Genomic DNA, 43,372 nt, shown 5'->3' on the forward strand with positions numbered 1-43,372 from the left:
CACCGAGTGCCGCGGACAGCGACGGGTACATTTGAATCGACGCCCATTCTCCGTCTATGTCGTAGACACTCCCGTCGTGCAGCGGGAGAGATTCGCCGCGCAGGCCCGCGCCGCGGCGGCCGGCGACGACGAAGCCATGGTGCTCGACGAAGACTTTCTTGCCGCCCTCGAGTATGCGATGCCGCCGTGCACCGGAACGGGAATGGGTATCGATCGGTTGTTGATGTCTTTGACCGGACTGTCAATTCGAGAGACAGTTTTGTTCCCGATTGTTCGGCCGCACTCCACTTGAAAAGTGCAACTGTGCGGCTTGGGTCCGGATTGAGTATGCTGCGTTGTTATGGCAGATTGAGACCCGGGGAGGCTCACCCAATCTGCTCGGCATCTGATCAGGACGAAATGCGAGGATAAGCTAATGGCGAAAAAAGTGACCGTCACCTTGGTCGATGATTTCGACGGTGCCGGCGCAGCCGACGAAACGGTCGAATTCGGCCTTGACGGGGTGACCTATGAGATTGACCTTTCGTCCAAGAATGCCGCGAAACTCCGCAGCGACCTGAAGCAGTGGGTGGAAGCCGGCCGTCGGGTCGGGGGCCGGCGGCGCGGCCGTTCCGGGTCCGGCCGCGGCCGTGGCGCGATCGACCGTGAGCAAAGCGCGGCGATCCGCGAGTGGGCTCGCCGAAACGGTCACAACGTGTCGACGCGCGGCCGCATCCCGGCCGACGTCATCGACGCGTTCCACGCGGCGACCTGACAAAGCTCTCACCGGCGTCCGGGCGGCAGGCCCGGGCGCCGGTTTTCGTTTCGCTGGCCGCGAAAAAGATCACCGGTGACCAAGGAAACGAATTGGCACTCCGCCACGTTGGTTCAGTTACGGCGCTGTAATCACAGGGAGATTGCCCGAAACGGGCCCCGCGGGTCCTGAACAGCAAGGAACCGCAAGGTTATGCCCCCTGGCAGGCCGACCATTACAGTGGATGGCAGGTATGCGAATCCGGCCCCAACGGGGACCGGTGGGCCACTGAGAGGCTAGTACCGATGGTGAGGGAGAGCAGGTAACCACCGATGTTTGAACGATTTACCGACCGTGCCCGCAGGGTCGTCGTCCTGGCGCAAGAAGAGGCCCGGATGCTCAACCACAACTACATCGGCACCGAGCACATCCTGTTGGGTCTGATTCACGAGGGCGAGGGCGTCGCCGCCAAGTCCCTGGAGTCGCTGGGCATCTCCCTCGAAGGCGTCCGCAGCCAGGTCGAGGAGATCATCGGCCAGGGCCAGCAGGCGCCGTCGGGACACATCCCGTTCACGCCGCGCGCCAAGAAGGTTCTCGAGCTGAGCCTGCGCGAGGCGCTGCAGCTCGGCCACAACTACATCGGCACCGAGCACATCCTGCTGGGCCTCATCCGCGAGGGTGAGGGCGTGGCCGCTCAGGTGTTGGTGAAGCTGGGCGCCGAGCTGACCCGAGTGCGCCAGCAGGTCATCCAGCTGCTGAGCGGTTACCAGGGCAAGGAGGCCGCGGAGGCCGGGACCGGTGGCCGAGGTGGCGAATCGGGCAGCCCGTCAACCTCGTTGGTGCTCGACCAGTTCGGGCGCAACCTGACGGCCGCCGCGATGGAAGGCAAGCTCGACCCGGTCATCGGCCGTGAAAAGGAAATCGAGCGCGTGATGCAGGTGCTGAGCCGGCGCACCAAGAACAACCCGGTGCTGATCGGCGAGCCCGGCGTCGGCAAGACCGCCGTCGTCGAGGGCCTGGCGCAGGCGATCGTGCACGGCCAGGTCCCGGAGACGCTGAAGGACAAGCAGCTCTACACGCTGGACCTCGGTTCGCTGGTGGCCGGCTCGCGCTACCGCGGTGACTTCGAGGAACGCCTGAAGAAGGTGCTCAAGGAGATCAACACCCGCGGCGACATCATCCTGTTCATCGACGAGCTGCACACGCTGGTCGGGGCGGGTGCCGCCGAGGGCGCGATCGACGCGGCCAGCATCCTCAAGCCCAAGCTGGCCCGCGGTGAGCTGCAGACCATCGGCGCCACCACACTCGACGAGTACCGCAAGTACATCGAGAAGGACGCCGCCCTGGAGCGCCGCTTCCAGCCGGTGCAGGTGGGTGAGCCGACGGTGGAGCACACCATCGAGATCCTCAAGGGTCTGCGCGACCGCTACGAGGCGCACCACCGGGTGTCCATCACCGACTCGGCGCTGGTGGCCGCGGCCACCCTGGCCGACCGCTACATCAACGACCGGTTCCTGCCGGACAAGGCGATCGACCTGATCGACGAGGCCGGCGCCCGGATGCGGATCCGCCGCATGACCGCGCCGCCAGACCTGCGCGAGTTCGACGAGAAGATCGCCGAGGCGCGCCGGGAGAAGGAATCCGCCATCGACGCCCAGGACTTCGAGAAGGCGGCCAGCCTGCGCGACCGCGAGAAGACTCTGGTTGCTCAGCGCGCCGAGCGCGAAAAGCAGTGGCGCTCAGGTGATCTCGACGTGGTCGCCGAGGTCGACGACGAGCAGATCGCCGAGGTGCTGGGCAACTGGACCGGCATCCCGGTGTTCAAGCTCACCGAGGCGGAGACCACCCGCCTGCTGCGCATGGAGGATGAGCTGCACAAGCGGATCATCGGCCAGGTGGACGCGGTCAAGGCCGTCTCCAAGGCGATCCGGCGAACCCGCGCCGGGCTGAAGGATCCGAAGCGCCCGTCCGGTTCGTTCATCTTCGCCGGCCCGTCCGGCGTGGGTAAGACCGAGCTGTCCAAGGCGCTGGCCAACTTCCTGTTCGGCGACGACGACGCGCTCATCCAGATCGACATGGGCGAGTTCCACGACCGGTTCACCGCGTCGCGGCTGTTCGGTGCCCCGCCGGGATACGTCGGCTACGAAGAGGGCGGCCAGCTCACCGAGAAGGTCCGGCGCAAGCCGTTCTCCGTGGTGCTGTTCGACGAGATCGAGAAGGCCCACCAGGAGATCTACAACAGCCTGTTGCAGGTCCTCGAGGACGGCCGGCTCACCGACGGGCAGGGACGCACGGTGGACTTCAAGAACACCGTGCTGATCTTCACCTCGAACCTCGGTACGTCCGACATCTCGAAGCCGGTCGGCCTGGGCTTCACCCAGGGTGGCGGTGAGAACAACTACGAGCGGATGAAGCAGAAGGTCAACGACGAGCTGAAGAAGCACTTCCGCCCGGAGTTCCTCAACCGCATCGACGACATCATCGTCTTCCACCAGCTGACCAAGGACGAGATCATTCAGATGGTCGACCTGATGATCGGCCGGGTGGGCAACCAGCTCAAGGCCAAGGACATGGCTATGGAGCTGACCGACAAGGCGAAGGCGTTGCTGGCGAAGCGGGGCTTCGACCCGGTGCTGGGTGCTCGCCCGCTGCGGCGCACCATCCAGCGCGAGATCGAGGACCAGCTGTCCGAGAAGATCCTCTTCGAGGAGGTCGGGCCGGGACAGATCGTCACGGTCGACGTCGACAACTGGGACGGCGAGAGCGCCGGCGAGGACGCGGTGTTCACCTTCACCGGGACCCGCAAGCCGCCGGCCGAGCCGGACCTGGCGAAGGCCGGGGCGCACGCGGCCCCCGAAACGCCGTAGCACTCCAGCAAACGGGCGGTTAATCTCTGACCGGATTAACCGCCCGTTTTGCTGCGCACTGAAGAGGACCGAGATCTGCGCGTACGCACGACGGTTCAGGCCACACCGGTCACCGAGGCGCGAATATACGGCGAGCCAGTTGCGTTACGGCGCCCCGCCGCCACAACATTGACCCGCGGTTTACACTGACTTCGTCCTGACGGGCAACGGAATCTGGTGAAAGTCCAGAACGGCCGCGCCACTGTAGATAGTCAGACCCATGGCCCGTCATCCCCAGCGGGGACGCGTGAATCCCCGGAAGGAGCGCCATCGTGTCGAATCCCGAGCTGACCGGCAGCCGCACCCGATCGGTTGACCTGTCGGCGGCAAGTGCCGCGGTCTGGTTGGCGACAACCGCTTTCCTGGCGCTGTTGGCGCTCTACTTCGTCGGCGTCGACCAGGGCGCGGTCTCGCTCTTCGGCAGCGATTCGCACGTGCACGAGTTCATGCACGACGCGCGGCACCTGCTCGGCTTCCCCTGCCACTGATCGCGTGGAGAAGCGTCTGATCGGGCGCGGCCTGCTGGCGGGTGCAGTCGGCGCGGTACTGGCTTTCGCCTTCGCCCGCCTCTGCGCCGAGCCGGTGATCGGCCGCGCGATCGCTTTCGAGGACGGCCGCGCCGACGCCGAGAACGCCCATGGCGTGCACGAGCACGGCGCCGAGTTGTTCAGCCGCGGAGTCCAGTCCAATGCCGGGTTGGGTTTCGGTGTACTCATCTTCGGCCTCGCGATGGGCGCGTTGTTCGGAGTGCTGTTCTGCCTCGTCGCCGCGCGCGCGACAAAGGTTGAGGCGCGGTCGCTTTCGCTACTGCTGGCGGCGACCGCATTCGTCGCGGTCTACCTGGTGCCGTTCGTGAAGTATCCGCCGAATCCACCGGCGGTGGGTCAGGCCGACACGATCGGGGCGCGCACCGGCTGGTATTTGGTGATGGTGCTGGCGTCGGTGGCGTCGGCCGTCGCCGCGGCGTGGCTGGCGCGGGGTCTGACGGCCCGGTTCGGCGCGTGGAACGGCCGGCTGCTCGCGGCGGGCGGATACATCGCGGCGGTCGCGGTGGTGATGATGCTGCTGCCGAACGTCGACGAGACACCCGGACCGCTGCGCGACGCGTCGGGCGCGATCGTCTATCCGGGCTTCCCCGCCGACGTCCTCTACGAATTCAGGGTGCTGTCGCTGGCCGCGCAGCTGGTGTTGTGGGTGACCATCGGCGTGGTGTTCGCGACGCTCGCCGGGCGGTTGCTGGAGGAGCGCGCCGGGAGCGGACGGGCATCGAGCATCGCGGCGTGACCGAGGTCGTCCGGCTGACGTTGGTGTCGCACGCGATGACGGATGCCATGGCGGCCGCGCGTTTCCCCGGCGACGAACCCCTCAACGCCACGGGCCGTCGACAGGCCGAAGCCTACGACGCCGAATTGAGCCCTAACGCAAAACATTTCACCGGTCCCGAGCGACGGGCCTGTCAAACGGCGGACCTGCTGGGGCTGGACGCCGCAACCGATCCATTGCTGGCCGACCTCAATTGCGCTCGATGGCAGGGGAAGGGTCCTCAGGACGTGCCGCCCGGCGACCTGACGGTCTGGCTGACCGATCCCGCCCGGGCGCCGCACGGCGGCGAGTCGATCGCCGACCTGATGGCGCGGGTGGACCGATGGCTGAATTCGCTGACCGAGAGCACGTCGGCAATCACCGCGGTGACGCACCCCGCGGTGATCCGGGCGGCGGTCCTGCTGGCACTGGACGCGCCCGCGAAGTCGTTCTGGCGGATCGACATCGCGCCGGTCACTCGAGTCGTCCTGCATTACCGAGGCGGCCGCTGGACGCTGCGCTGGTAAGTCTCAGCGCGGCGCGATCAGCGCGAAGGTCTGCTTGGCGACCTGCAGCATCCACCCGGTGACGGTCGGCCCATGGTCGCGCGGCCAGTTGAGCTGGAAGCTGACCACGTACGGCTGCCGGTTCTTGTCGACGGCGTACCAGCTGAAGGTCAGATCACCGGGCAGCCCACCGGCTTTCGCGCCGATGTACGGCCAGACGTTGTGGTCCAGTTGGATGCCCGCCACCGCGGAGAGGATCTGCCTGACCGGTGCGGCCTTACCGACGGCGTCGGCCTGCAGGGCCGCATGGACGCGGCAGATGTCCTCGGCGTTGCCGTACCACTCCGCGCCGTAGGACGATGCCGGGGAGTGGGCGCGGATCGGATCGGGTTCGTAGGGAGTCGAATTCGCCTGCTCCAACAGCTGGGCGCGGACTTGTGCTGATCCATGCTGCCACTGGGCGCGAAGGTCCGGCTTACCCCAGCCGACCGAGAACAGCTCGTACATCGTGGGGAACGGCGTCATGCTGGCCGGGTCGTGGTGGCCCGCCGTGGCGAGCGCTTCGGAGATGGCGTTCGTGCCCAGCTTTCCGATCAGCAGGTCGGTCGCCATGTTGTCGCTGGTCGCGATCATCTTCTCGGCGGCCGTCCGAACCGAAACCTGCGCTCCCGCAGGCAGTTGCAAACCGGACGAGCCCACGGCGAGGCTCTTGTCGGTGACGGTCAGCTGATCGTCCCAGGCGACCGTTCCGTCCTTGATGGCACCCGCCAGGGCGTGCAGCACGTACAACTTGAAAATCGATGCGAGCGGCAAAGATTCACTGGTGTTGGTGCCCGCGACCCGATCGCAGTGTCCGTTGTCGACCTTTGCGACCTGGTAGGAGTAGCGGGCGCCGGTCTCGCTCAACACCGCATCGATGTCGTGCCACGAATCGATCTTCGGTGCCTGCGTGTCCAGGTCGAACCGATCGACCCATCCGCCGTCGTCGGTGTGGATGCGGATGTCTTGTCGCGCACCGTAGGAGGACGTCAGGTGCAACGTGGCCACGCTGGCGCCCAGATCAACGGCGTTGAGGGTGAACGGCCGATCCCACCAAAGCGACTCCATGGTGGTCTCCACCGATTTCACCATGTCGGGTGCGGCGAGGGTGCCGACGCCGACCGGGCCGATGGGCCAGTCCGAGTTGAGCATGTCCAGCGTCTGCTGTGCCCGGATTCCGGGTGGCGTCCGCACGTCGATCTGCCGGCCGGGGTTGGCCGCGTTCGCCTGCGGCGAGGGGGAGGAGGTGCAACCGGGCGCGAATGTGACTACCAGTGCGGCGGCGGCACTCAACGCCACCGCGCGGCGCCGGGCCGAGTACCCGCTAGCCAGCCTGCTTGTTGCCGGCAACGTCCATCACAACCTCGAATTCGAGCAGGGAGGCCCCGGACGCCACCGGGTTGGCTCGCTCGCCCGCATGGGCCTGGATAGCGGGTCCTTGCGCCCACGCCTGAAATGCCTCCTCGGACTCCCACTGAGTCACGACGAAGTAGCGGTCCTCACCCTTGATCGGGCGCAGCAGCTGAAACCCGAGGAAGCCGGGCTGATTGTCGACCGCGTGTGCCCGGTGTGCGAACCGCTTCTCCAGCTCCGGGCCGGCGTCGGCCGGCACTTCGATTGCGTTGATCTTCACCACTGGCGGCATGCGGCTAGGCTACCCCTTCGCCCGGCCTGTCCATCCGCAGGGCGGGGCACGCAGGATGGTGATATGCCCGGTGAACTGCTGACTTGCCGCGGAGGCCAAGGCGCGCCGTTGGTGCTGGTGCACGGCCTGATGGGGCGCGGCTCCACGTGGTCGCGGCAGCTGCCGTGGCTGACCCGGCTTGGAGTGGTGTACACCTACGACGCCTTGTGGCATCGGGGACGCGGCGTCGACGACCCGAATCCGGTCGGCACCGAACGTTTCGTGGCCGACCTGGCCGACGCGGTGAGCGCGCTGGAGACGCCGGTCACGCTGGTCGGGCATTCGATGGGCGCCTTGCACTCGTGGTGTCTGGCCGCGGAGCGTCCGGAACTCGTCTCCGCGCTGGTGCTCGAGGACATGGCGCCCGATTTCCGGGGCCGCACCACCGGTCCGTGGGAACCGTGGCTGCACGCACTGCCGGTCGAATTCGGTTCCGCAGAGCGGGTATTCGAGGAGTTCGGAACCGTTGCCGGGCAGTACTTCCTGGAGGCCTTCGACCGCACCGCCACCGGTTGGCGCCTGCACGGATACACCGCGCGGTGGATCGAGATCGCCGCCGAATGGGGCACGCGCCACTACTGGGAGCAGTGGCGAGCGGTGCGGGCCCCGGCGCTGCTCATCGAGGCCGGCAACTCTGTGACGCCGCCGGGCCAGATGCGGGAAATGGCTGAAATGAACCCAGCCGCAAAGTATTTGCATGTGCCCCAGGCCGGTCACCTGATTCACGACGAGGCGCCGCAGGTGTACCGCGACGCGGTCGAATCTTTCTTGGCGACGTTGCCTGCCCGCGGCTGACTCTTGCGGGCCGCCCGCCGATGTGACGACGCGCGAGAACGCATGATAAATTCTTCAATTGTTAGAAGCATGTAGTCTTCAGGAGATTTTCTGTGACGGAGCCGCTGTACAAGCTCAAGGCCGAGTTCTTCAAGACGCTGGGGCACCCTGCGCGGATCAGGATCCTCGAGCTACTGGTGGCCGGCGACAAGACGGTGGCCGAACTGCTGCCCGAGGTCGGGCTCGAAGCGTCGAACCTGTCCCAGCAGCTCGGCGTTCTGCGCCGGGCCGGTGTGGTCGAGGCGCTGCGGGATGGCAACACGATGATCTACTCGATCGCCTCCCCGGACATCGCAGAACTGCTGACGGTGGCCCGCAAGGTGCTCACCGGGGTCCTGAGCGACCGCGTGGCGATGCTGGAAGGCCTGCGCGCCGGCGGAGCGGGGTAGCGCCCGTGGGCTGGATCAGCAAAGCCTTGCGCGTCGGCCGGATCGCCGAACCCGCACCCCCGGCACCGGAGGCGACGACCGAGCCGCCCGCCGGGGTGCGCGGTTCGCTGCAGATCCGGCACGTCGACGCGGGTTCGTGCAATGGGTGCGAGGTGGAGATCGCGGGTGCCTTCGGACCGGTCTACGACGCCGAACGATTCGGTGCCCGCCTGGTGGCCTCCCCGCGGCACGCGGACGCGCTCCTGGTGACCGGTGTCGTGACTCACAACATGGCCGGCCCCCTGCGCGCAACGATCGAGGCCACGCCGCGGCCGCGGCGGGTGATCGCCTGCGGGGACTGCGCCATCGATCGAGGGGTGTTCGGCGACGCCTACGGTGTGGCCGGCTCGGTCGGCGAGACGGTGCACGTGGACGTGGAGATACCGGGATGCCCGCCGACGCCGAGCCAGATCGTCGCGGCCCTGCGGTCGGTGACAGGCAGGTGACCGCCGGCTTGGCGGCCAGCGTGGCGCCGGAACCAAAACTGTTGCACCGCAGCGGTTTATCGCCTATCGCCGCGGGCGCGCTGACCTCGTTGCTGGGCGCCGCGGGGGTATGGGCCGGCGGCCTGGGAATGTTCGGGTCGGTGCGCGCCGTCCGCATCGGGTGGTTGCTTCCGCTGGCGGGCGTCGAGCTGAGGCTCGATCCGCTCGGCGGATTCTTCATGGCGCTCACGGGGGCGGTCGCGCTGGCGGTCGGGCTGTACACGATCGGGTACGCGCGGCGCGAGCGGCTGGGCCCGGTCGCCCTGGCCGTTCTGCCGGCGTTCGTCGCGGCGATGCTGCTGGTGCCCGCCGCGGGGTCGGTCACCACGTTCCTGCTGGTGTGGGAGTTGATGGCGGTCGCGTCGCTGGTGTTGGTGCTGACCGACCACACTCGGCCCATGGTCCGCTCGGCCGGCCTGATGTACGCCGTGATGACCCAGTTGGGGTTCGTGGCGATACTGGTCGGACTGTTGGTGTTGTCGGCGGCGGGCGGCGCGGACCGGTTCGCCGACCTGCACCGGATACCGCAGGGGGCGCGCGCCGCGGTGTTCCTGCTGACGCTGGCGGGGTTCGGTTCTAAGGCCGGGCTGGTGCCGCTGCACGCGTGGCTGCCGCGCGCCCACCCGGAGGCGCCGAGTCCCGTTTCGGCGCTGATGAGCGCGGCGATGGTCAACCTCGGGGTCTACGGCATCTGCCGCGTCGATTTACAGCTGCTCGGCCCGGGGCCGCGGTGGTGGGGGCTCACTTTGATGGTCGTCGGCGGGGTGTCCGCGCTCTACGGCGTGGTGCAGGCCTCGGTGGCCACGGATCTCAAACGGCTACTTGCCTATTCGACCACCGAGAACCTCGGATTGATCACGCTTGCGTTGGGAGCGGCCACGCTGTTCGCGGCGGCCGGCGCGAACGCTCCGGCGACGATCGCCGCGGCCGCCGCCATGCTGCACCTCGTCGCGCACGCCGCATTCAAGAGCCTCGGGTTCCTCGCCGCCGGGTCGGTGCTGGCCGCCACCGGGCTGCGTGACCTCGACCGGCTGGGCGGTCTGGCCCGCCGGATGCCCGTCACCACTAGCCTCTTCGGGGTTGCCGCGCTCGGCGCGTCCGGGCTGCCGCTGGGCGCTGGGTTCGTCAGCGAGTGGCTGCTGCTGCAGTCCCTGATCCACTCCGCGCGAGAGCATTCCGCCGTCCTGGCATTGACCACGCCGCTCGCGGTCGGCGCGGTCGCGCTCACCACGGGGCTGGGCGTGGCGGCAATGGTCAAGGCGTTCGGTATCGGATTTCTGGCGCGGCCGCGCACCGAACAGGCCGCCGAGGCGCGCGAGGCACCGCACACCATGCTGGCCGGTATGGCCGTCGCGGCCGCCGCCTGCCTGATGCTGGCCGTGGCGCCCGCGGTCGTTGCGCCCGCGCTGCACCAGGCGGTCGCCGCGCTGCCGGCGGCCCGGCCAACGGAATTCACCAGTCTCGGCGCCATGGTCCGCCTGCCGGGGGTACCGGGCTCGATCGCACCCGGCGTGATCGCCGCCGGCGTGGTGGTGGCCACGCTGACCGCGGCCACGCTGGCCCGTTGGCGCCGGAGCCGGCGCCCGGCGCCGGCCACACTGCCGCTGTGGGCCTGTGGCACCGACGATCTCACCGCACGGATGCAATACACGGCCACGTCGTTCGCCGAGCCGCTGCAACGGATATTCGACGACATCCTGCGACCCGACACCGACATCGAAGTCACCCACAGCATCGAATCCCGTTATCTGGCGGACAAAATCACCTACCGCACCAGAATCGCGGACGCGATCGAGGAACGCTGCTACGCGCCGGTGATCCGGGGAGTCGGGGTGGCGGCGGCCCTGATGCGGCGCGCCCACACCGGCAGCGTGCACCTGTATCTGGCCTATGGTGCGCTCGGCGTGCTCATCGTGCTGGTGGTTGCCCGATGAATGTCATGTCTTATGTCGCGGGCGCCGCCCAGATCGGAACCGTCGTGGCCGGGGCGCCGCTGGTGGTCGGACTGACCCGGCAGGTGCGCGCGCGCTGGGAAGGCCGCGTCGGCGGCGGCTTCTTGCAGCCGTGGCGCGACATCATCAAACAGCTTGGCAAGCAACAGATCACGCCGCGCGGGACGACCGTGGTGTTCGCGGCGGCACCCGCGATCGTCGCCGGAACCACACTCCTGATCGCGGCGGCCGCACCGCTGGTCGCCACCGGATCGCCACTGGATCCCAGCGCCGACCTGTTCGCCGTGGTCGGTTTGCTGTTCGTGGGCACCGTGGCGCTGACCCTGGCCGGCGTCGACACCGGCACCTCGTTCGGGGGCATGGGCGCCAGCCGCGAGATCACCATCGCCGCGTTGGTCGAACCCACCATTCTGCTGGCGGTGTTCGCACTGTCCATGCCGGCGGGATCAGCGAATCTCGGTGCGCTGGTCGCTCATACGATCACCCATCCCGGGCAGGTGGTGTCGCTGGCAGCGGTGCTCGCGTTCGCCGCGCTGGCGATCGTGATCGTCGCCGAGACGGGACGGCTACCGGTGGACAACCCGGCCACCCATCTCGAGCTGACGATGGTTCACGAGGCGATGGTCCTCGAATACGCGGGTCCGCGGCTGGCCCTGGTCGAGTGGGCGGCCGGGATGCGGCTGACCGTACTCTTGGCGCTGCTGGCAAACCTGTTCGCGCCGTGGGGCATTGCCGGGGGCCGCCCCGGTGCCGTAGACATCGTTGTCGGTGTCGCGGCGTTGGCGGCCAAGGTCGCGTTGCTGGCGGGGTTGCTGGCCACCGTCGAGGTGTTCGTCGCCAAGCTGCGGCTGTTCCGGGTTCCCGAGTTGCTTGCCGGATCGTTCCTGCTGGCGTTGCTTGCGGTCGTGGCCGCCAACTTCTTCGTGGTTCCGACATGACGTACGGGTCGTTTTCGGTACTCGTCGACCTCGCCGCCGGCGGGCTGCTGTTGGCCGCCGTGCTGATCGTGTGGCGCCGCGACTTGGTCGCGGTCATCCGTCTGCTGGCATGGCAGGGCGTCGCCCTGGCGGCCATTCCCGTCCTGCGGGGGGTCTACGACGGCGACGGTGCGCTCATCGGCGTCGGTGTGGCCGTGCTGATCTTGCGGGTTGCGGTGTTGCCGCGGCTGCTGGCCCGCGCGGGCGGCACCGAAGCGCGATCGCGCCGGGAGGCCACCCCGTTGGTGAACACCGCCACGTCGCTCCTCATCACCGCCGCGCTGACGTTGGCCGCGTTCGCCGCCACCGGGCCCCTGGTGAACCTGCAGCCCGCCGCCACGACCACCGCCGTTCCGGCCGCCACCGCGGTGGTGCTCATCGCGCTGTTCGTGATGGTCACGCGGCGGCATGCGGTGTCGCAGGCCGCGGGATTCCTCATGCTGGACAACGGGATCGCGGCCACCGCGTTTCTGCTCACCGCCGGGGTGCCGCTGATCGTCGAGCTCGGCGCCTCCCTGGACGTGTTGTTCGCGGTCATCGTGATCGGCGTTCTGACGGGCCGGCTGTCCCGCGCGTTCGGCGGTGCGGACCTGGACGCGTTGCAGGAGTTGCACGACTGATGACCGGTTTACTGCTCGCGGCGATCCTCACCCCGGTCGGGGCCTCGGTCGCCGTCCTCATTGCCGGATGGCGGCGGGTGACAGCGACGCTGATCGTCCTTTCCGCGGTCACGGTGCTCGCTTGTGGCGTGGCGCTCGCGGTCGGGGTCGGGTCGGGAACGCGGTTCGCACTGGGCGGCCTGCTGCGGCTCGACGCGCTCACCGTGACGATGCTGATCGTCATCGGAACCGTTGCCACACTGGCCACCTCGGCGAGCATCGGCTACGTCGATGCCGAACTCGCACACGGCCACGCCGACAGCGGCGGTGCGCGGCTGTACGGGGCCCTGACGGCGGGCTTCCTGTCCGCGATGGTCGTCGCCGTGTGCGCCAACAACATCGGGGTGATCTGGATCGCGATCGAGGCGACCACGGTGATCACCGCCTTCCTGGTCGGCCACCGCCGCACCCGCGGTGCGCTCGAGGCGACGTGGAAGTACGTCGTGATCTGCTCGGTCGGCATCGCCATCGCCTTCCTCGGCACGGTGCTGCTCTACTACGCCGCCGAGCATGCCGGGGCGCCGGCCGGCGCGGCCCTCAATCTCGACGTGCTGGCGGCACATGCGGGCGGGCTCGATCCGGGCATCGCTCGGCTTGCGGGCGGGCTTTTGCTCGTCGGCTACGGCGCCAAGGCCGGGCTGTTTCCGTTCCATACCTGGTTGGCCGACGCCCACAGCCAGGCCCCTGCACCGGTGTCGGCTCTGATGAGCGGGGTGCTGCTGTCGGTGGCCTTCTCGGTACTGATCCGCCTCAAGCCGATCATCGGCACGGCCACCGGGGCCGCGTTCATGCGGACAGGCCTGCTGGTGCTCGGGTTGGCGACGCTGGTGGTCGCCGCCCTGATGCTGACCGTGACAACGGATTTCAAACGCATGCTCGCCTACTCCTCGATGGAGAACATGGGCCTGATCGCGATCGCCGCGGCCGCCGGAACCACGCTGGCCATCGCCGCGCTGCTGCTGCACGTCCTGGCCCACGGGATCGGCAAGACGGTCCTCTTCCTGGCGGGCGGCCAACTACAGGCCGCGCACAACTCCACGGCGATAGCCGACATCCGCGCCGTGCTGCGGCGCTCCCGCCTCGTCGGCGTGTCGCTCGCGGTCGGCGTGATTGTGTTGCTCGGTCTCCCGCCGTTCGCGATGTTCGCCAGCGAGCTGGCCATCGGCCGGTCGCTGGCCGACGCCCGGCTGGCCTGGGCGCTCGCCGCCGGCATGGCGCTGGTTGCGGTGGCCTTCGCCGCGTTGGCCCGCAACTCGGGCCGCATCCTGCTGGGCGGCCCGTCCGCCGCTCCCGAAATCGCTGTTCCGCGAACGGTGGCCGCCGCTCTGATCGTCGGCGTTGCCGCATCGATCGCCCTCGGTGTCACCGCCGGCCCACTCACCGACCTGTTCACCGCCGCTGCCAGCGGTGTCGGGGGACCGCGATGAAGGCGCAATGGCAACGCCACCGGCTGTCTCAGAGCAGGCTGGCCGAAACGGCAGAAGATCTGCTGGGCAAAGGGTTTCGGTTGGCCCTGGTGGCCGCTCACGACGACGGCGCCGCTCTACGCGTCGTCTACCTGTTCCTCGCCGGATATCCGGATCGCCGCGTCGAGCTCGAATGCGTTGTGCCGAAGGATGATCCGAAGGTCCGATCGCTGGCCTACCTGTCCTTCCCGGCCAGCCGGTTCGAGCGCGAAATTGCGGACCTGTACGGGATCCGGCCCGTGGGGCACCCCAAGGCGCGCCCTCTGGTGCGGCACGCCCACTGGCCAGGGGACTGGTATCCCATGCGCCGCGACGCGTCGCCCGCACGCGAATTCGATGGCGCCGGCCGCTTCCCGTTCGTGACCGTCGAGGGTCCCGGCGTGTACGAAATCCCGGTGGGTCCGGTGCATGCGGGGTTGATCGAACCCGGCCATTTCCGCTTCTCCGTCGCCGGCGAAACCGTGCTGCGGCTCAAGGCCCGACTGTGGTTCGTACATCGCGGCGTGGAGAAGCTGTTCGAGGGCCGGCCAGCCGGCGGCGCGGTCGATCTGGCCGAACGCGTCAGCGGCGACACCTCCGCCGCGCACGCGCTCGCCCACTGCCTCGCCGTCGAAGATGCGCTCGGAATGGAACTTCCCGACGAGGTGCACCGGTTGCGGTCGCTGATGGTCGAACTCGAACGCCTCTACAACCACGCCGCCGATCTGGGCGCGCTGGCCAACGACGTCGGGTTCGGGCTCGCCCACGCCCACGCTCAACGCATCCGCGAACAACTGCTGCGGCTCAACGCAGATGTCGCCGGGCATCGGCTGCTGCGCGGTGCCATCCGCCCGGGCGGGGTCGCGCTGCGGAGGCTACCCGACGTCGCCGACTTGAGATCCATTGCGGCCGACGTTGCGGAGGTCGCCGAGCTGACCCTGCGCAACTCCGTCGTGTACGACCGATTCGCCGGGACCGCCGTCCTGCACCGAGACGACGCCGAGTCCCTCGGCTGCCTGGGCTACGTCGCTCGGGCCAGCGGTGTGCGCACCGACGCCCGGCTCGAACACCCCACCATCGCACTGCCCGTCAACGAGACCGATGCTGCCGCGGGTGACGTGCTGGCCCGTTACACCGTGCGGCGCGACGAGTTCGCCGCATCCACCGAGCTGGCCTGCCACCTGATCGAATCACACAGGGGCCCAATCGAATACGTCGGAGCCCTGCCCGCGGCGCGCATACCCGGCAGCGGCATCGGCATTGTCGAAGGCTGGCGCGGCACCATCGTCCACCGCATCGAAACGGGCGGCACCAACCGGATCACTCGCGCGAAGATCGTCGACCCGTCCTGGTTCAACTGGCCCGCGCTGCCCGTCGCGATGGCCGACACGATCGTCCCCGACTTCCCGCTGGCCAACAAGAGCTTCAACCAGTCCTATGCCGGCAACGACCTCTGACGCGTCGCCGCTACGCTTCGCCCGCCAGGGCGAACCGGCCGTCGGCCGTCTGCGCGACCAGACCGTCGGCCAGCAACGAATACAGGGCCCGGTCCCGCTGCGCGGTATCGGTCAACCACGCCACGTCCAGCTCCGCCCGGGTGACCGGAGAGGCGTTGCCCCGCAACACGTCCAGCAGGCGTCCGCGGACCTGCCGGTCGGTTCCGGCGTAGGTCTGCACCCGCCGGGCCGGCCCCTGCGCCGGGGGATGACCGGCGTCCCGCCACGCGCACCGAGCAAGCGGGCACAGCCCGCATCGCGGCGATCGCGCGGTGCACACCGTCGCACCCAGTTCCATCAGGGCGACTGAATACCGCGGCGCCCTATCGTCGGCGGGCAGCAGCGCGTCGACGTCGGCGTGGTCGCGCGTCGCGGACGGGTTCCCGGCGTCGGCCCGCCCGTGCACGGCCCGCGCGACCACCCGGCGGACGTTGGTGTCCACCACCGGGACCCGTTGGCGGTAGGCGAAGCAGGCGATGGCGCGCGCGGTGTAGCTGCCGACGCCGGGCAGGGTCAGCAGGGTGTCGACGTCGTCGGGAACCACGTCGTCGTGCTCGCGCGCGATGACGGTCGCGCACTCGTGCAAGCGCTTGGCCCGCCTCGGATAACCCAGCTTGCCCCAGGCTCGCAGCACGTCGGCGGCGCTGGCGGCGGCGGGGGCCGAAGGGGTGGGCCACCGCCGCACCCAGTCCGACCAGATCGGCAGCACCCGCGACACCGGCGTCTGCTGCAGCATGAATTCGCTGACCAGAATCTGCCATGCGCTGACGCCGGGCTCCCGCCAGGGCAGGTCGCGGCGGGACCGTTCGTACCAGTCGAGAAGGTCGGTAACTGATATGTGTTTCGGGCCGTTCTCCGGCGGATGCGGCATGATGTCAGCCATGCCTAACACCAGCCCAGTAACCGCGTGGAAAGCACTCAAAGAGGGTAACGAGCGATTCGTCGCCGGGAAGCCCCAGCATCCCAGCCAGAGTGTCGAACACCGGGCCAGCCTGGCCGCCGGCCAGAAGCCCACCGCGGTCGTGTTCGGTTGCGCGGACAGCCGGGTCGCCGCCGAGCTCATCTTCGACCAGGGCCTGGGCGACATGTTCGTGGTGCGTACCGCCGGACAGGCCATCGACTCGGCGGTGCTTGGCTCCATCGAGTTCGCGGTGACGGTGCTCGACGTGCCGCTGATCGTCGTCCTGGGCCACGACAGTTGCGGTGCCGTCAAGGCCGCCCTGTCGGCCATCAACGACGGTTCGATCCCCGGCGGCTTCGTGCGAGACGTGGTGGAGCGGGTCGCGCCCTCGATACTGATGGGCCGCCGCGACGGCCTCAGCCGCGTCGACGAGTTCGAGGCGCGCCATGTGCGCGAGACCATCGCCCAGTTGACGTCGCGCTCGTCGGCGATCTCCGAACGGATTGCCGGGGGCACGCTGGCGATAGCGGGCGCCACCTATCACCTGGCCGACGGGCGGGCGGCGCTGGTCGACCACGTGGGCGACATAGGCGAATAGCGGCGAATCGCCCCGGTTCGGCCCCGCCACTAACACGGCGGTCAGCCAGCAAACCCCGCGACACGCCGGGGCGGGTCAGGCAACTCGACGTGACCTGGACCTACGCTGCAAACGTGCTGGATCTGGAACCGCGTGGCCCGCTACCTACCGAGATCTATTGGCGGCGCCGTGGCCTGGCCGTGGGCGTCGCGGTCGTCGTCGTAGGGATCGTGGTCGCCGCGGTCATTGCCTTCATGGGACACAACACGGGCGCCAAGCCCGCCAGTGCCGACAAACCCAACTCCGCTCAGAGCAAGCCCGGCTCGCCGGCGCCGCAGGCGCCTCCGCCGGCCGCGCCCGGGGAGCAGCCCAATCCGGGGGTGCCCCAGCAGGGCCAGAACCCCGAGATGCCCACCCCGACCGCCGCGGTGCAGCCGCCGCCGGTGCTGAAGGAGGGCGACGACTGCCCCGATTCGACGCTGGCGGTCAAGGGCCTGACCAATGCGCCCCAGTACTTCATCGGCGATCAGCCGAAGTTCACCATGGTCGTCACCAACATCGGCCTGGTGTCCTGCAAGCGGGACGTCGGCGCCGCGGTGCTGGCGGCATACGTGTACTCGTTGGACAACAAGCGACTGTGGTCCAACCTGGACTGCGCGCCCTCCAACGAGACGCTGATCAAGACCTTCACCCCGGGCGAGCAGGTGACGACAGCGGTGACGTGGACGGGAATGGGGTCGGCACCGCACTGCCCGCTGCCCCGGCCGGCGATCGGGCCGGGCACTTACAACCTCGTCGTGCAACTGGGCAACCTGCGCTCGCAGCCGGTTCCGTTCATCCTGAACCAGCCGCCACCGCCGCCGGGCCCGGCGCCCGGGCCGGGTCAGGCCGCCGCGCCGCCGCCGGAGGCGCCACCGGTCGCGCCGGTTCCCGCCGGCTAACTCAGCGGGTCGGAGATCGTCGACTCCGCGAGCTGCGATAGACCCTCGCGCACGTGGCGGGCCCACATCGCGCCGATGCCCTCGACCGACTGCAGGTCGCCGGCGCTGGCCGCCAACAAGCCCTGCAGCGTCCCGAACGACCGGACCAGTAGGTCGGAGTGAGCGAACTGCAGCCGCGGGATGCTGGCCAACGCGCGGTAGCCGCGCGGACTCACGGCCGAGTCCTGCGCCTCGGCCGTGGTCGGGTAGCCGAAAACCTTTGCCAGCGCGGTGAGTTCGAGTAGCTCGGTGTCCGACAGGGCGTCCAGCTCGTCGAGGGTCGCCGTCATCTGCGCTTTGGACAGCGGCTCCGGGCTGGCGTGGTAGTCGCGCACGGTCAGTTCGCGCGCGATGTCGTTGCCGCCCAGCAGCTCGTCGAGCTGCAGCCGCAGCTGGCGCCCGTCGGTGCCCAGCTCGACCACGTCGTAGTCGATCACCAGGCCGATTCGCCGGACCAGCTCGAGCCGCTGCACCACCGTCATCACGTCGCGCAGCGTGACGAAGTCCTCGATCTCGGCGAGCGACAGCTGCCTGCTCACCTCGTCGAGCCGGGTCTTGTACCGCTCCAGGGTCGCGATCGCCTGGTTGGCCCGCGACAGGATGGTCGCGGAGTCGGCCACCACGTGGCGCTCCCCGCCGACGTAGACGGTCACGATGTTCATCGAGTGGCTCACCGAGATCACCGGATAGCCGGTCTGAATCGCCGCCCGTTCCGCGGAGCGGTGCCGCGTCCCGGATTCGTCGGTGGGTATCGACGGGTCCGGCACCAGCTGCACGTTGGCCCGCACGATGCGGCTGCCGTCGGTGGACAGCACGACCGCGCCGTCCATTTTCGCGAGCTCGCGCAGCCGGGTCGGCGCGTACCGGACGTCGAGGGCGAAGCCGCCGTCACAGATGGCTTCGACGTTTTCGTCGTTGCCGATGACGATGAGCGCACCGGTGCGGCCACGCAGGATGCGCTCCAGGCCGTCGCGCAGCCCGGTGCCCGGCGCCAGGCGGGCGACGGTCTCACGCAGTGTCGGACGTGTCACAGCGTGTCATTGTGCGGCCCCGCCGCGTTATGCGTCCAGCCGTTGCGCGGCTCGGCGATGGCTTTCACGTGTTGCAGCGCCGCGACGATGGTCGGTGCCCGCAGCGCCCGCATCCCTTCGGGAACGATCTCGCGGCGGGGGTCGTCGCCGTCCGGGATGAGGGCGATGCTGAAGCCCTGGCGCGCGGCCTCGGCCAGCCGCCGCTCCATTCCGCTGACCCGCCGCAGGTCGCCCGCCAGCCCCACCTCGCCGATCATCACCGCCGTCGTCGGCAGCGGCCGGTCGGAGTACGCGGAGGCCAGCGCGATCGCGACGGCCAGATCCGACGACGGATCCGTCAGCCGCATCCCGCCCACGGTGGACAGGTAGATGTCGTGGACGCTGACGGGCAACCTGCCGTGCTTTTCCAGCACGGCGCTGATCATGGCGGCCCGGGAGGGGTCGATACCGCTGACGGCGCGGCGCGGCGAGCCGCCCCCGGGGGTTGCCAGCAGCGCCTGCACCTCCCCGATCAGCGGTCGCTTACCGTCCAGCGTCACGGTGATGGCGGTGCCGGCGACCGGCGCCGGCCGTTGATCCAGAAAGAGGTTCGACGGGTCGGAAACGTCCTCGATCCCGCTGTCGTGCAACGTGAAACAGCCGACCTCGTCAGCCGCCCCGAACCGGTTCTTGATCCCGCGGACCATCCGCAGCGACCCGCTGCGGTCTCCCTCGAAATGCAGCACCACGTCGACCAGGTGTTCCAGCGAACGCGGCCCGGCGATCGCCCCGTCCTTGGTGACGTGGCCGACCAGGATCAGTGCGACGCCGTCGGCCTTCGCGGCCGCGGTCAGCGCGGCGGTGACCGCGCGGACCTGCGTGACCCCGCCGGCGACGCCGTCGGCCTCGGTCGTCGACATGGTTTGAACGGAGTCCACGATCACCAGGGCGGGCCGCAGGGTCGCGATGTGGTCCAGCACCGTGTGCACGTCGGATTCGGCGGCCAGGTAGACCTCGTCGGCGCCGCAGCCCATCCGGTCCGCACGCAGCCGGATCTGGCCGGCGGACTCCTCACCGGAGATGTACAGCGCGCGCCGGCCCGAAAGCGCCCATCGATGGGCGACTTTGAGCAGCAGCGTCGACTTTCCCACGCCCGGATCGCCGGCCAGCAGCGTGACCGAACCGGGCACCACGCCGCCCCCGAGCACCCGGTCGAGTTCCCCGACGCCGGTCGAGCGGTGCTGGCTGGCGTTGGGTTCGACGGAGGTGATCGGGACCGGCCGGGAAGCGGAAGCCGCGGCCGAACCCGCTCGGCGGCCGCCGACCGCGGTCAGTACCGGCGCCTCGTCGACAGTGCCCCAGGTGCCGCACTCCAAGCAGCGGCCCACCCACTTGGCGGTGACGTGCTGACATTCGGAGCAGCGGTATTGCGAGCGCGGATTTGCCACGCCATGACGGTATCGAGCCGGTACGACAAATCCCGGCTATGACAGGCGGTTACGCGCGCCTAGCTTTGCTGGGGCGGGTTCAGCCCGGCCGAAACCGGCACCAGCACCGTGGCCTGTCCGGCCTTCTCGAAATTGAAGGTGAAGTTGTACAGGAGGCCGTTGCTGATCGGCTTGGCGAGGGTGACCGTCGCCTTGGCCGCGTTGGTGTTGGAGCCGAGGGGACCGGGCTGCACCCTCTGGCCCTCCGGCGTCCCGATCATCAGCGTGCCGCCGGCGGGCAGGCGACCGTCTCCGCTCAAGGCCACCGAGCCGACGTCACTGGTGATGCTGACCAACCGGTCCGGCGTGTCGGGCGACTGGTTGATGGCCACCAGCGCCAGATCGACCGTCCGCCCCGGCTGCACGGCCTCACCGGTCTGCGCGGCCTGCATGCGGATGTCGCGCAGCGCCACGTTGTTGAAGGTGACCTTGTTGCCGTTGATGGCGGGCTCCTGGACGGCCATCTGGGAGACTTGGCCGGCCCCACAGCCACTCAGCAGGACCGCGAGCACCGCGACCAGGCCGACGAGCGCGGCCCGGAACGAGAGGCTGATCTCGAATCGGTTCACTCAATGCCTCCTGCTGGGCCGGTTCGACTGATGCAACTATGCACAGTAGTAGGAAGGTTTCGCGCGCGGTAGCGCGGGGCGTAAGACCAGCCCGGGAGCCGATCCCGCGGGGCCTCTTACGGAGCTCTGGGGCCGCCCTCGGGGGCGAATGGGCGCATTGGTAATGTGCATCACTGCACGTTCTGCTCCCCCTGTCAACCCCTAATCTGCGCGTGTTGTGCCCCTGACCTGCATCGTTGCTCCACGCGCGATTGGGCGGCCGTGTTAGACTGAAGTAACGAAAGGGGCTCGAATCAGATGATCTTCAAGGTCGGCGACACCGTTGTTTACCCACATCACGGTGCTGCGTTAGTCGAGGCGATTGAAACCCGCACCATCAAAGGGGAACAAAAGGAATATCTCGTCTTGAAGGTGGCGCAGGGAGACCTCACAGTTCGAGTACCCGCCGACAACGCTGAGTACGTCGGTGTTCGCGACGTCGTCGGGCAAGAAGGCCTCGACAAGGTGTTCCAGGTGCTGCGGGCTCCGCACACCGAAGAGCCGACCAACTGGTCGCGCCGCTACAAGGCCAATCTGGAAAAGCTGGCCTCCGGCGATGTCAACAAGGTGGCTGAGGTAGTTCGCGACCTGTGGCGTCGCGACCAGGAGCGCGGTCTGTCCGCCGGCGAGAAGCGCATGCTGGCCAAGGCCCGCCAGATCCTCGTGGGCGAATTGGCGCTGGCCGAGAGCACCGACGACGCCAAGGCGGAAACCATCCTCGACGAGGTTCTGGCCGCCGCTTCCTGAAGGCCCTGATTCTTCGGTGGTCACGGGGACGGTCTCCTCGGGCACGGTTGTCGCAGTGGTCCCGGCCGCAGGCTCGGGCGAGCGGCTCGGCGCCGGCATCCCCAAGGCATTCTGCGAGGTCGGCGGACGCACTTTGCTGGACCGCGCCGTCGAGGGTTTGCTGGAATCCGGGGTCGTCGACCATGTGGTCGTCGCCGTCCCGGCGGCCCGGGTCGACGAGGCCAAGCGGGCCCTGGGGGAGCGAGCGACCGTCGTTTCCGGCGGGGCCGACCGCACCACATCGGTGAGCCTGGCGCTGGCCGCACTCGCCGGTGAACCCGATTTCGTCCTGGTCCACGACGCCGCGCGCGCCCTGACCCCGCCCGAACTGATCGTGCGCGTGGTCGACGCGTTGCGGGCCGGGCACGACGCCGTCGTGCCGGCGCTGCCCCTGCATGACACCATCAAGGCCGTGGACGCCAACGGCGTGGTGCTGGGCACGCCCGAGCGGGCCGGACTGCGCGCCGTGCAGACGCCGCAAGGCTTCGCCCGTGAGTTGCTGCTGCGGGCGTACCAGCGCGCGGGCACCGCCGATTTCACCGATGACGCCTCGCTCGTCGAGCATGTCGGCGGTCAGGTCCAGGTGGTCGACGGTGACGTGCTGGCATTCAAGATCACCACCCAGCTCGATTTGTTGCTGGCCGAAGCGGTCGTGCACCGGTGAGCGAGCTGCCTCGGGTCGGCCTCGGGGTCGACGTGCACCCGATCGAAGCCGGGCGGCCCTGCTGGCTGGTGGGTCTGCTGTTTCCCGGCGCCGACGGCTGCGCCGGGCACTCCGACGGCGACGTCGGGGCGCACGCGCTGTGCGACGCGCTGCTGTCGGCCGCGGGGCTGGGCGACATCGGTGCCGTCTTCGGGGTCGACGACCCACGCTGGAAAGGGGTCAGCGGCGCCGACATGCTGCGCCACGTCGTCGATTTGGTGGCGCGGGACGGTTTTCGGGTCGGAAACGCCGCGGTGCAGCTGATCGGCAACCAGCCGAAGGTCGGTCCGCGCCGGGCCGAGGCGCAGCGCGTGCTGTCGGAGCTGCTCGGGGCTCCGGTCTCGGTGGCGGCGACCACCACCGACGGGCTGGGCCTGACCGGCCGCGGCGAGGGCCGCGCCGCCATCGCCACTGCGTTGGTAATCACGGCCGGCTAAGGCGTGCGCAGCGCCGGGCAACTCGGAACCACCCGGTAAGCTGGCACGTCGTGACCGATCGCGCCCGCTTGCGGCTACACGACACCGCGGCCGGTGCCGTGCGCGATTTCGTTCCGCTGCGCGAGGGCCACGTCTCCATCTACCTGTGTGGCGCCACCGTTCAGGGCCTGCCGCACATCGGCCATGTCCGCAGCGGCGTGGCCTTCGACATCCTGCGCCGCTGGCTGATGGCGCGCGGCTGCGACGTCGCCTTCATTCGCAACGTCACCGACATCGACGACAAGATCCTCAACAAGGCCGCCGCGGCCGGCCGGCCGTGGTGGGAATGGGCCGCGACCTACGAACGCGCGTTCAGCGCCGCCTACGACGCCCTGGACGTCCTGCCGCCGTCGGCCGAGCCCCGAGCCACCGGGCACATCACCCAGATCGTCGAATTGATCGAGCGGCTGATCGAAACCGGTCATGCCTACACCGGCGGCGGCGACGTCTATTTCGACGTGCTCAGCTATCCGGAGTACGGCGCGCTGTCGGGGCACAAGATCGACGACGTCCACCAGGGTGAGGGGGCGGCCACCGGCAAGCGCGATCAACGCGACTTCACGCTGTGGAAGGGTGCCAAACCGGGTGAGCCGTCCTGGCCCACACCGTGGGGCCGGGGACGGCCGGGCTGGCATTCGGAGTGCGTGGCGATGGCGCACGAATATCTCGGTCCGGAGTTCGACATTCACTGTGGCGGGATGGACTTGGTCTTCCCGCACCACGAGAACGAGATCGCGCAGAGCCGCGCCGCCGGCGACGGCTTCGCCCGCTACTGGCTGCACAACGGCTGGGTCACCATGGGCGGCGAGAAGATGAGCAAGTCGCTGGGCAACGTGCTGGCGATACCGGCGCTCTTGCAGCGGGTGCGACCGGCGGAGCTGCGCTACTACCTGGGCAGCGCGCACTACCGGTCGATGCTGGAATTCTCCGACACCGCACTGCAGGACGCGGTGAAAGCCTATGTGGGCGTTGAGGAATTCCTGCACCGCGTCCGCGTTCGCGTCGGAGCCGTCGAGCCCGGCGAATGGACTCCGCGGTTCGCCGAGGCGCTCGACGACGACTTGGCGGTTCCGGCAGCGCTGGCCGAGGTGCACCACGCCCGGGCCGAGGGCAACCGCGCCCTCGACACCGGCGACCACGACGGCGCGTTGCGGCAAGCCCGCGCGATCCGCACCATGATGGGCATCTTGGGCTGCGACCCGCTCGACGAGCGCTGGGAAACCCGCGACGAGACGACGGCCGCGCTGGCCGCGGTCGACGTGTTGGTGCGGGCCGAACTGGAGAACCGCGAAAAGGCTCGCGAGCAACGCAATTGGGCGCTCGCCGACGAGATCCGAGACCGGCTGAAGATCGCCGGCATCGAGGTCACCGACACCGCGGACGGGCCGCAGTGGGAATTGCTCGCCCGTGAAGAAAAGCACGGCGGGTAGATGGCCGGCAATTCGCGGCGTCGCGGGGCAATACGCAAAGCGGGCACCAAGAAAGGACCCACCGTGGGTTCGGGCGGCCAGCGTCGCCGCGCGCTCGAGGGCCGCGGTCCCACACCGCCGGCGCACCTGCGTCCGCACCATCCCGCCGCCAAGCGTGCCCAGTCGCCGCCGCGGCGGCCTGCCAAGCGGACCACCGACGAGACGGAGACGGTGCTCGGCCGCAACCCGGTGCTGGAATGCCTGCGCGCCGGCGTCCCGGCGACCGCGCTGTACGTGGCCCTGGGCACCGAGGCCGACGAGCGGGTCACCGAAAGCGTCACCCGCGCGGCGGATGCGGGCATCTCGATCCTCGAGGTGCCGCGTGCCGACCTGGACCGGATGACGAGCAACCACCTGCATCAGGGCATCGCGCTGCAGGTGCCGCCGTACGACTACGCCCATCCCGACGACCTGTTGACCACCGCGATCAACTCGCCGCCCGCCCTGCTGGTCGCGCTGGACAACATCTCCGATCCGCGCAACCTCGGCGCGATCGTGCGTTCGGTCGCAGCGTTCGGCGGTCACGGTGTGCTGATCCCGCAGCGACGCTCGGCGTCGGTGACGGCGGTGGCCTGGCGCACCAGCGCCGGGGCCGCTGCGCGCATCCCGGTGGCAAGGGCCACCAATCTCACTCGGACGCTCAAGGATTGGGCCGACCGCGGCATCCGGGTGATCGGGCTGGACGCCGACGGTGACACCGTCGTCGACGACATGGACGGCGCCGACCCGCTCGTGGTGGTCGTCGGATCGGAAGGCAAAGGGCTCTCGCGACTGGTCCGGCAGAACTGCGACGAGGTGGTGTCCATTCCGATGGCCGGGCACGCCGAATCGCTGAACGCCTCGGTGGCCGCCGGGGTGGTGCTCGCCGAAATCGCGCGCCAGCGCAGGGCTTAACCGGGTGCGCCGCTGGCCTGTGCGCCTCGGCGCCGCGCTGGCCATACTCATCGTGCTGGCGCCCGCGACCGGCGCCCAGGCCCCCGAATTCGACCTGCAGGCTCATCGCGGCGGGCGCGGGGAGACGACGGAGGAGTCGTTGCGGGCCTTCGCGAAGTCACTCGAATTAGGCGTCAGCACGCTCGAACTCGACATCAACATCACCAGAGACGGGCAACCGCTGGTGTGGCACGATCCGACGATCGACGCCGAGAAATGCGCCGACACCGGGCCCGCCTTCGCCGGCGATCCGCAGTATCCGTACGTCGGCAAGTTGGTGTACGAACTGACCCTGTCCCAGATTCGCACGCTGGACTGCGGGCGGCGGCTGGCCGAGTTTCCCGATGCCGAAGTGGTGCGGGGCAACAAGATAGCCGTCCTGCCGGAAGTGTTCGCCTTGGCCGATTCCTACCATGCGGCCGTGCGCTACAACATCGAGACGAAGGTGGCCGCCGACAAGCCCGGCACCTCGGCCGGTCCCCAACAGTTCGTCGACGTGATACTGGCGGCGGTCAGGTCGGCCGACAAGATCGACCGGGTGGAGATCCAGAGCTTCGACTGGCGGACCCTGCCGTTGGTGCACGCAGCAGAGCCGTCCATTCCGTTGGTGGCGTTGTACAACGAAGAGACCTGGGCGCCGGATTCACCATGGCTGGCCGGGGAGAACGCCACCGCCATCGGTGACCCGATGATCGGGGCGAAGCTGGTGGGCGCAAACATCATCTCGCCCAGGTACCAGCTGGTCGCGGGCAAACCGTACGTCGATCGCGCGCATGCGCTGGGGCTCAAGGTGATCCCGTGGACGGTCGACGACGCGGCCGCCATGCGCGACCAGATCGCCGATGGCGTCGACGGCATCATCACCGACTTCCCGACACTGCTGCGCGGCGTGCTCGCCGGGCTCGGGATGCCGCTGCCGCCGGCCTACCACCGCGGTTAGACGCCGAGCAGCCGCGCCGACCCCCACAGCGCGACGACCGCGACGACCAGCGACGCGGGCACGGTGCACAGCCCGAGCCGGGTGTATTCCCAGACGCCGGCATCGACGTCGTGCTGGCGAAGCACACGCCGCCACAACAGGTTCGACAGGGACCCGACGTAGGTGAGGTTGGGTCCGATGTTGACCCCGAGCAGGACGGCCAGAATCGCGATCGGTCCGCTCGGCGCGACCAGTGGCAGCAGCACCAGGGTGGCGGGCAGGTTGTTCACGACGTTGGCCAGCACCGCGGCCACCACGGCGATGGCGAGCAGCGCGGGCAGCGTCGAACCGGTCGGCAGCACCGCCGACATCGCCCTGTCCATGCCGCCCAGCATGACCGCCCGCACGACGACGCCCAGCGCGAGCACGAACGCCAGGAACGACACGTGCGCCGAACGCGCGATGTCCACCACCGAGGTGTGCCCACGGCTCAGGCTGCGCACGGCCAGGGCCGCGGCGCCGGCGAGCGCCACCCAGGCGGGGGCCACCCCGACGGACTGGGCGACCGCGAAGCCGGCCAGCGTCAGCCCGACCACCACCAACACGAACACGGGCGGCCTCGGCGCCGGCCCGGGTTGTTCCGGGTGCGGCTGCACGCGCAGGTCGGCGGCGAAAAACCAGCGGAATATCGCATACAGCGTTACCACCGCGCCCACCCACGGCAACGCCATCAACAAGGTGAACCTCGTGAAGGAAAGGCCGGCGGTGTGAAACGCCAGCAGGTTGGTCAGGTTGGACACCGGGAGCAGCAGGGAGGCGCCGTTGGCCAGGTGCGCGGTGGCATAGGCGTACGGCCGCAACGGGGTTCGCAGCCGGCGGACGCCGGCCAGCACGACCGGGGTCAGCAGCACCACCGCGGTGTCCAGGCTCAGCACGGCGGTGATCAGGGAGGCGATGACGAAAACCCGCAACAGCAGGCCGCCCGACCCGACGCGGCCGCGCGTCATCGCCGCACCAGCCGCCTCGAACAGGCCCTCGTCGTCGCACAGCTTGGCCAGCACCAGCACCGCGCCCAGGAACCCGACCACCCCCGAAAGACCGGCCACCTCCTCGCTCGCCTGACGCACCGAGATGGCGCCGACCGCGATCAGGATGAGGGCCGCGGGGACCGCCGCCGCCGCCTCCGGCCAGCCCCTCGGGCGCACGACGGCGAAGGCCAGGACGGCAGCGAGCAGCAGCAGCGCAAGGGTCAGGGTCAAGGTATTCAGGCCCAGGGGTTTTCGCGCCGCCACACCGTCGGCAGGTGCAGCGCGACACCGTCGGCCGCGGCCAACTCGTCGAGGATGCGGATGGACGCGTCCAGGTCATCACCCGCATAGGGCAAGGCCCGCAACGGCTTTGACAGGGGCCGGAAGAAGTCGTCCCAGTGAATGAGGATCACCCGGCGCGCACCTACCGCGCGCACGGTTTCGGTCCAGTAGTCGACCAAGTATGACTTCGGTTGCAGCCCCAACTGCCCGGCGCTCAGATAGACGGCTTCGGCGCGGTGGCCCGACAGCGCGCCCTTGACGAAACCGGCGCTGCCCTGGATCAGCAGCCGCCGGCCAGACGGGCGGTGATGCACCAGCGTCGACCAGGCCTCCCCGCAGCGGTAGGCGGACGCCCTGACCGGCGGGGTCAGCGGCGCGTCGATCACGCCGGGAAACCGGTCCGGCGGGCAGTGATGGGATTCGACCAGCGTTACGTCGAAGGCACCCAAGGCAATTGGCTCGGCGCTGGTGGCGACGACGAGCCTGTCCTCGGGTAGTCCATATCCGCGCCCGACGTTGGCCGCCGAACGGCCGCCGACCAGTCGCGCCCCGGTGCGGTCGGCGACCAGCGCGGAGTCGAGCACGTGGTCGATGTGCGTGTGCACCGGGATCACGGCCTCCAGCCGGGACACCTTGGCCCGGGCCAGGCAGCCGTCGACGCGTGCCGGCGACGGTGCCACCTTGCCTGCGGCGACCCGCGCGAGGCCGGGCCGGGAGAAGTAGCCGTCGGTCAGCAGCGCCGACGACCCATCGTCGATCAGCAGCGTCGCCACGCCCATCCAGGTCACCGACAGGGACCCCGGCTCGGCGGCGGGGGCGTCGAACCGGTCCGCGTACCGTCCGATGTCGGGCCGGCCGAGTTTCACCCGCATCAGCCGAACGCCCCGATCTCGACGCCGGCGGCGGCGAGCCCGTCGCGGACGGCGGCCGCGATCTGCACCGCACCGGGCGAATCGCCGTGCACGCAGACCGATTCCGCGCTGACCGTGACCGGTGTGCCGTCCACGGCGGTGACCCGGCCGGAGGTCACCATGCCCACCACGCGGTCGGCGATTGCCGCGGGGTCGTGCAGCACTGCGCCGGGTTCGCGCCGGGGCACCAACTGACCGTCCGCCCGGTAGGCGCGGTCGGCGAAGGCCTCGGCCACCGTGCGCAGGCCGCGGCGCGAGGCCTCGTCGAAGAACACCGAGCCCGCCATGCCCAGCACCGGCAGCGCCGGGTCCACCAGCCGCACCGCCTCCGCGACGGCGCTCGCCTGGTCGCGGTTGCTCACGATCGTGTTGTACAGGGCCCCATGGGGTTTGACGTAGGAAACCGCGGAACCCGATGCGCGCGCGATCGCCTGCAGAGCGCCGATCTGATACACGACATCGGCGACCAGGTCGTCGGCGGCGACGTCGATGAAGCGCCTGCCGAACCCGGCCAAGTCCCGATAGCTCACCTGCGCGCCGATGCGGACGCCGCGCTCGGCTGCCGCCCGGCAGACCCGCGACAATCCGGTCGGATCACCCGCGTGGAATCCGCACGCCACGTTGGCGCTGGTGACGATCCGCAGCATGGCGTCGTCATCTCCGAGGCGCCAGACGCCGAAGCCCTCGCCAAGGTCGGCGTTGAGGTCGATGCGGGCCACCCGCTCAGCTTATGGGGCAGCGCCAGCGCCACCCGTAGAGGCGGTCGTCTTATCCGTCGCTACCGGGTGACGACCGCGGCCGCGATCTGTTGGGCGACGTCGACCGCGGACCCGCCGGACAGGAACGAGCCGCAGGCGGCCACGTCGATGACGATGTTGTTGCGCGCGGTGAGCGCGCGCTGGCACCGCCAGTCGTCCTGGCTGCCTACCTGCTCTTCGGACATGCTGAGTGTGCCGCCGACCTTGTGGGAATCGGCCACCGCCCACGCGATCTCGGGCTGCCCCTGGGGATGGTCGACGAATCGGCGGTTGGCACAGGCGGACCACCTCCGTACCGACGCCTCGTAGAAGGCGTTGGCCTGCCGGGCCGTGGGGTAGGCGATCACGGCCTGGTTGACGGAGTCGTTGCGCACCTTGGGGTCGTCATAGCTGTCGTCCAGTCGCTCGCCGCGCACCGCGGTCCAGCCGGTGTCCGCGTATACGGCCTGCTGGGCGGGCCCGGCCATGGCCAAGCAGCTCTTCTCGCTGAACGTCTGGCTGGAGTCCCACATCTCCTGCGTGCGATACCGGATTCGCATTCCCGCGCCCAGGATGTCGTTGATCTTCCCGTCGTCGAGCAGCAGCCCGTCCAGGGCGGTGACGGCGACCGGGGCCTGCGTCAGCGGACCGCGGGTGTCCGCGGGCGCGGCGCTACCGCCGACGACGGTGGTGCAGCCGGCCGCGAGGACGCACGTCGCCGCCTGCAGGAGGATCGGGAGTTGCCTTGCCACCAGAGCCTTTCGGACGTCTGTGCAGACCAGCTTAGGAGGGGACGCCCTGCCGCTGTCCCAGCAGCCAGCAGAACAGATAGATCGCGAACGAGATCCCCGCGACGAAGACCGACACCGGTACACCCGGCGCCAGCGACAACACGATGCCGCCCACGGCCGAAACCTCGGCGAAGACGACCGAGGCGACCATCGCCGCCGCCGGCGAGGCCACCACTCGGGCGGCCGCTGCGGCCGGCGTGATGAGCAACGACATCACCAGCAGCGCCCCGACGATCTGGACGGCCTGAGCGGCCACCACACCGACCAGTGCGGCGAATACGATGCCCAGCGCGCGAACGGGCACGCCGCGGGCCGCGGCGACGTCGGGGTCGACGGTGGCGAACAACAACGGGCGGTAGCAGGCCCCGATGACGGCGATGACGAGCAGGCATACCAGCGCCAGCATGCTCAGGCCGGTGTAGCCGACGCCGACGATCTGCCCGGTGAGCAGCGCGAAGCTGGTCGCGGTCCGGCCCGGGTAGAGGTAGATGAACAGCACCGCCAGGCCCAGGCCGAAGGCCAGCACCACGCCGATGACCGAGTCGCGTTCGCGGGCCCGCCGACCCAGAACGCCGAAGAGCGCGGCCGCCAAAGCGCTGCCGACCAGCGCGCCCACGCCCACCTGGATGCCGACGAGCAGCGCGAAAGCCGCTCCCGTCAAAGACAATTCGCTGGAACCGTGCACGGCGAACGACATCTGACGCATCACTATGAACGGCCCGATCAGACCGGCCACCAGCCCCAGCAGCGCGGCCGCGAGCAGGGCCTGCTGGACGAAGTCGTGGCGGAGCAGGTGCGCGGTGACGTCGAAGTCGAGCAGGTGCGCCAGGACGCCGGTGAGCCGATGGTTCACTGGTGGGCCCAGTCGGTCGGCTCGCCCACCACCACGTAGCGGTCCTTGACCTTCACCACCTGGATGTCGGCCCGGTACAGCATGGACAGGGTCTCCGTGGTCATCACTTCCTCGACGGTGCCGACCCGGAAGCGCCCGTCGACCAGATAGATCAGCCGGTCCACGTACGGCAGGATCGCGTTGAGGTCGTGGGTGACGACGATGACGGTGGTCGACGCATCCCGGCGGCGGCGGTCGATCAGGCCGGACACCAGCCTCGCGTTCGCCGGGTCCAGGGCCAGCAGCGGCTCGTCGCACAACAGCAGCATCGGGTCGCTGACCAGCGCCTGCGCGATGCGGATCCGCTGCAGCTCGCCGCCCGACATCACCCCCACCCGGACGTCGGCCAGGTGTTCGGCGTTGACCTGTCGCAGCGCCTCGCTCACGGCCGCGCGCCGGTGGGCCCGGTCGGCGGATCTGCGTGGCATGCCGCCCCACCGATGTCCGTCGACGCCCAGCCGAACCAGGTCCCGCCCGCGCAGCATCACGTCGTGGTCCATCGGTCGGTGCTGCGGGACGTAACCGACGCGTCCGCTGCCCGAGTTCATCGGCCTTCCGTCCACCAGCGCGACCCCGGCGGACAGCGAAAGCTGGCCCAGCAGCACCTTGAGCAACGACGTCTTGCCGCTGCCGTTGGGGCCGAGGACGGCGATGAACTCGCCGCGCGACACCGACAGGTCGAGGTGGTCCCACAGCACGCGGTCACCGAACGCGAGCCGGGCGCCCCGCAGCGAGACGGTGTCCGGGTAGCGGTCGACGGCCGGGACCGCGTCGAGGCTCACGGCTGTACTGACCGGCCGGACTGCAGCGCCGTCAGCAGCTGGCTGACGGTGTTGCGCTGCCAGCTCAGGTAGTCGGTCCCGTCGGGCAGCGTCTCGCTCACCTCGGTCACCGGCACGCCCGCGCGCCGCGCCGCATCCCGCACGCCGTTGATCGCGGACGTCGAGGTCTGCGGATTGACCAGAACCGCTGACACCTGACGGTGGTCGATCAGGTCGAGGACGAACGCCATGTCGGCCGGTGCGGGATCGGTCTCGTTCTCGTTGGCCGCGGTGAACGCTTGCGGGGTGCGGTTGACCAGGCCGGACGCCGCCAGCAGGTAGTACCCGACCGGCTCGGTCATGATGACCCCGGTGCCGGGGTAGGCGCTGGCGATGGCGTGTTCGGAGATGGCGATGCCGTCGGCGCCGCGGCAGAACTCGGCGGCGTTGGCGCGGTAGTCGCCGGCGTGGGCGGGGTCGACGACGGCCATGCGGTCGGCGATGGCGAACGCGACCGATTTCGCGACGTCGAGGTTGTAGAACACGTGCTCGTTGGCCGGCTGCTGTCCCGCGCGGTCCTTTTTCAGGAACGCATAGGCGCCGATCGATTTCACATCCGGATGCCCCGCCAACACCTGGTCGACCCAGGGGTCGTAGCCGCCGCCGTTGTAGACGACCAGGGCGGCGTCGGTGATCGCGGCCGCGTCCGACGGGCTGGCCTGGTAGGAGTGCGGGTCGGTGTCGCCGCCGGTCAGCAGGGAATTGACCGCGACGCGACGGCCGGTGATGGCGCGGGCCACGCTGCCCCATACGCCGGTGGAGGCCACCACGGTGGCCGCGCGCGGATGCGCCGGGCTGCCGCAGCCGGTGGGCGCGGTGCCGGCAGCGAGCAGGACCAGCACGGCAGGCAGCCAACGCAGTGCGCTGGTGGCCGCGCTTCGTACCCGCTTGATCGCCATGCGCACGTCCGATGTCCTCTCGCTGGCCGACTGGCCGACACACAATAGTAATGAAAATCGTTTCCATTACAAAGTGACGAGTGGAAGCCGCTTAGGCGCGCCCGCGGCTTCGTTGTAGCGTCACCGACTGTGAGCCCCGCACCGCGCCGGCGTGCGACGCTGGCGTCGTTGGCGGACGAACTGAAGGTTTCGCGCACCACGATTTCGAACGCCTTCAACCGGCCGGATCAGCTCTCCGCCGACCTGCGTGAGCGCGTGCTGGCGACGGCCAAGCGGCTGGGTTATCCGGGTCCCGATCCGGTGGCGCGCTCGCTGCGCACCCGCAAGGCCGGTGCGGTCGGTCTGGTGATGGCCGAACCGCTCACCTACTTCTTCAGTGATCCCGCGGCACGGGATTTCGTCGCAGGGGTCGCCCAGTCCTGCGAAGAGCTGGGGCAGGGGCTGCTGCTGGTGGCCGTCGGGCCCGGCCGGCGGATGGAGGACGGGACCGGCGCGGTGCTCGGTGCCGGCGTGGACGGCTTCGTCGTGTATTCGGTCTGCGAAGAAGACCCATACCTGCAGGTCGTCTTGCAGCGCCGGTTACCGGTCGTGGTCGTCGACCAGCCGAAGGGGCTCGCCGGGGTGTCCCGGGTGGGCATCGACGACCGGGCGGCGATGCGTGAGCTGGCGGACTACGTGCTCGGGCTCGGGCATCGCGAGATCGGGCTGCTGACGATGCGGCTGGGCCGGGACCGCCGGCAGGGGTTGGTGGACGCGGACCGGTTACGGTCGCCGGCCTTCGACGTGCAGCGCGAACGCATCGTCGGCGTGTGGGAGGCGATGACGGCCGCCGGCGTCGACCCGGATGCGCTGACCGTGGTGGAGAGCTACGAGCACCTGCCGGATTCCGGCGGAGCCGCCGCGAAGGCGGCGTTGGAGGCCAACCCGCGGATCACCGCGCTGATGTGCACGGCCGACATATTGGCCCTGTCCGCCATGGATTACTTTCGCGCACATGGCATTTACGTGCCCGGGCAGATGACCGTGACCGGTTTCGACGGCGTGCCCGACGCGATCGGCCGGGGGCTGACCACCGTGTCGCAGCCGAGCCTGCAGAAGGGCCGCCGGGCCGGTGAACTGTTGCTGAATCCGCCGCGGTCAGGCCTACCGGTCGCGGAGGTCCTGGCTACCGAGCTGATCCGGGGCCGCACCGCCGGTCCGCCCGCCTAGCCGGATGGCGGCGACCCGCCGGCTAGCCGCCGTTCTGGTCGCCGATCAGCAACCGCACTGCCAGGTCCAGCCGCTTGCTGACGTCGGTGGCCGACGCCCGCCGGGTGAGCCAGGCCAGCAGGTTGGACAGCCAGACGTCGGAGATCACCCGGGCGATGTGGTACTGGTCCTCGGTCGGTTCGCCGTCGGCCATCGCCCGCGCGAACATGGAGTCGATGAGCTTCTCGACCTGGTCGACCTCGCTGGCCGCCGAGGCGTCGGCGAAGACGTAGGCCCGCGTCATGGCCTCGGTGAGCAGGGGGTTGCGCTGCATCGCGCGGTTGAGCTTGCCGACCATGAAGTTCAGCCGCTGGAACGGCGTACCCCCGGCAACCGACGAGCGGTCGGTCTTGGCGTCGATGCGGCTGAATTCCCGGCCCAGGGCCGACACCAGCAGGTGCACCTTCGACGGGAAATAGCGGTACAGCGTGCCCACCGCCACGTCGGCGCGGTCCGCGACGGCGCGCATCTGAACCGCCTCGTAGCCCCCCTTGGATGCGATGGCCATGGTGGCGTCCAGAATGCGCTTCCGGCGTTCCCGCTGTGCCTCCGAGCCGAGTTCGGACTCCGCCAATACCGCCACGTTCATGACCTCGCGCGGTTGCGAGTCAGACGCGCGGCTCGCGTTGGCCCTCGAGTTGGCACCGGCTGGCATATGACGGGTTGCTCCTGTTCCTGGCGGCTCGCTTGCAAACGATACGCATGCTGAGTGTGAATTTCCCACCTCCGTACCGCCGGGACAGCCGCGTGTGCTGCTGTGATGGCGTTCGACTTGACGGTCGATCGCTGGCACTATTAGAACACGTTCTAGTCTGCGACGAGGCGGGTTGCGCAGCGACCCGAGACACGCAGGAGAATCGAGAGCTAGGGGTCGTAGGCCCCAGCGTCACGTTGAGTCCAAGGACGCGGAGGTCCCGAAAGTGGTAGCGACCGTCACAGACGAGCAGTTCGCCGCGCGTGCGCTGGTGCGCGACTGGGCCCGCAATTCGGCGGCGGGGCCCGGCGGGACCACGGCGATCCGCGAGGTCGAGCGGGGTGACGCCGACGCGTGGCGCCCGGTGTTTGCCCGCCTCGCCGAGCTGGGCATTTTCGGTGTGGCGATCCCGGAGGAGCACGGCGGGGCAGGCGGCAGCGTCGAGGATTTGTGCGCGATGGTCGAGGAAGCCGCCAAGGCGCTGGTGCCCGGGCCGGTGGCGACGACGGCGCTGGCAACCCTCGTGGCCTCCGACCCCGAACTGCTGGCTCAGCTGGCCGGCGGCGAACGCTTCGCCGGGCTGGCGCTGGACGGGGACGCGCAGTTCGACGGTCAGCGGGCCTCCGGGACCTTGCCATTGGTGTTGGGCGCCGCCAGCGGGGGCGTCCTGTTGGTGCCTGCCGGCGGGACGTGGCTCCTGGTCGACTCCGAGAGCGCCGGCGTGCAAATCGAGACGCTGGACGCCACCGACTTTTCGCGTCCGTTGGCCCGGGTGGTGCTGACGTCCGCGCCGGCCACCAAGATCACCGCGTCGCCCCAGCGCGTCGAGGAACTGGCGGCGACGGTGCTCGCGGCCGAGGCGGCGGGCATCACCCGCTGGTCGCTGGACACCGCCGTCGACTACGCCAAGGTCCGCGAGCAGTTCGGCAAACCGATCGGCAGCTTCCAGGCCGTCAAGCACCTGTGCGCGGAGATGCTGTGTCGCGCCGAGCAGGCGGAGGTGGCCGCCGCCGACGCCGCCCGCGCCGCAGCGGATTCCGATCCGGACCAATTCTCCATCGCGGCGGCACTGGCGGCCAGCATCGGCATCGTCGCCGCGAAGGCCAACGTCAAGGACTGCATCCAGGTGCTCGGCGGCATCGGCTGCACCTGGGAACACGACGCGCACCTGTACCTGCGCCGGGCGCACGCCATCGGCAGCTTCCTCGGCGGCGCCGAGCGCTGGTTGCGCCGCGTCACCGAACTCACCCAGGGCGGTGTGCGGCGGCGACTGGGGATCGACCTCACCGGCGTCGAGGGCCAGCGTGCGGAGATCGCCGCCGCCGTCGCCGAAATCGCCGCGCTGCCCGAAGAGAAGCGGCAGGCGGCGCTCGCCGAGGCCGGGCTGCAGGCGCCGCACTGGCCTGCGCCGCACGGGCGCGGCGCGTCGCCGGCCGAGCAGCTGCTGATCGATCAGGAGATGGCCGCGGCCGGCGTGGTGCGGCCGGACCTGGTGATCGGTTGGTGGGCGGCGCCCACCATCCTCGAGCACGGCACGCCGGAGCAGATCGAGCGCTTCGTCCCGGGCACCCTGCGCGGTGAATTCCTGTGGTGCCAACTGTTTTCCGAGCCGGGAGCCGGCTCCGATCTGGCGTCGCTGCGCACCAAGGCGGTGCGCGGGGAGGGCGGCTGGCTGCTCACCGGGCAGAAGGTGTGGACGTCGGCGGCGCACAAGGCGCGGTGGGGCGTGTGCCTGGCGCGCACCGACCCGGAGGCGCCGAAGCACAAGGGCATCACCTACTTCCTGGTGGACATGAAATCGCCGGGCATCGAGATCCGCCCGCTGCGCGAGATCACCGGTGATTCACTGTTCAACGAGGTCTTCCTGGACAACGTGTTCGTCCCCGACGAGATGGTGGTCGGCGAGGTGAACGACGGCTGGCGGCTGGCCCGCACGACGCTGGCCAACGAGCGGGTCGCGATGGCCACCGGCACCGCGCTGGGCAACCCGATGGAGGAGTTGCTCAAGGTGCTCGCGGAGTCGGATCTCGATGCGGCGCAGCAGGATCGGCTCGGCCGGTTGATCGTCATCGCCCAGACCGGCGCGCTGCTCGACCAGCGGATCGCCCAGCTCGCCGTGGGCGGGCAAGACCCGGGGGCGCAGTCCAGCGTCCGCAAGCTCATCGGGGTGCGCTACCGGCAGGCGCTGGCCGAATACATGATGGACGTCTCCGAGGGCGGGGGGCTGGTCCGCAACCACGCGGTGTACGACTTCCTCAACACCCGCTGCCTCACCATCGCCGGTGGTACCGAGCAGATCCTGCTTACCGTGGCCGCCGAGCGACTGCTCGGCCTACCGCGCTGACTCGGTGTCAACGGCTGATCCGAAAGTGGTAACGCAGGCCGCGGCCCAGGCGCCTGACCGGCGTGATCCGGAACAGCACCTGCATCACCCACCAGTACCACGGTGAGTAGACCCGGCGGATCTCTTCGGCGTCGGCGAACCACCACTCGCCGTCGAACACCAGCCCCGGCACGGCCCGCTCCAGCGCACGCGGGTCGCCTATGCTCCAATCCAGTTGCGCACCAGAGGCTTTGACCGGAGGGTAGCGCTGCAGGAGCCACACTCCGGCCCGGCTGTAGCCGTCCAGCAGCATCTCCCCGGCTTCGAAATGCCCGACGATGCGCCGCAGCATCGCCAGGCCGTCGGCGCGCCGTAGATAGGGTGTCAGCCCCTCCGCGACAACCAGGACCTCACGCTCGCGGGCGATTCCGTCGAGCAGCTGCGGGTCGGTGACCGAGGCGCCGAGGAGGTGCAGGCCCGCGCGCGGTTCAAACAGCTTGCGGCGCAACGCGATCACGTCGGGCAAGTCGATGTCGTACCAGTCGACGGTGGTCGGCGGGTTGACGCGGTAGGCCCGCGTGTCGAGCCCGCAGCCCAAATGCAAGACGACACAGTCGGGGTGGCCGTCGAGGAATCGCATGACCCGCCGGTCGTAGGCCTTGGAGCGCACCGCGGAGGACTGCTGATCGCGGCGGCGCATGTGCAGGCTGCTGAAGTCGTAGTCGAGGCGCCGCACGGCCCTGTCGGCTTCCCGGTCGCCGAGGATGGAATCGGGCCGGCGACTGTCCAGCGCCTTGCCGTAGAGGGTGACCAGCGCGGTCTGCTGCGTCCCGGTCAGGTTTATGCGCTCACCCATGATGTGCCCGGGGCATGCGGCGAGATCGCCGCCACGGTCGTGGAATGCGCGACATCACAACCGCGGGCGCAATCTCGACGCCCTAAGAGAACGTGGTCTGCGCGCAGGTGCTGGGCGAGGTGATGTTGACCCCGGGGTAGACCACCTGGATGTGGGTGCAGACGATGACGTTGTTGTCGGTCTTGGGCTGGCCCGTCTGCCAATCCGTGGAGTCGATGCGACCCGTCGTCTGGTACTTGTCCGGCGGGCCCTCGCCGAAGTAGACCGTGGTGATCTCGTCGGAACCCATCGACTTCATCACCCGCTCGTACTGGCCGGTGGCGTGCGCGTCCAGGTAGGCCAGCCGGTTCGACGACCGGATCTCGGTGGTCTGGCGGGCCCACAGCTCGTGCGGAAACCCGGTCGGCCCGTCGGGCGTCAGCATGTCCGCGCCGGCGGTGAAGTCGCAGTGGCCGTCGGACTTGAAGCAATTCAGGATGGTGCGCGTCTCCAGCTGGTTGGGGCCGTCCAGCGGGAACAACGTGGTCGCGGTGTTGCTGGCCGCGCCGGCGACCGGGCCGGGCAGGAACGTCAGCGCCGATCCGACCACGGCAAACCCGGTTATCAGCCGCTTCATGCTGCTCCCCTCTCGGTTCGCCAACCCTAACGGTGAACCTAACCCCACCACTACTCGTCGTAGGTGACTTCTACCGAATCAGATTCCGGGTGAGATTGACAGGCCAGAATCAGGCCGTCGTCGAGGTCCTGTTGCTCGAGCACGTCGTTGACCTCCATGCTCACCTTTCCGCTGCGCAGGGTGCACGCACACGCACCGCAATGGCCCTCGCGGCAGGAGAACGGCGCATCCAAACCTTTCGCGAGCAACACGTCGAGCAGCTTGGCGTTGCGCGGCCACGACACGGTGTGGGTTTCACCGTCCAGCTGCACCACCGCAGTGGCCGGCGGCTCGTCGCCCGGGGCGGTGTCTTCGATCTTCACCGCCGCGAACGGGTCGGAGTCCAGCGACTTGAACACCTCGATATGGACTTGCGGCGCAGGAACTTTCAGTGAATCCAGCGCTTCGCGGGCGGCGTCCATGAAGGGGCCGGGCCCGCAGATGTACACGGGCCGATCGGTATAGGGGGCGGCGAGCTTGGCCAGCGCGGTCACGCTGGGCATGCCCTGCAGCGATTCCAGCCAGTGCACCACCGTGAGCCGGTCGGGATATTTGGCCGACAGGTCGCGCAGCGCGTCGGAGAAGATCACCGACCGGTCATCGCGATTGGCATAGAGCAGCGTCACCTGGCCGCTGCCCTCGGCGAGGGCCGACTTGCAGATCGACATGATCGGGGTGATCCCGCTGCCCGCGGCCATCAACAGGAAGTCGTCGTCGAGCGTCTTCGGCACGAAGTTGCCCGACGGCGCCAGCACGTGGATCCGCATGCCCGCCCGCGCGTGCTCGCACAGCCAGTTCGACGCGTATCCGTCGGCGGTCCGTTTGATCGTGACGGTCAGCGCGTCGTCGGTGAACGGCGAGCTGCACAGCGAGTAGCAGCGGGCCACCGATCCGGTGCGCTCGCTGGGAACGCGCAACGTCAAGAACTGGCCCGGGGCATAGCGCAGCCGTTCGGGCGGGATGTCGGGGTCGCCCGGCTCATCGGGCACCGCGAACACCAGCGACCGCGCGTCGTCCGTTTCGGCAACGACCTCGGCGATCTGCAGTTCAAGGACGTGGTCACCGAGCGGCTCGTCGAGATTGGCCTCGGCCAAGACCCATCCTCCCTCTCGTTACAACTAGAACATGTTACAGAAAAGCGGATTCGTATCGCTACCAGCCGCAGGAATACCCTGCTCGACACAAATCGGAACGTGTTCTAGTCTCTGGTGTAAGTCCGCTGAATAAGTTTGGCCCAGGAGGCAAACCTAGTGACGTCCATTCAACAACGCGACGCGCAGTCGGTTTTGGCTGGCATCGATGATCTGCTGCCGCGGATTCGGGAGCGCGCCCAGGCGACGGAGGATTTGCGGCGGCTGCCCGACGAAACCGTTCAGGATCTGCAGGACGTCGGCTTCTTCACCCTGCTCCAGCCCGAGCAGTGGGGTGGGCTGCAATGCGATCCCGGCCTGTTCTACGAGGCGGTACGGCGGCTGGCCAGCGCCTGCGGTTCCACCGGATGGGTGAGCTCCATCATCGGCGTGCACAACTGGCACCTGGCGCTGTTCGACCAGCAGGCCCAGGAGGAAGTCTGGGGCGACGACCCGAACGTGCGGGTCTCGTCGTCGTACGCGCCGATGGGCGCGGGTGTGGTGACCGACGGGGGATATCTGGTCAACGGTTCCTGGAACTGGTCGTCGGGATGTGACCACGCCACGTGGGCCTTCCTCGGCGGTCCGGTGATCAAGGACGGCCGTCCGGTCGACTTCGGCAGCTTCCTGATCCCGCGCAGCGAGTACCGCATCGACGACGTCTGGCATGTCGTCGGCTTGCGCGGCACCGGCAGCAACACCGTGGTCGTCAAGGATGTCTTCGTGCCCCGGCACCGGTTCCTGTCCTACAAGGCGATGAACGACGGCACCGCCGGCGGGTACCAGACCAACACCGCCCCGGTCTACAAGATGCCTTGGGGCACAATGCACCCCACCACCATCTCCGCGCCGATCGTCGGCATGGCCTACGGCGCGTACGACGCGCACGTGGAGCATCAGGGCAAGCGGGTGCGCGCAGCGTTCGCCGGGGAGAAGGCGAAGGACGATCCGTTCGCCAAGGTGCGCATCGCCGAGGCTGCCAGCGATATCGACGCGGCCTGGCGCCAGTTGAGCGGCAACGTCGCCGACGAGTACGCGTTGTTGTCCGCGGGCAAGGAGATCCCGTTCGAGCTGCGCGCCCGCGCCCGCCGCGACCAGGTGCGTGCGACCGGACGTGCGATCGCTTCCATCGACCGGCTGTTCGAGGCTTCCGGGGCCACTGCGCTCGGCAACGACCAACCGGTGCAACGGTTCTGGCGCGACGCGCACGCCGGCCGGGTGCACGCCGCCAACGATCCCGAGCGGGCTTACCAGATCTTCGGGAACAACGAGTTCGGGTTGCCGCCGGGCGACACGATGGTCTAGCCGTGACGGCTACCGAAGAGCTGACGTTCGAGTCCACCTCGCGGTTCGCCGAAGTCGACGTCGACGGACCGCTGAAGCTGCACTACCACGAGGCCGGGGTCGCCAACGACCAAACCGTGGTGCTGCTGCACGGCGGCGGCCCCGGCGCTGCCAGTTGGACGAACTTCTCGCGCAACATCCCGGTGCTGGCGCAGCGGTTCCATGTGCTGGCCGTCGATCAGCCCGGTTACGGGCTATCCGACAAGCGCGCCGAGCACGGGCAGTTCAACCACTACGCCGCGCGGGCGCTCAAGGGGCTGTTCGACCAGCTCGAGCTGGGACGCGTTCCGCTGGTGGGCAATTCGCTTGGCGGGGGCACCGCGGTGCGGTTCGCCCTCGACTACCCGGACCGGGCCGGCCGACTGGTGTTGATGGGACCCGGCGGGCTCAGCATCAACCTGTTCGCCCCCGATCCGACCGAGGGCGTCAAGCGGCTGGGGAAGTTCTCGGTCGAACCCACCCGGGAAAACCTCGAGGCGTTCCTGCGGGTCATGGTCTACGACCAGAAGCTCATCACGCCGGAGCTGATCGACGAGCGGTTCGCGCTGGCCAGCACGCCGGAATCGCTGACGGCGACCCGGGCGATGGGAATGTCGTTCGCGGGGGCCGACTTCGAGCTCGGGATGATGTGGCGCGAGGTGCACCGGCTGCGCCAGCCCGTGTTGTTGATCTGGGGCCGCGAGGACCGGGTCAACCCGCTGGACGGCGCGCTGGTCGCGCTGAAGACCATTCCGCGTGCGCAGCTCCACGTTTTCGGGCAGTGTGGACATTGGGCGCAGGTGGAGAAGTTCGACGAGTTCAACAAGTTGACCGTTGATTTCCTGGGAGGTGCGTGATGAGCATCCGATCGCTGGGCTACCTGCGCATCGAGGCCACCGACATGGCGGCCTGGCGTGAGTACGGCCTCAAGGTGCTCGGCATGGTCGAGGGCAGCGGCACTACCGAGGGCGCGCTGTACCTGCGCATGGACGATTTCCCGGCCCGGCTGGTGATCGTGCCCGGCGAGCGCGACCACCTCATGGAGGCCGGCTGGGAATGCGCCAATGCCGAAGGGCTGCAAGAGATTCGGGGCCGGCTCGACGTCGAGGGCGTGCCCTACAAGGAGGCCACCGCGGCCGAGCTGGCGGACCGCCGCGTCGTCGAGATGATCCGGTTCGCCGACCCGTCCGGCAACTGCCTGGAGGTCTTCCACGGCGTCGCACTGGAGCACCGCCGCGTGGTGAGCCCGTACGGGCACAAGTTCGTCACCGGCGAGCAGGGCCTGGGCCACGTGGTGTTGTCCACCCGCGACGACGACGAGGCCTTGCACTTCTACCGTGACGTGCTCGGCTTCAAGTTGCGCGACTCCATGCGGATGCCGCCCCAGCTGGTCGGTCGACCCGCCGACGGTGCGCCCGCGTGGCTGAGGTTCTTCGGTTGCAACCCGCGTCACCACAGTCTGGCCTTCCTGCCGCTGCCGACGCCGAGCGGCATCGTGCACCTGATGATGGAGGTCGAGAACTCCGACGACGTCGGGCTCTGCCTCGACCGGGCGTTGCGCCGCAAGGTGCCCATGTCGGCCACGCTTGGCCGGCATGTCAACGACCTGATGCTGTCCTTCTACATGAAGACACCCGGCGGGTTCGACGTCGAATTCGGCTGCGAGGGAAGGCAAGTCGAGGATAACGACTGGGTCGCCCGGGAAAGCACGGCCGTCAGCCTGTGGGGCCACGACTTCACGGTCGGCGCCCGCGGATAGTCATGTCTGCGCCGATCGATCCGCGGTCCTTCCGGCAGGTGCTGGGTCAGTTCTGCACCGGCATCACCATCATCACCACGGTGCACGACGACGTCCCTATCGGCTTCGCCTGCCAGTCGTTCGCGGCGTTGTCGCTGGACCCGCCGCTGGTGTTGTTCTGCCCCACCAAGGTGTCGCGGTCCTGGCAGGCCATCGAGGCCAGCGGCCGGTTCTGCGTCAACGTGCTGACCGAGAAGCAGAAGCACGTTTCCGCGCGATTCGGATCGAAGGAGCCCGACAAGTTCGCCGGAATCGACTGGCACGCTTCCGAACTCGGCTCACCGATCATCGACGGGTCGCTGGCCTACATCGACTGCACGGTGGCGTCGGTGCACGACGGCGGCGACCACTTCGTGGTATTCGGCGCGGTCCAGTCGCTGTCGGAGGCGCCAAAGATCAAGCCGCGCCCGCTGCTGTTCTATCGCGGGGAATACACCGGGATCGAACCGGACAAGACCACACCGGCCCAGTGGCGCGACGACCTGGAGGCGTTCCTCACCGCCACCACCCAGGACACCTGGCTCTAAACGTTCGCGCGGGCCGGGGCATCGCCCGCTTCGCGGATGTGGCGGCGTTGTCCTCCCTTGACATTTCGCGCCAACGAATCGTCGCAAGCGGTCGATGCGCCCGGCCCGGCATTGTGGGCTACCCGATGGCTCGCTGAGGGGGCGATCCAGCCGGTAGCCCAG

General features: G+C 69.1%; 45 protein-coding genes. 28 read left to right on the forward strand and 17 right to left on the reverse strand.

The annotated features are described in order from the left end of the window. The 6 genes from A5711_RS07100 to A5711_RS07125 all read left to right on the forward strand — a co-directional run. Positions 1–292, forward strand: a 292-nt coding sequence (locus A5711_RS07100) for an amino acid--tRNA ligase-related protein (protein WP_304442537.1), incomplete at its 5' end; no start/stop codon positions are given. Positions 293–415: 123 nt separating this feature from the next. Continuing rightward, positions 416–754, forward strand: a complete 339-nt coding sequence (lsr2, locus tag A5711_RS07105) for a histone-like nucleoid-structuring protein Lsr2 (protein WP_066955505.1) — start codon at positions 416–418, stop codon at positions 752–754. Between the two features lie 311 nt (positions 755–1,065). Continuing rightward, positions 1,066–3,600: an ATP-dependent protease ATP-binding subunit ClpC gene (gene clpC1, locus A5711_RS07110; RefSeq protein ID WP_067944934.1), complete on the forward strand. Its 2,535-nt coding sequence runs from the start codon at positions 1,066–1,068 to the stop codon at positions 3,598–3,600. 311 nt (positions 3,601–3,911) lie between these two features. Further along, the gene (locus tag A5711_RS07115; RefSeq protein WP_067944937.1) at positions 3,912–4,127 is read left to right on the forward strand and encodes a CbtB domain-containing protein; all 216 of its coding nucleotides are present in this window, start codon (positions 3,912–3,914) and stop codon (positions 4,125–4,127) included. A gap of 4 nt (positions 4,128–4,131) precedes the next feature. Next, the gene (locus tag A5711_RS07120; RefSeq protein ID WP_067944938.1) at positions 4,132–4,923 is read left to right on the forward strand and encodes a CbtA family protein; all 792 of its coding nucleotides are present in this window, start codon (positions 4,132–4,134) and stop codon (positions 4,921–4,923) included. Further along, positions 4,920–5,468, forward strand: a complete 549-nt coding sequence (locus A5711_RS07125) for a histidine phosphatase family protein (protein ID WP_067944939.1) — start codon at positions 4,920–4,922, stop codon at positions 5,466–5,468. The genes A5711_RS07120 and A5711_RS07125 overlap by 4 nt, the downstream gene beginning before the upstream one ends. Positions 5,469–5,471: 3 nt before the next feature. Here A5711_RS07125 and A5711_RS07130 read toward each other — a convergent pair whose 3' ends face one another. Both A5711_RS07130 and mhuD read right to left on the reverse strand, forming a co-directional pair. Next, the gene (locus tag A5711_RS07130) at positions 5,472–6,836 is read right to left on the reverse strand and encodes a serine hydrolase (protein ID WP_067944941.1); all 1,365 of its coding nucleotides are present in this window, start codon (positions 6,834–6,836) and stop codon (positions 5,472–5,474) included. Next, positions 6,811–7,131, reverse strand: a complete 321-nt coding sequence (gene mhuD / locus A5711_RS07135) for a mycobilin-forming heme oxygenase MhuD (RefSeq protein ID WP_067944942.1) — start codon at positions 7,129–7,131, stop codon at positions 6,811–6,813. Before mhuD ends, A5711_RS07130 begins: the two co-directional genes overlap by 26 nt. Before the next feature lie 63 nt (positions 7,132–7,194). On the opposite strand from mhuD, the gene A5711_RS07140 reads away from it, so the two are divergent. The 8 genes from A5711_RS07140 to A5711_RS07175 all read left to right on the forward strand — a co-directional run bounded on the left by A5711_RS07140 (position 7,195) and on the right by A5711_RS07175 (position 15,407). Then, positions 7,195–7,965 carry an alpha/beta fold hydrolase gene (locus A5711_RS07140; protein WP_067944944.1) on the forward strand — a complete coding sequence of 257 codons (771 nt, stop codon included), beginning with the start codon at positions 7,195–7,197 and terminating at the stop codon, positions 7,963–7,965. 92 nt (positions 7,966–8,057) lie between these two features. Further along, positions 8,058–8,393 carry a lsr2/espR transcriptional regulator gene (locus A5711_RS07145; RefSeq protein ID WP_067944945.1) on the forward strand — a complete coding sequence of 112 codons (336 nt, stop codon included), beginning with the start codon at positions 8,058–8,060 and terminating at the stop codon, positions 8,391–8,393. Positions 8,394–8,398: 5 nt separating this feature from the next. Continuing rightward, positions 8,399–8,878, forward strand: coding sequence for an NADH-quinone oxidoreductase subunit B family protein (locus tag A5711_RS07150; RefSeq protein ID WP_067944946.1), 480 nt, complete (start codon positions 8,399–8,401; stop codon positions 8,876–8,878). Further along, positions 8,875–10,851, forward strand: coding sequence for a proton-conducting transporter membrane subunit (locus A5711_RS07155; RefSeq protein WP_369829923.1), 1,977 nt, complete (start codon positions 8,875–8,877; stop codon positions 10,849–10,851). The genes A5711_RS07150 and A5711_RS07155 overlap by 4 nt, the downstream gene beginning before the upstream one ends. Positions 10,852–10,856: 5 nt before the next feature. After that, positions 10,857–11,807: a respiratory chain complex I subunit 1 family protein gene (locus A5711_RS07160; RefSeq protein WP_067944997.1), complete on the forward strand. Its 951-nt coding sequence runs from the start codon at positions 10,857–10,859 to the stop codon at positions 11,805–11,807. Beyond that, on the forward strand, positions 11,804–12,466 hold the full coding sequence (locus tag A5711_RS07165; RefSeq protein WP_067944948.1) for a hypothetical protein: 663 nt from the start codon (positions 11,804–11,806) through the stop codon (positions 12,464–12,466). Before A5711_RS07160 ends, A5711_RS07165 begins: the two co-directional genes overlap by 4 nt. Further along, on the forward strand, positions 12,466–13,932 hold the full coding sequence (locus A5711_RS07170; protein WP_067944950.1) for a proton-conducting transporter membrane subunit: 1,467 nt from the start codon (positions 12,466–12,468) through the stop codon (positions 13,930–13,932). The genes A5711_RS07165 and A5711_RS07170 overlap by 1 nt, the downstream gene beginning before the upstream one ends. Continuing rightward, the gene (locus tag A5711_RS07175; protein WP_067944952.1) at positions 13,929–15,407 is read left to right on the forward strand and encodes an NADH-quinone oxidoreductase subunit C; all 1,479 of its coding nucleotides are present in this window, start codon (positions 13,929–13,931) and stop codon (positions 15,405–15,407) included. Before A5711_RS07170 ends, A5711_RS07175 begins: the two co-directional genes overlap by 4 nt. 10 nt (positions 15,408–15,417) lie before the next feature. On the opposite strand, the gene A5711_RS07180 is transcribed toward A5711_RS07175, so the two are convergent. Continuing rightward, entirely contained in the window at positions 15,418–16,329 is a 912-nt protein-coding gene (locus A5711_RS07180; protein ID WP_067944954.1) for an A/G-specific adenine glycosylase, read from the reverse strand. On the opposite strand from A5711_RS07180, the gene A5711_RS07185 reads away from it, so the two are divergent. After that, entirely contained in the window at positions 16,328–16,945 is a 618-nt protein-coding gene (locus A5711_RS07185; protein WP_067945000.1) for a carbonic anhydrase, read from the forward strand. The two genes, A5711_RS07180 and A5711_RS07185, sit on opposite strands and share 2 nt — an antisense overlap. A 113-nt stretch (positions 16,946–17,058) precedes the next feature. Further along, entirely contained in the window at positions 17,059–17,865 is an 807-nt protein-coding gene (locus A5711_RS07190) for a hypothetical protein (RefSeq protein WP_156673342.1), read from the forward strand. Here A5711_RS07190 and disA read toward each other — a convergent pair. Genes disA through A5711_RS07205 form a run of 3 tightly spaced genes read right to left on the reverse strand, consistent with a single transcriptional unit; the run spans position 17,862 to position 20,970 of the window. Next, positions 17,862–18,935 carry a DNA integrity scanning diadenylate cyclase DisA gene (disA, locus tag A5711_RS07195; RefSeq protein ID WP_066955447.1) on the reverse strand — a complete coding sequence of 358 codons (1,074 nt, stop codon included), beginning with the start codon at positions 18,933–18,935 and terminating at the stop codon, positions 17,862–17,864. The genes A5711_RS07190 and disA overlap by 4 nt on opposite strands. Then, positions 18,932–20,362 (reverse strand): DNA repair protein RadA, encoded by a 1,431-nt coding sequence (gene radA / locus A5711_RS07200; RefSeq protein ID WP_067944958.1) that lies wholly within the window; start codon positions 20,360–20,362, stop codon positions 18,932–18,934. Before radA ends, disA begins: the two co-directional genes overlap by 4 nt. A 59-nt stretch (positions 20,363–20,421) precedes the next feature. After that, positions 20,422–20,970: a hypothetical protein gene (locus A5711_RS07205; protein ID WP_067944960.1), complete on the reverse strand. Its 549-nt coding sequence runs from the start codon at positions 20,968–20,970 to the stop codon at positions 20,422–20,424. A 297-nt stretch (positions 20,971–21,267) separates the two neighbouring features. On the opposite strand from A5711_RS07205, the gene carD reads away from it, so the two are divergent. The 6 genes from carD to A5711_RS07235 are packed head-to-tail and all read left to right on the forward strand — an operon-like array spanning position 21,268 to position 26,316. Continuing rightward, entirely contained in the window at positions 21,268–21,756 is a 489-nt protein-coding gene (carD, locus tag A5711_RS07210; RefSeq protein WP_007166539.1) for an RNA polymerase-binding transcription factor CarD, read from the forward strand. 16 nt (positions 21,757–21,772) lie between these two features. Then, on the forward strand, positions 21,773–22,459 hold the full coding sequence (gene ispD / locus A5711_RS07215; RefSeq protein ID WP_067944961.1) for a 2-C-methyl-D-erythritol 4-phosphate cytidylyltransferase: 687 nt from the start codon (positions 21,773–21,775) through the stop codon (positions 22,457–22,459). After that, a complete protein-coding gene (gene ispF / locus A5711_RS07220) occupies positions 22,456–22,935 on the forward strand; it encodes a 2-C-methyl-D-erythritol 2,4-cyclodiphosphate synthase (protein WP_067944963.1) in 480 nt (159 codons plus the stop codon). Before ispD ends, ispF begins: the two co-directional genes overlap by 4 nt. A 50-nt stretch (positions 22,936–22,985) precedes the next feature. Further along, positions 22,986–24,404, forward strand: a complete 1,419-nt coding sequence (cysS, locus tag A5711_RS07225; protein WP_067944965.1) for a cysteine--tRNA ligase — start codon at positions 22,986–22,988, stop codon at positions 24,402–24,404. After that, the gene (rlmB, locus tag A5711_RS07230) at positions 24,405–25,337 is read left to right on the forward strand and encodes a 23S rRNA (guanosine(2251)-2'-O)-methyltransferase RlmB (protein WP_067944967.1); all 933 of its coding nucleotides are present in this window, start codon (positions 24,405–24,407) and stop codon (positions 25,335–25,337) included. A gap of 4 nt (positions 25,338–25,341) precedes the next feature. Then, complete coding sequence (locus A5711_RS07235) at positions 25,342–26,316, forward strand: glycerophosphodiester phosphodiesterase (protein WP_231987433.1); 975 nt, start codon at positions 25,342–25,344, stop codon at positions 26,314–26,316. Here the strand turns inward: A5711_RS07235 and A5711_RS07240 are convergent. Genes A5711_RS07240 through A5711_RS07270 form a run of 7 tightly spaced genes read right to left on the reverse strand, consistent with a single transcriptional unit; the run spans position 26,313 to position 32,656 of the window. Beyond that, entirely contained in the window at positions 26,313–27,554 is a 1,242-nt protein-coding gene (locus A5711_RS07240; RefSeq protein WP_067945002.1) for an SLC13 family permease, read from the reverse strand. The two genes, A5711_RS07235 and A5711_RS07240, sit on opposite strands and share 4 nt — an antisense overlap. A gap of 5 nt (positions 27,555–27,559) precedes the next feature. After that, positions 27,560–28,477 (reverse strand): MBL fold metallo-hydrolase, encoded by a 918-nt coding sequence (locus A5711_RS07245; protein ID WP_067944970.1) that lies wholly within the window; start codon positions 28,475–28,477, stop codon positions 27,560–27,562. Beyond that, positions 28,477–29,235 (reverse strand): LamB/YcsF family protein, encoded by a 759-nt coding sequence (locus tag A5711_RS07250; RefSeq protein WP_067944972.1) that lies wholly within the window; start codon positions 29,233–29,235, stop codon positions 28,477–28,479. The genes A5711_RS07245 and A5711_RS07250 overlap by 1 nt, the downstream gene beginning before the upstream one ends. 59 nt (positions 29,236–29,294) lie before the next feature. Next, entirely contained in the window at positions 29,295–30,005 is a 711-nt protein-coding gene (locus A5711_RS07255; protein ID WP_231972095.1) for a sensor domain-containing protein, read from the reverse strand. A gap of 31 nt (positions 30,006–30,036) precedes the next feature. Next, entirely contained in the window at positions 30,037–30,897 is an 861-nt protein-coding gene (locus A5711_RS07260; RefSeq protein ID WP_067944974.1) for a metal ABC transporter permease, read from the reverse strand. After that, positions 30,894–31,718, reverse strand: a complete 825-nt coding sequence (locus A5711_RS07265; protein ID WP_067944976.1) for a metal ABC transporter ATP-binding protein — start codon at positions 31,716–31,718, stop codon at positions 30,894–30,896. The genes A5711_RS07260 and A5711_RS07265 overlap by 4 nt, the downstream gene beginning before the upstream one ends. Beyond that, positions 31,715–32,656 (reverse strand): metal ABC transporter solute-binding protein, Zn/Mn family, encoded by a 942-nt coding sequence (locus A5711_RS07270; RefSeq protein WP_082953450.1) that lies wholly within the window; start codon positions 32,654–32,656, stop codon positions 31,715–31,717. The genes A5711_RS07265 and A5711_RS07270 overlap by 4 nt, the downstream gene beginning before the upstream one ends. Before the next feature lie 129 nt (positions 32,657–32,785). Between A5711_RS07270 and A5711_RS07275 the strand changes: the two genes are divergently transcribed. Further along, complete coding sequence (locus tag A5711_RS07275) at positions 32,786–33,865, forward strand: LacI family DNA-binding transcriptional regulator (RefSeq protein WP_067944978.1); 1,080 nt, start codon at positions 32,786–32,788, stop codon at positions 33,863–33,865. Positions 33,866–33,887: 22 nt separating this feature from the next. Here A5711_RS07275 and kstR read toward each other — a convergent pair whose 3' ends face one another. Further along, positions 33,888–34,487 carry a cholesterol catabolism transcriptional regulator KstR gene (kstR, locus tag A5711_RS07280; RefSeq protein ID WP_040621610.1) on the reverse strand — a complete coding sequence of 200 codons (600 nt, stop codon included), beginning with the start codon at positions 34,485–34,487 and terminating at the stop codon, positions 33,888–33,890. Positions 34,488–34,824: 337 nt separating this feature from the next. On the opposite strand from kstR, the gene A5711_RS07285 reads away from it, so the two are divergent. Continuing rightward, on the forward strand, positions 34,825–36,942 hold the full coding sequence (locus A5711_RS07285; protein ID WP_067944980.1) for an acyl-CoA dehydrogenase: 2,118 nt from the start codon (positions 34,825–34,827) through the stop codon (positions 36,940–36,942). Between the two features lie 7 nt (positions 36,943–36,949). On the opposite strand, the gene A5711_RS07290 is transcribed toward A5711_RS07285, so the two are convergent. From A5711_RS07290 to A5711_RS07300, 3 genes are all read right to left on the reverse strand, one after another. Beyond that, entirely contained in the window at positions 36,950–37,777 is an 828-nt protein-coding gene (locus A5711_RS07290; protein WP_067944982.1) for a class I SAM-dependent methyltransferase, read from the reverse strand. A gap of 82 nt (positions 37,778–37,859) precedes the next feature. Then, on the reverse strand, positions 37,860–38,393 hold the full coding sequence (locus tag A5711_RS07295) for a hypothetical protein (RefSeq protein ID WP_067944984.1): 534 nt from the start codon (positions 38,391–38,393) through the stop codon (positions 37,860–37,862). A gap of 50 nt (positions 38,394–38,443) precedes the next feature. Further along, entirely contained in the window at positions 38,444–39,526 is a 1,083-nt protein-coding gene (locus tag A5711_RS07300) for a ferredoxin--NADP reductase (protein ID WP_067944985.1), read from the reverse strand. 156 nt (positions 39,527–39,682) lie between these two features. Between A5711_RS07300 and hsaA the strand changes: the two genes are divergently transcribed. From hsaA to hsaB, 4 genes are read left to right on the forward strand one after another with little or no spacing between them, the layout of a single operon-like run. Further along, entirely contained in the window at positions 39,683–40,867 is a 1,185-nt protein-coding gene (gene hsaA / locus A5711_RS07305) for a 3-hydroxy-9,10-secoandrosta-1,3,5(10)-triene-9,17-dione monooxygenase oxygenase subunit (RefSeq protein ID WP_067944987.1), read from the forward strand. 2 nt (positions 40,868–40,869) lie between these two features. Beyond that, a complete protein-coding gene (gene hsaD / locus A5711_RS07310; protein WP_067944989.1) occupies positions 40,870–41,742 on the forward strand; it encodes a 4,5:9,10-diseco-3-hydroxy-5,9,17-trioxoandrosta-1(10),2-diene-4-oate hydrolase in 873 nt (290 codons plus the stop codon). Further along, complete coding sequence (gene hsaC / locus A5711_RS07315; RefSeq protein WP_067944991.1) at positions 41,742–42,644, forward strand: iron-dependent extradiol dioxygenase HsaC; 903 nt, start codon at positions 41,742–41,744, stop codon at positions 42,642–42,644. Before hsaD ends, hsaC begins: the two co-directional genes overlap by 1 nt. 2 nt (positions 42,645–42,646) lie before the next feature. After that, positions 42,647–43,210: a 3-hydroxy-9,10-secoandrosta-1,3,5(10)-triene-9,17-dione monooxygenase reductase subunit gene (hsaB, locus tag A5711_RS07320; protein WP_067944993.1), complete on the forward strand. Its 564-nt coding sequence runs from the start codon at positions 42,647–42,649 to the stop codon at positions 43,208–43,210. The last annotated feature ends 162 nt before the right edge of the window (positions 43,211–43,372 follow it).

The organism is Mycobacterium sp. E2238 (genome assembly GCF_001672665.1).
In the GTDB taxonomy this organism is placed as follows: Bacteria; Actinomycetota; Actinomycetes; order Mycobacteriales; family Mycobacteriaceae; genus Mycobacterium.

Bases quoted from the DNA above. Each gene is read 5' to 3' on its own strand.
- carD (WP_007166539.1), top strand. From the start codon at position 21,268: ATGATCTTCAAGGTCGGCGACACCGTTGTTTACCCACATCACGGTGCT.
- A5711_RS07180 (WP_067944954.1), bottom strand. From the start codon at position 16,329: ATGGCTGACATCATGCCGCATCCGCCGGAGAACGGCCCGAAACACATA.
- A5711_RS07170 (WP_067944950.1), top strand. From the start codon at position 12,466: ATGACCGGTTTACTGCTCGCGGCGATCCTCACCCCGGTCGGGGCCTCG.
- A5711_RS07270 (WP_082953450.1), bottom strand. From the start codon at position 32,656: ATGGCGATCAAGCGGGTACGAAGCGCGGCCACCAGCGCACTGCGTTGG.
- A5711_RS07290 (WP_067944982.1), bottom strand. From the start codon at position 37,777: ATGGGTGAGCGCATAAACCTGACCGGGACGCAGCAGACCGCGCTGGTC.
- hsaB (WP_067944993.1), top strand. From the start codon at position 42,647: ATGTCTGCGCCGATCGATCCGCGGTCCTTCCGGCAGGTGCTGGGTCAG.
- A5711_RS07185 (WP_067945000.1), top strand. From the start codon at position 16,328: ATGCCTAACACCAGCCCAGTAACCGCGTGGAAAGCACTCAAAGAGGGT.
- A5711_RS07245 (WP_067944970.1), bottom strand. From the start codon at position 28,477: ATGCGGGTGAAACTCGGCCGGCCCGACATCGGACGGTACGCGGACCGG.
- A5711_RS07160 (WP_067944997.1), top strand. From the start codon at position 10,857: ATGTCTTATGTCGCGGGCGCCGCCCAGATCGGAACCGTCGTGGCCGGG.
- A5711_RS07165 (WP_067944948.1), top strand. From the start codon at position 11,804: ATGACGTACGGGTCGTTTTCGGTACTCGTCGACCTCGCCGCCGGCGGG.
- lsr2 (WP_066955505.1), top strand. From the start codon at position 416: ATGGCGAAAAAAGTGACCGTCACCTTGGTCGATGATTTCGACGGTGCC.
- A5711_RS07295 (WP_067944984.1), bottom strand. From the start codon at position 38,393: ATGAAGCGGCTGATAACCGGGTTTGCCGTGGTCGGATCGGCGCTGACG.
- A5711_RS07140 (WP_067944944.1), top strand. From the start codon at position 7,195: ATGCCCGGTGAACTGCTGACTTGCCGCGGAGGCCAAGGCGCGCCGTTG.
- clpC1 (WP_067944934.1), top strand. From the start codon at position 1,066: ATGTTTGAACGATTTACCGACCGTGCCCGCAGGGTCGTCGTCCTGGCG.
- mhuD (WP_067944942.1), bottom strand. From the start codon at position 7,131: ATGCCGCCAGTGGTGAAGATCAACGCAATCGAAGTGCCGGCCGACGCC.
- rlmB (WP_067944967.1), top strand. From the start codon at position 24,405: ATGGCCGGCAATTCGCGGCGTCGCGGGGCAATACGCAAAGCGGGCACC.
- hsaC (WP_067944991.1), top strand. From the start codon at position 41,742: ATGAGCATCCGATCGCTGGGCTACCTGCGCATCGAGGCCACCGACATG.
- A5711_RS07175 (WP_067944952.1), top strand. From the start codon at position 13,929: ATGAAGGCGCAATGGCAACGCCACCGGCTGTCTCAGAGCAGGCTGGCC.